55 protein-coding genes and 1 other annotated feature (1 of these 56 cut by a window edge) are annotated in these 57,671 nt (G+C 43.2%); of the genes, 10 read left to right on the forward strand and 45 right to left on the reverse strand.

Annotation, left to right across the window (positions count from 1 at the left end; all coding sequences use genetic code 11):
* From N0M92_RS08840 to N0M92_RS08850, 3 genes are all read right to left on the reverse strand, one after another.
* On the reverse strand, positions 1-945 hold a 945-nt coding region (locus N0M92_RS08840), incomplete at its 3' end, for an FAD-binding protein (RefSeq protein ID WP_260285374.1).
* Between the two features lie 117 nt (positions 946-1,062).
* The gene (locus N0M92_RS08845) at positions 1,063-2,175 is read right to left on the reverse strand and encodes a PucR family transcriptional regulator (RefSeq protein ID WP_260285375.1); all 1,113 of its coding nucleotides are present in this window, start codon (positions 2,173-2,175) and stop codon (positions 1,063-1,065) included.
* A gap of 73 nt (positions 2,176-2,248) precedes the next feature.
* A complete protein-coding gene (locus tag N0M92_RS08850) occupies positions 2,249-3,937 on the reverse strand; it encodes an L-lactate permease (protein ID WP_260285376.1) in 1,689 nt (562 codons plus the stop codon).
* Positions 3,938-4,192: 255 nt separating this feature from the next.
* On the opposite strand from N0M92_RS08850, the gene N0M92_RS08855 reads away from it, so the two are divergent.
* The 4 genes from N0M92_RS08855 (at position 4,193) to N0M92_RS08870 (ending at position 7,974) form a co-directional block, all read left to right on the forward strand.
* The gene (locus N0M92_RS08855; RefSeq protein ID WP_311202530.1) at positions 4,193-4,924 is read left to right on the forward strand and encodes a FadR/GntR family transcriptional regulator; all 732 of its coding nucleotides are present in this window, start codon (positions 4,193-4,195) and stop codon (positions 4,922-4,924) included.
* Positions 4,925-5,105: 181 nt separating this feature from the next.
* A complete protein-coding gene (locus tag N0M92_RS08860) occupies positions 5,106-5,822 on the forward strand; it encodes a (Fe-S)-binding protein (protein ID WP_260285377.1) in 717 nt (238 codons plus the stop codon).
* Between the two features lie 23 nt (positions 5,823-5,845).
* Complete coding sequence (locus N0M92_RS08865; RefSeq protein ID WP_260285378.1) at positions 5,846-7,276, forward strand: LutB/LldF family L-lactate oxidation iron-sulfur protein; 1,431 nt, start codon at positions 5,846-5,848, stop codon at positions 7,274-7,276.
* Entirely contained in the window at positions 7,270-7,974 is a 705-nt protein-coding gene (locus tag N0M92_RS08870; protein ID WP_260285443.1) for a LutC/YkgG family protein, read from the forward strand. The genes N0M92_RS08865 and N0M92_RS08870 overlap by 7 nt, the downstream gene beginning before the upstream one ends.
* Before the next feature lie 60 nt (positions 7,975-8,034).
* Here N0M92_RS08870 and N0M92_RS08875 read toward each other — a convergent pair whose 3' ends face one another.
* The gene (locus N0M92_RS08875) at positions 8,035-9,120 is read right to left on the reverse strand and encodes a M42 family metallopeptidase (RefSeq protein ID WP_260285379.1); all 1,086 of its coding nucleotides are present in this window, start codon (positions 9,118-9,120) and stop codon (positions 8,035-8,037) included.
* Positions 9,121-9,184: 64 nt separating this feature from the next.
* Positions 9,185-9,673: a dUTP diphosphatase gene (locus N0M92_RS08880; protein ID WP_260285380.1), complete on the reverse strand. Its 489-nt coding sequence runs from the start codon at positions 9,671-9,673 to the stop codon at positions 9,185-9,187.
* 109 nt (positions 9,674-9,782) lie between these two features.
* On the opposite strand from N0M92_RS08880, the gene N0M92_RS08885 reads away from it, so the two are divergent.
* Entirely contained in the window at positions 9,783-10,163 is a 381-nt protein-coding gene (locus N0M92_RS08885) for a sigma-w pathway protein ysdB (protein WP_260285381.1), read from the forward strand.
* A gap of 53 nt (positions 10,164-10,216) precedes the next feature.
* On the opposite strand, the gene N0M92_RS08890 is transcribed toward N0M92_RS08885, so the two are convergent.
* The 26 genes from N0M92_RS08890 to N0M92_RS09015 all read right to left on the reverse strand — a co-directional run bounded on the left by N0M92_RS08890 (position 10,217) and on the right by N0M92_RS09015 (position 36,339).
* Positions 10,217-10,786 (reverse strand): TVP38/TMEM64 family protein, encoded by a 570-nt coding sequence (locus N0M92_RS08890; RefSeq protein WP_192206022.1) that lies wholly within the window; start codon positions 10,784-10,786, stop codon positions 10,217-10,219.
* Between the two features lie 60 nt (positions 10,787-10,846).
* A complete protein-coding gene (locus tag N0M92_RS08895) occupies positions 10,847-11,122 on the reverse strand; it encodes a DUF1294 domain-containing protein (protein ID WP_260285382.1) in 276 nt (91 codons plus the stop codon).
* Between the two features lie 68 nt (positions 11,123-11,190).
* Positions 11,191-11,550, reverse strand: a complete 360-nt coding sequence (gene rplT, locus N0M92_RS08900) for a 50S ribosomal protein L20 (RefSeq protein ID WP_034309067.1) — start codon at positions 11,548-11,550, stop codon at positions 11,191-11,193.
* A gap of 35 nt (positions 11,551-11,585) precedes the next feature.
* Positions 11,586-11,786, reverse strand: coding sequence for a 50S ribosomal protein L35 (rpmI, locus tag N0M92_RS08905; RefSeq protein ID WP_034309070.1), 201 nt, complete (start codon positions 11,784-11,786; stop codon positions 11,586-11,588).
* 34 nt (positions 11,787-11,820) lie between these two features.
* Complete coding sequence (gene infC, locus N0M92_RS08910; protein ID WP_034309072.1) at positions 11,821-12,321, reverse strand: translation initiation factor IF-3; 501 nt, start codon at positions 12,319-12,321, stop codon at positions 11,821-11,823.
* A 98-nt stretch (positions 12,322-12,419) separates the two neighbouring features.
* Positions 12,420-12,556, reverse strand: a sequence feature (ribosomal protein L20 leader region).
* 125 nt (positions 12,557-12,681) lie between these two features.
* Positions 12,682-13,176, reverse strand: a complete 495-nt coding sequence (locus tag N0M92_RS08915; protein ID WP_260285383.1) for a GNAT family N-acetyltransferase — start codon at positions 13,174-13,176, stop codon at positions 12,682-12,684.
* A 53-nt stretch (positions 13,177-13,229) separates the two neighbouring features.
* Positions 13,230-13,400, reverse strand: a complete 171-nt coding sequence (locus N0M92_RS08920) for a hypothetical protein (RefSeq protein ID WP_179085987.1) — start codon at positions 13,398-13,400, stop codon at positions 13,230-13,232.
* Between the two features lie 106 nt (positions 13,401-13,506).
* Positions 13,507-15,438: a threonine--tRNA ligase gene (gene thrS / locus N0M92_RS08925; RefSeq protein ID WP_260285384.1), complete on the reverse strand. Its 1,932-nt coding sequence runs from the start codon at positions 15,436-15,438 to the stop codon at positions 13,507-13,509.
* Positions 15,439-15,827: 389 nt separating this feature from the next.
* On the reverse strand, positions 15,828-16,688 hold the full coding sequence (gene ytxC / locus N0M92_RS08930; RefSeq protein WP_260285385.1) for a sporulation protein YtxC: 861 nt from the start codon (positions 16,686-16,688) through the stop codon (positions 15,828-15,830).
* Positions 16,689-16,808: 120 nt separating this feature from the next.
* Positions 16,809-17,747 (reverse strand): primosomal protein DnaI, encoded by a 939-nt coding sequence (gene dnaI, locus N0M92_RS08935; RefSeq protein WP_260285386.1) that lies wholly within the window; start codon positions 17,745-17,747, stop codon positions 16,809-16,811.
* Complete coding sequence (locus N0M92_RS08940) at positions 17,734-19,146, reverse strand: replication initiation and membrane attachment family protein (protein WP_260285387.1); 1,413 nt, start codon at positions 19,144-19,146, stop codon at positions 17,734-17,736. The genes dnaI and N0M92_RS08940 overlap by 14 nt, the downstream gene beginning before the upstream one ends.
* 64 nt (positions 19,147-19,210) lie before the next feature.
* Positions 19,211-19,672 carry a transcriptional regulator NrdR gene (gene nrdR, locus N0M92_RS08945; protein ID WP_057911467.1) on the reverse strand — a complete coding sequence of 154 codons (462 nt, stop codon included), beginning with the start codon at positions 19,670-19,672 and terminating at the stop codon, positions 19,211-19,213.
* 268 nt (positions 19,673-19,940) lie between these two features.
* Entirely contained in the window at positions 19,941-20,321 is a 381-nt protein-coding gene (speD, locus tag N0M92_RS08950; protein WP_034311443.1) for an adenosylmethionine decarboxylase, read from the reverse strand.
* Between the two features lie 357 nt (positions 20,322-20,678).
* Positions 20,679-21,716, reverse strand: coding sequence for a glyceraldehyde-3-phosphate dehydrogenase (locus N0M92_RS08955; RefSeq protein WP_192206029.1), 1,038 nt, complete (start codon positions 21,714-21,716; stop codon positions 20,679-20,681).
* 160 nt (positions 21,717-21,876) lie between these two features.
* Positions 21,877-22,476, reverse strand: coding sequence for a dephospho-CoA kinase (gene coaE / locus N0M92_RS08960; protein WP_260285388.1), 600 nt, complete (start codon positions 22,474-22,476; stop codon positions 21,877-21,879).
* A gap of 23 nt (positions 22,477-22,499) precedes the next feature.
* Entirely contained in the window at positions 22,500-23,132 is a 633-nt protein-coding gene (gene ytaF, locus N0M92_RS08965; RefSeq protein WP_260285389.1) for a sporulation membrane protein YtaF, read from the reverse strand.
* Between the two features lie 79 nt (positions 23,133-23,211).
* Positions 23,212-24,042 (reverse strand): DNA-formamidopyrimidine glycosylase, encoded by an 831-nt coding sequence (mutM, locus tag N0M92_RS08970; protein ID WP_260285391.1) that lies wholly within the window; start codon positions 24,040-24,042, stop codon positions 23,212-23,214.
* 19 nt (positions 24,043-24,061) lie between these two features.
* Positions 24,062-26,686, reverse strand: a complete 2,625-nt coding sequence (polA, locus tag N0M92_RS08975; protein WP_260285392.1) for a DNA polymerase I — start codon at positions 26,684-26,686, stop codon at positions 24,062-24,064.
* A 127-nt stretch (positions 26,687-26,813) separates the two neighbouring features.
* Positions 26,814-27,746, reverse strand: a complete 933-nt coding sequence (hflC, locus tag N0M92_RS08980; protein WP_076364772.1) for a protease modulator HflC — start codon at positions 27,744-27,746, stop codon at positions 26,814-26,816.
* Positions 27,743-28,777, reverse strand: coding sequence for an FtsH protease activity modulator HflK (gene hflK / locus N0M92_RS08985; protein ID WP_192207993.1), 1,035 nt, complete (start codon positions 28,775-28,777; stop codon positions 27,743-27,745). Before hflK ends, hflC begins: the two co-directional genes overlap by 4 nt.
* Before the next feature lie 250 nt (positions 28,778-29,027).
* A complete protein-coding gene (pnpS, locus tag N0M92_RS08990) occupies positions 29,028-30,803 on the reverse strand; it encodes a two-component system histidine kinase PnpS (RefSeq protein ID WP_260285393.1) in 1,776 nt (591 codons plus the stop codon).
* A complete protein-coding gene (locus tag N0M92_RS08995) occupies positions 30,800-31,519 on the reverse strand; it encodes a response regulator transcription factor (protein ID WP_260285394.1) in 720 nt (239 codons plus the stop codon). Before N0M92_RS08995 ends, pnpS begins: the two co-directional genes overlap by 4 nt.
* Positions 31,520-31,757: 238 nt before the next feature.
* Positions 31,758-32,693 (reverse strand): malate dehydrogenase, encoded by a 936-nt coding sequence (gene mdh / locus N0M92_RS09000; protein WP_260285395.1) that lies wholly within the window; start codon positions 32,691-32,693, stop codon positions 31,758-31,760.
* Positions 32,694-32,811: 118 nt separating this feature from the next.
* Positions 32,812-34,128, reverse strand: a complete 1,317-nt coding sequence (gene icd, locus N0M92_RS09005) for an NADP-dependent isocitrate dehydrogenase (RefSeq protein ID WP_260285396.1) — start codon at positions 34,126-34,128, stop codon at positions 32,812-32,814.
* Between the two features lie 95 nt (positions 34,129-34,223).
* Complete coding sequence (citZ, locus tag N0M92_RS09010) at positions 34,224-35,339, reverse strand: citrate synthase (RefSeq protein WP_260285397.1); 1,116 nt, start codon at positions 35,337-35,339, stop codon at positions 34,224-34,226.
* 538 nt (positions 35,340-35,877) lie between these two features.
* Entirely contained in the window at positions 35,878-36,339 is a 462-nt protein-coding gene (locus N0M92_RS09015; RefSeq protein WP_034309113.1) for a DUF441 domain-containing protein, read from the reverse strand.
* Positions 36,340-36,532: 193 nt separating this feature from the next.
* Between N0M92_RS09015 and ytvI the strand changes: the two genes are divergently transcribed.
* Complete coding sequence (gene ytvI / locus N0M92_RS09020; protein WP_260285398.1) at positions 36,533-37,657, forward strand: sporulation integral membrane protein YtvI; 1,125 nt, start codon at positions 36,533-36,535, stop codon at positions 37,655-37,657.
* 86 nt (positions 37,658-37,743) lie between these two features.
* Here the strand turns inward: ytvI and aceA are convergent, their stop codons facing one another.
* The 10 genes from aceA to dnaE all read right to left on the reverse strand — a co-directional run bounded on the left by aceA (position 37,744) and on the right by dnaE (position 51,904).
* Positions 37,744-39,027 (reverse strand): isocitrate lyase, encoded by a 1,284-nt coding sequence (gene aceA, locus N0M92_RS09025; protein WP_192206040.1) that lies wholly within the window; start codon positions 39,025-39,027, stop codon positions 37,744-37,746.
* Between the two features lie 38 nt (positions 39,028-39,065).
* Positions 39,066-40,658, reverse strand: a complete 1,593-nt coding sequence (gene aceB, locus N0M92_RS09030) for a malate synthase A (protein WP_260285400.1) — start codon at positions 40,656-40,658, stop codon at positions 39,066-39,068.
* A gap of 379 nt (positions 40,659-41,037) precedes the next feature.
* Positions 41,038-41,430 carry an FxsA family protein gene (locus N0M92_RS09035; protein WP_260285402.1) on the reverse strand — a complete coding sequence of 131 codons (393 nt, stop codon included), beginning with the start codon at positions 41,428-41,430 and terminating at the stop codon, positions 41,038-41,040.
* Positions 41,431-41,511: 81 nt separating this feature from the next.
* On the reverse strand, positions 41,512-43,272 hold the full coding sequence (pyk, locus tag N0M92_RS09040; RefSeq protein ID WP_260285403.1) for a pyruvate kinase: 1,761 nt from the start codon (positions 43,270-43,272) through the stop codon (positions 41,512-41,514).
* Positions 43,273-43,367: 95 nt separating this feature from the next.
* Positions 43,368-44,327: a 6-phosphofructokinase gene (gene pfkA, locus N0M92_RS09045; RefSeq protein WP_260285404.1), complete on the reverse strand. Its 960-nt coding sequence runs from the start codon at positions 44,325-44,327 to the stop codon at positions 43,368-43,370.
* A 279-nt stretch (positions 44,328-44,606) separates the two neighbouring features.
* A complete protein-coding gene (gene accA / locus N0M92_RS09050) occupies positions 44,607-45,605 on the reverse strand; it encodes an acetyl-CoA carboxylase carboxyl transferase subunit alpha (protein ID WP_260285405.1) in 999 nt (332 codons plus the stop codon).
* Positions 45,602-46,465 (reverse strand): acetyl-CoA carboxylase, carboxyltransferase subunit beta, encoded by an 864-nt coding sequence (accD, locus tag N0M92_RS09055; RefSeq protein WP_260285406.1) that lies wholly within the window; start codon positions 46,463-46,465, stop codon positions 45,602-45,604. Before accD ends, accA begins: the two co-directional genes overlap by 4 nt.
* A gap of 90 nt (positions 46,466-46,555) precedes the next feature.
* Positions 46,556-47,185 (reverse strand): FadR/GntR family transcriptional regulator, encoded by a 630-nt coding sequence (locus tag N0M92_RS09060; RefSeq protein WP_260285407.1) that lies wholly within the window; start codon positions 47,183-47,185, stop codon positions 46,556-46,558.
* A gap of 5 nt (positions 47,186-47,190) precedes the next feature.
* Positions 47,191-48,432 carry an NAD(P)-dependent malic enzyme gene (locus N0M92_RS09065; RefSeq protein WP_260285409.1) on the reverse strand — a complete coding sequence of 414 codons (1,242 nt, stop codon included), beginning with the start codon at positions 48,430-48,432 and terminating at the stop codon, positions 47,191-47,193.
* A 112-nt stretch (positions 48,433-48,544) separates the two neighbouring features.
* Positions 48,545-51,904 (reverse strand): DNA polymerase III subunit alpha, encoded by a 3,360-nt coding sequence (dnaE, locus tag N0M92_RS09070; RefSeq protein ID WP_311202531.1) that lies wholly within the window; start codon positions 51,902-51,904, stop codon positions 48,545-48,547.
* A 182-nt stretch (positions 51,905-52,086) separates the two neighbouring features.
* Here dnaE and N0M92_RS09075 point away from each other — a divergent pair, with 182 nt between their 5' ends.
* Both N0M92_RS09075 and ytrI read left to right on the forward strand, forming a co-directional pair.
* Complete coding sequence (locus N0M92_RS09075) at positions 52,087-52,422, forward strand: YtrH family sporulation protein (RefSeq protein ID WP_098369973.1); 336 nt, start codon at positions 52,087-52,089, stop codon at positions 52,420-52,422.
* A complete protein-coding gene (gene ytrI, locus N0M92_RS09080; protein ID WP_260285411.1) occupies positions 52,419-52,922 on the forward strand; it encodes a sporulation membrane protein YtrI in 504 nt (167 codons plus the stop codon). Before N0M92_RS09075 ends, ytrI begins: the two co-directional genes overlap by 4 nt.
* Positions 52,923-52,977: 55 nt before the next feature.
* Here the strand turns inward: ytrI and N0M92_RS09085 are convergent, their stop codons facing one another.
* Complete coding sequence (locus N0M92_RS09085; protein WP_260285412.1) at positions 52,978-53,916, reverse strand: DHH family phosphoesterase; 939 nt, start codon at positions 53,914-53,916, stop codon at positions 52,978-52,980.
* Between the two features lie 168 nt (positions 53,917-54,084).
* Here N0M92_RS09085 and N0M92_RS09090 point away from each other — a divergent pair, with 168 nt between their 5' ends.
* Positions 54,085-54,387, forward strand: a complete 303-nt coding sequence (locus N0M92_RS09090) for a YtpI family protein (RefSeq protein WP_192206051.1) — start codon at positions 54,085-54,087, stop codon at positions 54,385-54,387.
* A gap of 27 nt (positions 54,388-54,414) precedes the next feature.
* Here N0M92_RS09090 and N0M92_RS09095 read toward each other — a convergent pair whose 3' ends face one another.
* The 3 genes from N0M92_RS09095 to N0M92_RS09105 form a co-directional block, all read right to left on the reverse strand.
* Entirely contained in the window at positions 54,415-55,734 is a 1,320-nt protein-coding gene (locus tag N0M92_RS09095; RefSeq protein WP_214748559.1) for a DRTGG domain-containing protein, read from the reverse strand.
* A gap of 71 nt (positions 55,735-55,805) precedes the next feature.
* Positions 55,806-56,030, reverse strand: coding sequence for a hypothetical protein (locus tag N0M92_RS09100; protein ID WP_260285413.1), 225 nt, complete (start codon positions 56,028-56,030; stop codon positions 55,806-55,808).
* A 198-nt stretch (positions 56,031-56,228) separates the two neighbouring features.
* Positions 56,229-56,909 (reverse strand): metal-dependent hydrolase, encoded by a 681-nt coding sequence (locus N0M92_RS09105; RefSeq protein WP_260285414.1) that lies wholly within the window; start codon positions 56,907-56,909, stop codon positions 56,229-56,231.
* A 119-nt stretch (positions 56,910-57,028) separates the two neighbouring features.
* Between N0M92_RS09105 and N0M92_RS09110 the strand changes: the two genes are divergently transcribed.
* Positions 57,029-57,671, forward strand: the 5' portion of a protein-coding gene (locus N0M92_RS09110) for a M24 family metallopeptidase (RefSeq protein ID WP_260285415.1). The gene runs 455 nt beyond the window's last position; 643 of the gene's 1,098 nt are visible here — the first part of the coding sequence; the start codon lies at positions 57,029-57,031; its stop codon lies off the right edge, out of view.

Raw genomic sequence — 57,671 nt, forward strand, 5'->3', positions numbered from 1 at the left:
GTCAGATTCCGTTTCGGCAATTTCCACGGAAACCGCCTTTTGCTGCAGACAGATATCGGCCATCCTTTTCATATCGCGTTCCACCACTTCACTCGGACCATCTTGTTCAATCAGCAGGACGGCTTCCACATTGGTGGGCAAACCGATTTTCGCGAAGTCCTCAACCACGATCAACGTCGGCCGATCCAGAAATTCCAATGTAACTGGAATGATTTTATTTGAAATGATTTTGGCCACTGACTGGGCCGCGGCATCGAGATCTTGATATAAGGCAAGCATCGTCTTTGTCGTTTCAGGCATTGGAATCAGCTTTAAGATCGCTTCCGTAACGATGCCCAAGGTCCCTTCTGACCCGACAAAAAGTTTGGTTAAATCATATCCGGCTACATCTTTGGCAAGCTTGCCCCCTGTTCGAATGATGTCCCCATTCGGAAGGACCAATTCTAGCCCGATGACATAATCACGGGTGACTCCGTATTTTAATCCTCGCAGTCCACCAGAGTTCTCATTAATGTTTCCGCCAATAGTGGAGATTTTCATCGAACTGGGATCCGGCGGATAAAACAATCCCTTCTCTTCAACGGCTGAAATCAAGTCCAATGTGATAAGCCCAGGCTGTACGGTCGCCGTCAAGTTCTCCTCATCTATTTCAAGTAATGAATTCATTCGATTGAATAAAAGGACAAGTCCCCCTTCTGTCGGGCAAGTGCCTCCGCTTAAATTCGTCCCAGACCCGCGTGGAACGATCGGAACATGGTATTCGTTGCAAACTTTGACGATGGCCGCGACTTCAGCTGTGCAGCCCGGTTTAATGACAGCATCAGGCATTGCTTGGAACCCTGGTGTTGCATCATATGAATAGACTAGACATTCCACTTTCGAGTCATCGAAATTCTCCTTACCGACGATGGCAAGAAGTAGCTGCTTAACCTGTTTTGTTAACATGTACATCCTCCTCATATAAACATGGGAAATTCGAGTTTTTTATATGATGTAAGTATAAGAAAGAAAACACTCAATCATCTATGTATGAACATATAGAATTTAGAGGATTCCATAGAATTAATTTGTATGTTTATCCAATATACTTAATGCTAGATACATAGTGACTAAATCGTCTAGCTTCCTGGGATTCAGGCGGGTCAAATCTTCTATGCGCTTGAGCCTGTAATGGAGGGTATTGATATGGATATGCAGGGCTCTGGCGGTCTCCTTTAAGGATAAATCACATGCAAAATACATGGAAAGGGTCTTAAGCAGCTCCTCATTAGGAAGCAACTCCTGAATCGTCCGGGATAAATATTCCTGTCTTGTTTCAGCGGTAAATTCATCAAGCAGGACCTCAAGCTTCAAGTCCTCGTCAAATATGATCCCCGATGAAGGAAGCGCGATTTTCAAAGAACGTTCCGCTTTAAAAAACGCTGACCTGAAAGCGGATCCAGATGCACGCGAACTAACTCCTGCACACACTTTATAACCCGAGCTCTCTTCCAGCTTTTTTTTGAGTTTACTTAATTTCTTAAATTGCTGGATTTTTGAACCGATGAAATCGGCTATAGAAAGAATGATGAATTGATTCCTCCCCCATCGGACTGCGATGTCATTGGGGTGCTGCTGTCCTATGTATATCTGAAGCGTTCTCCACACATGAGGTTCAATGATTTCCTCAGTCTTAAATTCACCAAGGGTAATGATCCGGTCTGCATGAACATCGACCCCAAGCAACTTGGCCTTCTGAAGGAAAAGCTCATTGAACGTCTGCAGCTGATGCCATTCAAATACAAAGAATTCCATCAGACGTGATTGGGATTCTGCTTGTTCGATATGATAGCTTTCCTGAATGAACATCTCCGTCATCTTTTTTAAAAGTTCCGCATAGGGGGAAACATGTTTGGGGTCGCCTGTAATGCCAATCACACAAACTGCTTCCTGGTTGAAGAAAATAGGTAGATTTATACCTGCCTTCACTCCTTTCCAACTTCGTTCATCCTGTTTATTGATGATCAATTTTTCACGATTTTTGAAAGCGTGGATAGCTCCTTCATGATAAGCTCCAATACGGCTATTATCGGTGCTGGCGATAATCGTTCCAGCATGATCAATAATGATGATTTCCTCATCGATCAGTTTCCGAACCTCATGAACCAATTTTCCTGCCACAGCTGTCAATTGCATGATATGTCCTCCTTTTTTGATTGGCCTTGAAAATATTTCGAGGCTCCCCTATGAACAGGGAGCCTCATTCTACTTATGGAATCATCCAGGAAAGGACGCCATTTTGCAAGAAGGTAATCACACAAACAAGCAGCAATAAAAACAAACTATGTTTGAGCGTGAATCTCAATAATTCCGATTCCCTGCCCGCCAATCCAACGGCAGCACATGCAATCGCTATCGATTGGGGGGAAATCATCTTTCCGGTGACCCCTCCGGAAGAGTTGGCCCCAAGTGCCAAGACCGGCTCCATCCCCACTTTAAGTGCGGTCACTTTTTGCAGACTGCCAAATAAGAGGTTGGCTGATGTATCCGAGCCGGTAATGAACACACCCAGCCAGCCGAGAACCGGTGCGAAGAACGGAAATAAATCACCCGATTTTGCAAGGGTCATCCCTAATGTGGTCGACATGCCTGAAGCATTCGTTACATAGGCAAAAGCCACCACGGCCGAAATCATCAAGATTGGTTTTGCCAACTCTTTCATCGCCTCAACAAAGGTGCTATAAACGTCTTTTGCAGACATGTGTGCGATGAACTTCGTTACGATGGCAGCCAGTAAAATCGCAGTCCCGGCCGCTCCGAGCAGTTCTATTTTATAGAAAGCCGCAATCGGCAATCCATCGCTTCCGATTATCGCATTATGCAGACCTGGGACTTCGATTTGGAAGGTTAATAGTTTCCCGATTTCATTGATTCCGCCAAGCAACGCATTGTTGCCTTCATAATGTCCGGAGAGCGCCGGCTTAATTGGGTTCATCCCCCAGATTGTTATGAAAAGCGTTAACAGAAGGAATGGTGACCAAGCATGGAAAATCTGCCATTTCGTGTATTTTGTTTCCGCTTCTGCTGTAGATAAAGGTTCGACAGCTGCTGCCGTTTCCTCGGAGGCAAATCGAAAGATCGTTTTAGGTTTCCAGAATTTCAGGAAAATCGCCAATGCAAATAGTGACACTAACGCGGAAAGGATGTCCGGTAATTCCGGCCCAAGAAAATTTGAACTCAAGTACTGTGTGATGGCAAAGGAAAATCCGGAAACCAATATTGCCGGCAAGACTTCAAGCGACCTTTTCCACCCAGTCATTATTAAAATGAGATATAGCGGAATGAAAGCCGAAAGGAATGGCAATTGGCGGCCGACCATTTTTGAAATCTCCATGGCGGCTATGCCAGTTGGGCCTTCCATGGCGATGATCGGTATTCCAACTGCCCCGAATGCTACCGGAGCGGTATTCGCGATCAAACAAATCCCGGCTGCATATAGCGGGTTAAATCCAAGACCGACCAAAAGCGCGGCTGAAATGGCAACCGGTGCCCCAAATCCCGCGGCACCTTCTAAAAAGGCCCCGAAAGAAAATGCCACCAATAATGCCTGGAGGCGACGGTCTTCCGTCAGCGAAAGCACCGAAGAACGAATGATATTGAATTGTCCGCTTTTAACAGTCATTTTGTACAAAAATACGGAAGTGATGATTATCCATCCGATTGGCAGCAGCCCATATACGGCTCCTTGTGAAGCGGACATCACTGCTTTTCCTGCAGGCATTCCATATATCAACACAGCCACTGCAAGAGCTACAAGCAACGTGGTTATACCTGCCATGTAACCTTTCATACGTTTGATGGTAAGCGCCCAGAAAAAGTAAAGAATTGGAATGAGTGCGGCAAGAGATGATAAAACTAAATTATCGGTGATCGGCGTAAAGTTTTGTGTCCATGTCATTCATTTCGACTCCATTTTCTATAATTTTTTAAAAAATTCAGAATTCAACTGCTAATTGAAACCCCTTACAAATCCGAAAATTCTAAGTCATCAGATGACTTGATGAGTACTCATTAAAATTAAATGATTAAAAATATAAAATCAAGATTTTTTTTATTTTTTGTTGATTTTTTTTAACCTTCTGGAAGTGTTAAAGAACATTTGTGTTATATAATATTAACCAGAGAAACTCATAGAAAATAGAGGTGCTACTACTTGGTATATAAAAAAATAAAGCCGAAAAAAATTTATGAAGAAGTCAGCGATGAACTTTATGAAATGATTCGGTCAGGCAGCCTGAAACCAGGTGAACAATTGGATTCCATTCAGCAGCTTGCGGAAAATTTCCAAGTCGGGCGCCCTGCCATCCGCGAAGCATTAAGTGCATTGAGTTCAATGGGTCTTATTGAAATAAAACAAGGTGAAGGAACATTCGTCAAAACCTTCGACCCCACCATCATGAACCATCCCTTGTCTGCCGCCCTTTTGATGGATCAAGACAATATCAAGCATTTACTGGAAGTCCGGAAAATACTTGAGTCCGGTACGGCAGAAGTGGCAGCGAAGATGAGAACGGAAGAGAACCTGATCGAACTCAAGGAAAGTCTTTTTAATATGGAAAAGGTATCCGACGATGAAGAACTCAGTGATAAAGCAGATATCGCCTTCCATGTTGCAGTGGCAAACGCATCACAAAATGAGCTGCTGATTACATTGATGAACCACGTTTCAGAATTAATGACGGAAAAGATGCGTGATATCCGCCGGATAGCGCTTTATTCCGAAGAGATGACACTTAAGCGGCTTTACCAGCAGCATGCCAGGATCCATGATGCAATCGTGGCACAGGATGAAGATGAAGCCCGCAGTGCCATGCTGTTTCACCTTCAAAGTGTCGAAGAATCATTGGATCGGGTCATCCAAAAAAATCAGCAAACGCATAGTTGATCTTCCTTTAAATTTCAAAAATGCCCTATACAAAAAAGGATAAAATTGATATATTATTTTGAAAACGATTACTCCATTTAAAAAATCTTGGAAATTGGTATATTCTCTTAAACCATTTCCTTTTTCCATTTTCTAGTCATCAGATGACCTGTTAACCTATTTGAAAAAGGAGGAGTTCAAATTGAAAGTTACTCTCTTTGCAACATGTTTAGTGGATTTGTTTCAATCCAATGTCGGCAAAGCGACAGTGGAGCTACTCGAGAGATTAGGCTGTGAAATTGATTTCCCGGAGTCCCAGATATGCTGCGGACAGCCCGCATATAATAGCGGGTATACGAAGGAATCGAAGGAAGCCATGAAAAAGATGATTAAAACGTTCGCTGATGCTGAATACATCGTAACCCCTTCCGGTTCCTGCGCAGCGATGTTCAAAGAATATCCGGTCCTATTCAAAGGGGATGCCGAATGGGAAAAGAGTGCGGAATCATTAGCGGCAAAAACATATGAATTGACCCAATTCATCGTTGATGTCCTAAAAGTGACCGATGTCGGGGCGACCCTTAAGGGAAAGGCCACTTATCATACTTCATGCCATATGACACGGCTGCTTAAGGTGAAGGAAGCACCTGCCATTTTGTTAAGCCATGTCAGGGGGCTGGAAATGACACCACTTCCCGATGCCCAAAACTGCTGCGGGTTCGGGGGGACCTTTTCGGTTAAGATGGGTGACATTTCCGGACAAATGGTCGAGGAGAAAGTCTGCAATATTGAAGCTACCGAAGCCGATTTCTTAATTGGCGGGGATGCCGGATGTTTGATGAATATCGGCGGACGGATCCAAAGGAAGGGGCAACCGGTGAAAGTGCTTCATATTGCGGAAGTCCTGAATAGTATTTAAAAAAAGCGAGGAGGGAAAAACTAATGGCTATGAAAACCAGCTCTGCCAAGTTTAAAGACCGGGTGGATGAAGGAATACATAATGATTTTATGCGATTGGCCGTATCGAGTGCCCAAGAACGATTACACGGACGGCGACTGACTGCCGTTGATGAATTGGGAAGCTGGGAGGATTGGCGTTCCCTTGGGGAAGAAATCCGGCAGCATGTGCTTAGTAACCTTGATTTCTATTTGCACCAGCTTGCAGAAAACGTTTCGAAAAGGGGCGGTCATGTCTTCTTCGCTGAAACTGCTGAAGAAGCAAGCGGCTACATTAAGGATGTCATTGTAAAAAAGAACGCCAAAAAGGTCGTGAAATCCAAATCGATGGTCACGGAAGAGATCAATTTGAATGCAACTCTTGAAGCAGTTGGACTCGATGTCGTTGAAACGGACCTTGGTGAATATATTTTACAAGTGGATGATCATGACCCACCTTCCCATATCGTCGCACCTGCTCTCCATAAAAATAAGGAGCAGATTAGGGATGTTTTTAAAGAAAAGCTTGCATATACGCAAACCGAAAAACCGGAAGAGCTTACCGCCCATGTGCGGGGCATTCTGCGGAAGGATTTCTTAAGCGCCGATGTGGGCATTACCGGCTGTAATTTTGCCATTGCGGAAACGGGCTCGATCGGTTTGGTGACGAATGAAGGAAATGCCGATTTGGTCACTGCCCTCCCGAAAACGCAAATCACCGTGATGGGAATGGAACGGCTTGTGCCTACATTCGATGAATTCGAAATCCTTGTCAGCTTATTGACAAGAAGCGCTGTCGGCCAAAGGTTAACCAGCTACATCACCGCACTTACCGGGCCGCGTGATGAAGGCGATGTAGACGGACCCGAGGAATTTCACCTTGTGATTGTAGACAATGGACGCTCCTCTATTTTAGGAACTGAGTTTCAATCCGTTCTTCAATGCATACGATGTGCTGCCTGTATAAATGTCTGTCCGGTTTACCGCCAGGTCGGCGGTCATTCATATGGTTCCATATATCCGGGACCAATCGGTGCTGTGCTATCACCCTTACTCGGGGGATATGATGATTTCAAGGAGCTGCCATATGCCTCCACTCTTTGCGCAGCCTGTACAGATGCCTGCCCGGTTAAGATTCCTCTCCATGACTTACTGAGGAAGCATCGTGAGGTCATCGTTGAAAAGGAAAAAATGGCGCCATTTTCAGAAAAGATGGCCATGAAAGCCTTCGGAATCGGTGCAGCCTCGCCTATGCTTTATAAGTTCGGCTCCAAAATGGCCCCATCCGCGATGTCTCCTTTTAAAACGGGGGATATCATCTCGAAAGGTCCGGGACCACTCAAAACTTGGACAGAAAGCCGCGAGTTCCCTGCTCCAGGGAAAGAGAGCTTTCGGGACTGGTTCAAAAATCGGGAAAAAGGAGGGAAACCATCATGATTGGAACCATCCATAATGAAGGGACATTTTTAAACAATATAGCCAAAAACCTTGGAAGGGCTCCTATTACGGAAGGGATCTCCGTTCCGGAATGGAAGCACGCACCCCAAAAAGAAGTTTTGAAACATGCGACACCAAATGACCTTGTCGCGGAATTGAAGGAGCAATGTAAACGGGTGCATACTCAGTTTCACGTTACCGACTCCAAGCAAGTGATGCATTGTTTAAAACAGGTGATCGAGGAACTTGGAAACGGATCCTTGATCATCCCTAAAGACGATCGATTTTCCGACTATGGATTGGAGGGTATCTTACAGGAAAAAGATGTTCATATATGGGATCACCAAGCCGGGAAAGAAAATATCGAAAAAGCGGAAAGTGCTAACATCGGAATCACATTCAGTGAGATGACACTAGCAGAATCAGCTACCGTCGTCCTGTTCAGCGACAAGGACCATGGCCGGTCCATCAGCTTCCTTCCTTCCTGCCATGTTTCCATCATTCCAAAAAGCACCATCGTTCCACGAATGACACAGGCTGCAGCGGCCATCCGTTCAAAAGTTAACCGCGGCGAAGTTGTTCCTTCCTGCATCAACTTCATAACGGGGCCGAGCAATTCGGCTGATATCGAAATGGACCTTGTCGTCGGCGTCCATGGTCCCATCAAAGCGGTCTATATAATCGTCGAAGATAAATAGAAATAAGGAAAAGAAAATGGAGAGGACCTGATTAGGCCTCTCCATTTTTAACTTTCTATTTTACTCGTAAATGATCCGATCAACCGCTTCACGATCGAGGCGTTTGATCACTTCGACAATGAGCTTAACTGCATTCTCATAATCATCCCGGTGAAGCATTGCTGCGTGTGAATGAATGTAGCGTGTGGCAATCGTGATAGCCAGTGCAGGAACTCCATTTGCCGTTAAATGGATGGAGCCGGCATCCGTCCCGCCGCCAGGAATCGATTCATATTGATAAGGAATATTCATTTCATCAGCCGTGTCGGTGACGAAATCGCGTAATCCCTTATGTGCCACCATCGATGAATCATAGATGACGATTTGCGGGCCTTCCCCCATCTTACTCATCGCTTCTTTTTCGGAAACCCCCGGTGTATCCCCAGCAATTCCGACATCGACGGCAAAACCGATATCCGGCTGAATTTTGAATGTGGATGTTTTGGAGCCACGCAGGCCGACCTCTTCTTGCACAGCGCCAATTCCATAAACGACATTAGGATGGTCGCTGTCTTTCAGCTGTTTAAGCACATCAATGGCGATTGCACAGCCAATTCGATTGTCCCAGGCTTTGGCGAGCAGCATCTTTTCATTATTCATGACCGTGAATTCAAAATATGGCACGACCATATCCCCTGGCTTGACGCCCCATTCCTTAACCTCTTCTTTGCTGGATGCACCGATATCAATAAACATATCCTTAATATCAACCGGCTTCTTCCGCGCCTCCGCTGATAGGATGTGCGGCGGCTTGGAACCGATAATTCCAGTTAGATCACCTTTACTTGTAACGATCGTCACGCGCTGGGCCAGCATTACTTGTGACCACCAACCCCCTACCGGCTGAAAACGCAAAAATCCTTTATCATCAATTTGAGTGATCATGAAACCGACCTCGTCCATATGCCCGGTAACGATGATTTTCGGTCCGTTTTCATCACCCGTTTTCTTGGCAATCAAACTTCCCAGGCCATCTGTCGATATTTCATCCGCAAATGGTGTTATGTATTCGGTCATCACTTTTCTTACTTCACTTTCATTTCCTGCGATGCCTTTAGCATCCGTTAAGTCAGCAAGCATCCTTAACGTTTCATCCAATTTAGCCATTCCTATACCCCCCTATAACTTACATTACAAGAATAATTATACAGAAAACCGATTGCATAAACAATCAGTAGCCTTGCTTTTGCCTTTCGTAATTCACTTCATTTTTGCTTACATATGCTTTTTCCACATCCACTGCTGAAAATCCAAGCAACTCCCCTAAATGTAAATACGCAGCAAAAACCTTTTGGAAGGATGACTCTGTCAACTGTGTGCGAAATTCACTGATGTAGCCGTAAATAGCTGTAAATTGAACCGTCAAATCCTCCTGATCCACCTTGAGGGCGGATGGAACTTCCGGTACAAACCCCCGTTCGATTCCTAGTGACAAAATGAAATGAATGCCATCCACGTATTCAGCCAAAATCGTTTCTTTATCAGAAGGGCCTTTAAGACTCCAGAATTTAAAACATCTTGTTTCATTGGCAAGCTCTCCAAGCTCCACCAAAAGAGCAAGTATCTTCCGTTCCACTAAATCTTCAGCACCCAAATCATGCTTTAATTGTATATGCTCATCCAAAGCTGCCTGCATTTCCATTAATTTACCTATGTTCAATTTCATCACTTCTTTCTATCGACTTCCCCTAAATTATATCAAATAAATGAAACTTATTAAAAACCCATACGTAAATGAAGGGTATCACTCTGTTTAAGGAGGCAGCGCCATGGTATTGATCATGCGGTTCATTCTTTTGGCCCTCATCATTTTCTTAATATATACAGTCATCAAATACCTATTTAATCCGAAAAGAAAATTAGAACTGGCACATGAACAGAAAAAGTTCTTTCTGCTCGACGATACAGCCAATATACGAAAGAATTTTTTATTGACGTACAACGGGGTGATGTTTGAAGGGGAAAAGTATTTAGGGACGACGGAACGCTCCTTCGAGGTCATCTCCATCTTCATATGGCCTAAAAAAGTGGCCGGCCTGAAAGGCTTGAAGCGAAATGATTTCTTAAAAATCGAGGCAGCCATAAAAAAACAATATCCGGATGCCGTTATTGATTGGAAGAGCCCGGTTAAGGAATTTTTGCAGGAATGAAAAAAATCAAACGTAATGAAGAGCCTTGAGAAAAATGGACTCAAGGCTCTATTTTAATCATTTGAACGAAAAAATTCCTTCCAAGGGACGACCGTTTGCTTCTCCCTCAATAAATATATCAATAAGGTTAAGGATAATAAAATGATGACGATCAGCGTTGGACTGAAATCTGCAATATAGTGGCCAAAAACCGTGTAAACGAATGCTACAGGGAGATTGGTCATGAAGGACAGATAAAAATAATTTTTCAGCCCTTTATTGGATTCCAATAAGCAAAGCGACAGTAAGTAAAAGTGTATGAACGGGATTAGCCTCAGTACTGCAATTTGCCGGCTATTTAGCTTTCGATTTCCAAACAGCTTATTCTTAAGCCGCAGCAGCCTATCCTTTGTTTTCGGAAATTTGCCTATCACGAAATAAAAGGCCATACTGGACAACGTCAAACCGATTACCGAATAGATGGTTCCAAAGGCTGCCCCGAATAATACTCCGCCAGACATGCAAACCACAATGACGGGAATGAATAAAAATTGCCTTAATAAATGAAAAGTGATAAAAATCAACGGTGCAAACACGCTTCCAGATTGAACGTAGCTCATCACAAGTGTCAGTTTATCATTCATGCTCTCCCTCCAGCTACTCTTTGCTGCTTCTACAAGCATATACAATATACGGGCTACATATTACAATTGAATGAATATCTTGATCAATAAGGCCATCTGAAGAATCATCAATGTGGGCAGTCCCCACTTAAAAGCGGCATGCTTCGTCTTATGGCGGAATTGCTTCATCCCCAAATAGGACCCAGTCCCTCCGCCTATGACCGCCCAAAACCAAAGTGTCCTTTCGCTTATCCGGTACTCCCCATTTCGCGCTTTCCTCTTGTCGATTCCCATTAAGGCAAATCCGATGATGTTCGTGATGATCATATAAGCAGCAATGAACCATACTCCCTGCATTCCCATTTCCTCCTTTAAATATGTAAAAAGCCACCCTCTTGAAAAGAGAGTGGCTGTATCAGTCAGACTTATTTGTCTAATTGTTGTTTAGCAGCAGTTGCTAATTGAGCAAATGCTTGTTCGTCAGCAACAGCAAGATCAGCAAGCATTTTGCGGTTCACTTCGATACCAGCAAGCTTTAGACCATGCATTAAACGGCTGTAAGAAAGACCGTTGATGCGTGCTGCAGCGTTGATACGAGTGATCCAAAGTTTGCGGAAATCACGTTTCTTTTGACGACGGTCACGGAAAGCATAGTTTCCTGACTTCATTACTTGTTGGTTAGCTACTTTGAAAAGAATATGTTTCGCGCCATAGTAACCTTTAGCTAATTTTATTACCTTTTTACGACGTTTGCGAGTAACAGTACCGCCTTTTACACGTGGCATGTTATTTCCCTCCTATTTAACTCGATAAATCGAACTTATTTAATGTTGTCTAGCATATGACGAATACGTTTGAAGTCACCTTTGCTTACAAGGCTAGCTTTGCGAAGCTTACGCTTTTGCTTAGTAGATTTGTTAGCAAATAAATGGCTTGTGTAAGCGTTAGAACGCTTAAGTTTGCCGGATCCAGTCTTTTTGAAACGTTTAGCAGATCCGCGGTGAGTTTTCATTTTAGGCATAAGGTATTCCTCCTCATTACAAATTACTTTACAATTACTTTTCGTTTTTCGGTGCTAAGATAATGAACATGCTGCGCCCGTCCATTTTTGGGTGTTGCTCGATTGTAGCCACTTCTTTACATGCTTCAGAAAAACGAACGAGTACACGTTGACCAATTTCCTTATGCGTAATGGCACGTCCTTTGAATCGGATAGAAGCTTTTACTTTATCGCCTTTTTCAAGGAATTTAATACCGTTGCGAAGCTTCGTATTGAAATCATGTTCTTCAATCGTCGGGCTCAAACGAACCTCTTTCAGACTGATGACTTTTTGATTTTTACGTGCTTCCTTGTCTTTCTTTTGCTGCTCGAAGCGGTGTTTTCCGTAGTCCATGATCCGGGCTACCGGAGGCTTTGCATTTGCAGCAACTAAAACTAGATCAAGATTTACACGAGCGGCAATTTCCAATGCTTCGAATTTCGTTTTAATTCCAAGTTGTTCTCCGTTTTGGTCAATAAGACGAACTTCACGGGCTCGGATGCCCTCGTTTACCATCGCGTCTTTACTAATAGTTAGCCACCTCCAAAGATATTGGCGAATACGAATATTTGAATCAATTCGGTCACGCTCACAACTCGCTTACAGGATATAATCATAATAAAAAAGTGTGGATGCATGCTGCACCCACACTGATAGACTCATTCAGAAAGATCCAAATAATCAAATCATGACCTGTTAACTGCATTGTTTGCGTCAACCAGGTGAGAAGCGGGTGCTTCTTCTTTTCCTCAAACACGTATTCAATTCACTTTAGAAATATATCATAAACACTGATGACTTGTCAAATGCTAATTTATTCGTTTTTCACAACAAAATTAATATTATCAGACATTCAGTTATTTGACAATACGTTTTTTAAAGTAATTTGGACAAAAAATATTCATCATGATACTTTCCATCAAAAAACAGTGATTCCCGCTTTATCCCTTCCTTTTCAAAACCCATCTTTCGATATAAGGAAAGCGCAGGGGCGTTGTTTGCGATCACGGACAATTCCAAGCGCCGTATTTCTTTTGTCCGTGCATGCTCCTCCATTTTCTGAAATAGCTTCGTACCGATGCCTTTTCCTCTGTCCTGTTCATTGATGCCGATGACGATTTTGGCTGAGTGCCTCGTTCGGCCCATTTGATTGCCCAATAAGATTAGGTAACCCATCAACTCATGGCCGCTTCCAGCAACGAGGAAAACGGAAAGGGGATTTTTTTCGATTTGCTCCATTTGCTTTTCCATTTGTTCCCCCGTTGCTTTTCTTTCCCCAGGGTTGAACAGCATATACCCGGAATCTTCAACATGATTGAACAAAGCAGCCAAGTTACCCGCGTCTTTCCTTGAAGCCTTTCTTATCTCCATTTATCCCCATTCCCCCTTTGGTTACAGTCCATACTGATCGAAGCCATCAAATGCTAGGAGTTTTCTTTCGCCTTTTTCTTTTTCTCGATGGTGTCCCAGGAAAATAGGACTATCCAAAAAAGCAGGACCGGGACAATGGCATATTGTCGATAATCATCCAATAACAATAAGATGATGATGACAAGGAATGTCGGTCCGAATAGATAAGAAAATTTCTTTTTCATGCTGACCCTCCTTTTCATTGCTGTACATATTTTCACATGATGGTATCATTTTATCATGCCATAATTATAAAGAGGGACACAACTATATGTGCCCCTCTTTGTGCTTTTAACGGCTCACTTCCGCCTTAATAGCTGAAACGAAATCTTCAAAAGCGATTGTTTCGGATTTTTGTTCACCGTATTTACGTACATTCACACTGCCTTCTTTGGCTTCATTGTCTCCAACAACGAGCATGTACGGGATTTTTTGCATTTGCGCTTCACGGATTTTGTAACCGATTTTCTCGTCACGTGTATCCAGGTCGACACGAATGCCTTGCGCTTTAAGTTTTTCCTGTACTTCTTTCGCATAATCCAAGTGCACTTCAGGTGAGACCGGGATCACTTGTGCTTGGATAGGTGCAAGCCAAGTCGGGAATGCCCCCTTATATTCTTCGATCAAGTAAGCGACAAAACGTTCCATTGTGGAAACGACGCCGCGGTGGATAACGACCGGACGATGCTGCTTGCCGTCCTCACCGACGTAATTAAGATCAAAACGTTCAGGAAGCAAGAAATCAAGCTGAACAGTGGAAAGCGTTTCATCTTTCCCTAAGGCAGTACGCACCTGAACATCAAGCTTAGGACCATAGAATGCCGCTTCACCTTCCGCTTCAAAGTAATCCAGGCCAAGTTCATCCATGGCGACTTTTAACATGCTTTGTGCTTTTTCCCACATGTCATCATCATCGAAGTATTTTTCTGTATCCTGAGGATCGCGATAAGACAGTCGGAATGAATAATCCTTGATATCGAAATCTTTATATACTTCCAGAACCAGGTTCACAACGCGCTTGAACTCTTCTTTGATTTGGTCCGGACGGACGAAAATGTGCGCATCATTCAATGTCATTCCACGTACACGCTGAAGGCCTGAAAGGGCACCTGACATTTCATAGCGGTGCATCAAGCCTAGCTCGGCAATCCGAATTGGCAGTTCGCGATAGCTGTGGATACTGTTTTTATAGACCATCATGTGATGCGGACAGTTCATCGGACGCAGGACAAGCTGTTCGTTTTCCATCTCCATGGCAGGGAACATGCCGTCCTGGTAATGATCCCAGTGTCCAGATGTTTTATAAAGGTCCACGCTTCCCATTACAGGTGTGTAGACATGGTCATAGCCCAAACGTTCTTCCTTGTCCACGATGTATCTTTCGATTGTCCGACGGATGGTCGCGCCTTTTGGCAACCACATCGGCAACCCTTGTCCCACTTTTTGTGAGCTCATGAACAAGTTCAATTCTTTACCAATTTTACGATGGTCACGTTCTTTGGCTTCTTCAAGGAAACGCAGGTGTTCGGCCAAATCTTCTTTTTTATAGAAAGCCGTACCGTAAATGCGTTGAAGCATTTTATTTTTGCTATCGCCTCTCCAGTATGCTCCAGCGATGCTCAATAGCTTGAACTCTTTGATTTTCCCCGTTGATGGAACATGAATTCCACGACAAAGGTCAAAGAATTCACCCTGCTCATAAAGCGTTACCTGCTGATCGGCAGGAATCGCATCGATCAACTCCAACTTATACTCGTCGCCGATTTCTTTAAAACGGGAAATCGCTTCATCACGACTCACTTCTATGCGGGAAATTTCCAAGTTTTCGTTGACGATTTTCTTCATTTCTTTTTCAATCAATGGAAGGTCTTCAGGAGTCAATGATTCCTCTAGATCCATATCATAGTAAAAGCCGCCCTCGATGACTGGACCCACTCCGAATTTAGCGTTTTTGTACAAACGTTTGATCGCTTGTGCCATCAAGTGTGCTGTACTGTGACGCAATACTTCAAGAGCATCCGCTGCGTCCTGTGTGACGATTTCGATTGTACCATCTTGTTCAATCGGACGTTTCAAATCATATAATTCACCATTGAATTTTCCGGCAATGGATTTTTTCCTTAAACCAGGACTGATGGATGCAGCGATGTCTTCAGTTGTTGTGCCTTTGGCAAACTCCTTAACCGCTCCGTCAGGAAAAGATATTTTCAGTAATTCTGACATTCAGTTTCACTCCTTCTTATTGTTCGGACAAATTACAGGTTTTTGATTCCATTACAACACAAAAAAGCCCGCCCCTGTATAAAACAGGGACGAGCTTAGTAATAAATATCATCAACCCGCGGTTCCACCCTCGTTCCAGCTTGCTTTTCACGGCAAAATGGCACTTGTAACTTGGTAACGGCAGCTTCCCGTCAGCTCATATTCGCAGAATGCCTGCTTTCCGAGCCGAAGTTTAAAGGTGGTAAGTGTTCCATGCGAATAGGAAGCTTACAGCCTGTTGGCTCCCCTCTCTGATAATCGGCGACTAGAATACCCTTGTCCTCATCATAACTTTTAGTTTTTTAATAGTATGTAGGAAATTATAATTTGTTATACGGTGAAAATCAAGGTTAATTTTCTTTTTTCCACGAAAGATCATTCAAATGCATCGAAAATGACGAAAGTGGCAAGATGGTCGCCCGTTCTTCGAAAATCCTTGAAATGGTCTGGATCAGCCCTTCTTCCTTATCATCGGTATAGATGCACAAGTTTTCAGGAGCAATCGATAAAAGCGGGGCAAGTATCACCGTATCGAGAAAAAGTGAACTTTTGGCAAGAAGCTTCCTGTCGATCATACTATTGATTTTTGCCCGGTCGAGCTTGCTGTATTTCTGATCATAGAAATGAAAACCATCCCGGTTGACCAGGTGAAGCTTTCTTAATTTCGACTCCTGTCCATGAAGGCAATCACGGAGCGTGGCAATGAAATTTTGATAGTCCTGCTCCAGCTTATATTCATCAATCGCCTTAACGACATACTTTTCCAAAGTGTGCTGAAATGATTTTAAACGGAAGGTCGTAAAAGAATCGAATGAAAAAGATACCTTTCCAGCCAAGATACTTTGAAGTCCTTCCTCAATCGATCGTTTCTCCGTACTGAATGCTCCATCTTGATCCCTGGCTCTTTCCGCCTCGATGATCGATGATGCAATTTCAATGATGGCTTCAATTTCTTCCCGTTCCCTGTAAAAAAATTTACCGACTATTATTTGCTCCAGAACAGGAATCGTCTTTTCTTCCAATAAAAAAGAATGAAATGCATCACGAAGCAGAATTAGCCATTTATCACCTGAAGACTTCGTCATATCCATATGCATGCCTTGTTGCGGAAGAAATCGAATGTATGCTTGAAATTCTGCCCCCAGTGGATGGACAGAAACGAAATTCAGTAATTTCATTGCCTCTGAATCGTTTTGAAACGAAATTTGCACTACGACATCCCCCCTTCCCCCTTGCCTCTTTGTTCATGTATATGGGGATGGGGACGTGTTTAGAAGTAGGATGAGCCTTGTAAAAGAAAAAAGTGACCTCCATTAAGAGACCACTTTCCTTCACCTTCTCCGATTCACGCCATCCAGCTTGACCGGCTCCGCTAAATATTGAATTCTTTCCATTATCCTGGCCGCCTTCACTTCTTCCTTCTCACCGCGCTGTGAAAATGTTAGGTGGTTCTCCAGGCCATTCAGGTCAAAATTCGAAGTGAAAAACGTCGGCAGGTTTTCCAGCATCCTAAATTGCAAAATCGGACCAAAAACCTCATCGCGTCCCCAGCTCGTCATGGACTCCGCCCCAATATCATCCAGCATGAGGACAGGGGCCGTCTTCACCATCTCAATTTTTTCATTGACCGTATTATCACCTATCGATCCCTTAAGTTCCCGCAAGTAGTCAGGGACATAGACAATAAGGGAGGAAATTTGCCTTTCTGCAAGTTCATTGGCAATCGCACCTAATAAGTACGTTTTCCCAACACCGAATTTCCCATATATATATAAGCCTTTTTGCATTTTACCTGGCTCATATTCCATAATGAACGACATCGCCTTACTTAAAACACCCAAGCGTTTGTTTTCATTATCCGTTTGGGTAAAGTCCTCAATGGTGGCCTTTAAAATATCCTTCGGTACATACAGGCTGCGGATCAATTTTTCCCGTTTCCGCTTTTCATCCTCTGCCAATTTCCGCGGGCAGATTTCATAATTCAGGTTCAGGGCCTTCCCTTGAACCACCAATTTGGGATAATACCCTTGCATCATATTGATGCAGCCATTCAAGCTTGGACATTTATCACATTTATTGCTTTGTGAAGTGAACTCATAAAGCTTCCCCAAATTTTTATCAATCATTTCCTTCGTGACCGTCGAACTGTTGGCATTCAAAAATAACCGCACTTGTTCGTCTTCAAAAATCTCCTGCTTCAGCTTTTCATAACGCTGTTGAAATTGGTTTGTATTGGCCAATTTATTAAGGGATCTATTAATCTTTTCCATCGTTCATTTCACCTCCTGCTTTCCACTGCTTCCATTTCTCCTGAAGCTCGCGTTTCTGGGCATTCAATTCAGGCTGATCTCCATTCTGCTCCTGCTGTGCTTCTTCTTTCTTCTCAAGCCACTCCGGAACCACTTCTTCCCGTATCGCCTTTTTCCGGCCGCCCTTCGCAGCATTCCTGCTTCCTTGAGCCCAGTCCTGATATTTCCTATGTTCATTTTTAGCCAGTTCCATCGCCTCGACGACCGTAGAGACCTTCAGCCTTGCCCAATGGCCTGCCAGCTTTTCCACATAGCCCTTCGTGAACTTCATATCCGTTTTGAGCATGACGTATTCAATCAAGACATTGACGACACCCGGATTCAGCTTTTGATTGATCATCACTCCCTCAACCACTTTCAGATCACCGCTTGATGGCTCTGCACCGCCAGACAATTGCATCAGCCGCTCCCTCGGGGAAATCGTCTCCAAATGACGGATTAACTCTTGTTCCTGTGTTTTCGGTTCTTCTTTTTGTGTCCGTTCACGAATCGGCTGCACCCGATTGACTAGGGAAGGCATATCTGCCTGCCGTTCGATCTGATACCAGTCCCTTGCCGCCTTTCTGAGCACTTCCTCATCGATCTCATCATCCAATGAAACGGCATCCATTACTAGTTTTTGCATTTCCAGCGGATCAATGCCATATAAAAAAGCAAGTTTGGCAATCGTACTTTTTATTTTCGGAGTAAAGGCCTTTTTCGGTACGATCGAGGATTTCATCCCGGCAAATAAAAGGTCAAAATCAAATAAGTCGTCAAACCCCGATGGCTCGACGCCTTCCGTCCGATCGATGAATTGCTGCTCAGGCATCGGTTTCCATTCGTTTTTCGCTTCATCGGTTACATATAAAGAGTCCAAATGATCTGATGAGAATACTTCCGCAAAAGATTTAGTCACACCTTCATATTGATCGGTTAAGATACGATCATCACAAAAGAATCTCTTTAACCGGTTGAATTGCGCTTTGCCGATTTTTTTGTATAAGTAAATATTCAGCATTCCATCCGTGAAAAACTGCTGGGGCGAAAGCGGCGGGTTTAACTCATAGATGAATTCCTTCGTTTCATTTTTCGATTTCTTATATACATTCAACAGACCAATTCCTTCAAGTAAAAGGCGTGCTTCATAAATATCACCTAACTTAAGGCCGATGGTATTCATTAATTGATAATGTGAGGAGATTTCCGACCATAGCCTGTTTTCCTCCAGCTCACTCCATAACGTCATATATAAGCTAATGCAGATAGGTCCAATAAGAGGTTGATATAGTCGGGTAAGTATTTTCCGATCATAATCATGAAGCAGCCCCGCAGATGAGACCAAATATGAATCCGCTGGGAGCAATTCTTGCCAATGCATTGACATCTCCATTCAAACCTTTCAAAAGATGTAGTGAAAAAAGAGCCAAAGTGAATCTTCAGCTCTACTTTCTTTCTTTATTTATTAAATCTTTCAATTCATCAATAAAGACATTGATATCTTTAAATTGTCGATAGACGGATGCGAACCTTACATAGGCAACCTCATCGACTTCCGCCAGCTTGTCCATTACCATTTCGCCGACATTGTCGCTTTTCACTTCCGATATGCCCTGGTTGCGCAGTTCTTTTTCTACATAACTGGTAATTTGCTCTAGTTCCTTCAAGGGAACCGGGCGTTTTTCGCAAGCCCTGATTAAGCCACGCAGGATTTTATCACGACTGAACTCTTCCCGTGTCCCGCCCTTTTTCACTACAATAAGCGGTGTTTCCTCCACCTTTTCAAATGTCGTGAATCGAAAACCACATGCCTCGCATTCACGGCGTCGTCGAATCGATTTACTTTCATCGACTGGCCTGGAATCGAGCACTCTTGTTCCGTTATATTGACATGATGGGCATTTCATCATTATCAGCTCCGTATTTTATGTAGGACTCCCCTATCTAAATGTTCCCCAAGGATTTACTTCTCTATCTTAATCTTATATTAAAAGGAACGGCCAGTACAAGTAAAAAGTGTAACTTCCAGCAGCAGGCACTTTTGTTCCGCCCTTGGAGCACCTTTGTCAAGGTCTTTGTGCTATAAGGCAATCCATTGCTATAATGTGAAGCAGGCTGCCGATTCATTGCATTAAAAAAGAGATGCACCCATGGCATCTCTGTGTATACGTGTTTTTATAGGGCACTTATATTGGCTTTTTTCATTTGTACAGGACCTAAACCACGTGGTAATTCTATGTTTTCACGTGTTTGCGCATTCAAAGCTTCTGCAATATAATCTGCCGCAATATTCGGATCCAAGTTACCGCATGTATAGACATCGATGCTCGCATAGCCGTGTTCTGGAAAACTGTGAATCGTTAAATGTGATTCAGAAATGATGACAACCCCGCTGACTCCTTGTGGAGCAAATTTGTGAAAGGCAACTTCTCGTACCTCTGCACCTGATTTCAAAGCAGCATCAACAAAAATCTTTTCAATTAAATCGATATTGTTCAGTTTTTCAAAGTCACAACCCCAAAGTTCAGAAATGACATGTCTACCCATTGTTTCCATAGTGTAAGCTGTTTCCATATTAAGCTTCCCCCTTACCATGATTTAAAAATAAGTTCTGATAACTACCACGGGGGAAAGTTAGTCCAAAGAGGTCCTAACCCTTTAAGTAGCCATCATGCAAACCGCTTTTGAAGAAGTTCACGATTCATAGTATATATTGTTTGAATTTTTTTTGCAACTCCAAATTAAAATTTTGGAAAGATAAACTTTATATGCAATAGGGCTATAGCGAAGGTTCCAATGTAAGGGAAATTCTGTTTCCGGATTTATTCAGCGCCTTAAAATAGCCGGGAATTGATGGGTCACTGCATTAAAAATAGCCCGCTAAAAAATTTTAGCAGGCTCGATTTCTTTTCTTTATTTTACTGATAGTTCGACTTCGGAAGTTTTTTTCAACTCGGATCCCACCAATTTCACAAGGTCCACTACCCGGTTGGAGTAACCCCACTCATTATCATACCATGCAAGGACTTTCACTTTCCTGTCCCCAATCATCATTGTCGTCAAACCATCGATGATTGCAGAGTGAGGATTCGTTTTGAAATCACTGGAAACTAAAGGTTCCATCGTGAATTCCATAATTCCCTTGAGTTCATTTTCTGAAGCATCGATGAAGGCTTGGTTCACTTCATCAATCGTGACATCACGGTTTAAATCCACAACAAGATCGACTAGAGATACGTTAGGTGTCGGTACGCGAATCGCCATTCCATGAAGCTTGCCTTTTAATTGCGGCAACACTAGCGAGATGGCTTTTGCAGCTCCTGTAGTCGTAGGAATCATGCTTTCCGCAGCGGCACGGGCACGTCTTAAGTCTTTATGCGGGTTATCGATATTATTTTGATCATTTGTATAAGAATGTATCGTCGTCATTAAACCGTTGTTTATGCCGAATTTTTCATCAAGCACTTTTGCAACCGGTCCAAGACAGTTGGTTGTACAAGATGCATTGGATATGACGAAATGCTTGTCAATTTCCAGCACTTCCTCATTTACACCCATTACAATGGTAACGTCTTCATTTTTACCCGGCGCTGATAAAATAACTCTTTTTGCTCCTGCATCTAAATGAAGAGCCGCTTTAGAACGATCATTGAATTTGCCCGTAGCTTCAATTACAATATCTATGTCCAACTCTTTCCAAGGCAATAGCTTTGGATCGCGGTTATTTATTAATTTTACTCGGCGGCCATTCACTACTAGTGAATCATCTTCCGCTATAATGATACCGTCGAATTTACCGTGTATCGTATCATATTTTAGTAAGTGTGCTAAAGTTTCAGCTGGATAGCTTGCATTAATGGCAACAATGTCCAAACTCTCATCTAATATGGCCTTTCGGAAAACCATTCTTCCAATTCTCCCAAACCCGTTAATCGCTATTCTTGAATTCATTGTTCGGACCCTCCAGAAAATATTAGTGTTATACTTATTACCTTCCACATGTAATTAGTATAACATAATTCAGAGGAATTGTGCTAATAAAAATGCGGATTGTGTTTATTTTTTCAACACAAAAAGAAGAAACCGGGTGGTTTCTTCTTTTTTATCATAATTATATGACATGCCATTCGCGAAGTATGGACTTCACTTGCCTCTTCGTTTCATTAATGTCCCCATTATTGTCGACGATGGCATCCGCTAAAGCCTTTTTATCGGCCAAAGGCATTTGCGAATTGATCCTGGCTAGTGCCTCCGTCTCCGAAAGACCATTCCTGTTCATTAATCGCTGCAATTGAACTTGCTCATCCACATAGATCAAAAGCGTCTTTTCCACCATGAATGTCAGCTTACTTTCGAATAGGAGCGGAATATCCATGAACACCGTTTCTTCCCCTGATGATAGTGCCTCTTCCGTTTTGAGGCGCATCCATTTCCTGACGGCAGGATGCACGATGCCATTCAATAGTAATCTCTTTTCCTGATCATTAAATATGATCGACCCGAGCTTTACGCGATCTATATTCCCATCCGGCAATAAGATATCTTCACCAAATGCCTTCACAACTTGATGATAGGCTTCTTCACCCGGCTCAACGACGGCACGGGAAGCCAGATCTGCATCGACAATCGTGAATCCGAGTTCCTGTAAATAAAGGCTGACGGTGCTTTTCCCACTGGCGATGCCCCCGGTGATTCCAATGATTTGTCCCATAAGCTCCCCCTTTTAACCATGTATCATAACTTGAATATACCGATGATAATCAACAGTACACCTGGAAGAAAGGTCAATCGCTGGACAACTTTATTATTTGAAAGCAATTTCCCGCTTTGAAGCCCGCTCCAAATGAAAATTGAACTCATAACAGCGATGCAACCTGCAAGGATAATCGGTGAAATGCCGATCATAGCCGCGCCAACTCCGGCACCGAACGCATCCAGCGAAAGTGCAAATCCCAGAACAAGCGCTTCAACACCCGTAATCGTACCTGATTTATCAAAATCGGCATTCAATGGTTTTTGTAAAATATTAATGACTACCCCAAGTGATTTAATTTCAAAATTAAAGATGATCTTTTCATGATATCTATCATCTTTCAAATCTTTTTCAGGCTTAAAATACTGGTATACCATCCAGGCACCAAGGAAAATGAGGATGATGCCACCCGTTTTTTCAGCCGCCCCGACCGATATGAGCTGACTGATGAATTGTCCGATGACCATCGCAATACCTAAACTCAATGCAGAACAAAACGAGATGACCGCTATTGACCTTAAGGGGATTTTCATCTTCCGCATACCGAATGTCATACCTACGCCAAATCCGTCAATACTAACTGCAAAAGCTAGAAAAATAATTTGTAACCACATCGGAATAATACTCCTTCCCTACTCGTTGCTACCCTAGTATATGGATGGAGCCAATCCGATGTGTTTGAAAAAACATTACCTATTTTAACGGCTGGCATGACGGGCAAATATGTGTGCCGCGTCCTGCAACGACCAGTTTTTCAAGTGGCGTGCCGCATGTTTTGCAGTTCTCGCCTTTTCGTCCATAAACATTAAGTTCCAACTGAAACATGCCGATTTGCCCTTGGGAATTAATATATGAACGAATCGTACTCCCGCCTTTTTCCACAGCTTCACCTAACGTCGCGATGATTTCTGCATGCAACGTTTTGATTTCCTGCAACGAGAGTGAAGAAGCGATTCTCTCCGGATGGATACCGGAACGGAATAACGACTCGTCTACATATATATTCCCAATGCCTACGACAACCGTTTGATCAAGGAGAACGGGCTTGATTTTCCTGTTGGTTCTTGCCAACTTGCCACTTAGCCCCTCGACAGTAAAATCTTCAGACAACGGTTCAGGCCCTAAATGCAACAGTGGCAGCCGCTCAAGTTCTTCCCCTTTGGCAAATAGATGCATCGTTCCGAATTTCCGGACATCCCTGTACCTGAGTTCACTGCCATCCGTGAAAGTGAAGATCACATGGGTATGCTTATCATACGGCTCTTCTTTTGGATGCACGCCGTATTTCCCTTCCATTCTTAAATGCGAAACCAATGAATAATCATCCAAGGTGAAAATGAGGAACTTGCCCCGACGACCTATTCCCGTAATCGTCTGTCCCCTTAAAGCATCCTGAAACTGTTCGACAGGTTCAGGCGCTTTTATGATCTTTGGCCAGAAGACTGACACTTCCTTGATTTCTTTTCCGAGCACGAGCTGCTCTAACGTTCTTCTGACTGTTTCCACTTCTGGAAGTTCTGGCATTGCAATCACCTATCTTTAATTATTTGGCATCAAACCATGTTGGCCCAAAAGCATAATCCACTTTAAGGGGCACGTTCAGTTCAATGGCATTTTCCATTTCCTCCGGAACGATCACTTTAAGGATTTCGAGTTCCTCGGGAGGCGTTTCAAAAATCAATTCATCATGCACCTGCAGAAGCATTCTCGTTTTAAGACCTTCCCGTTTCAGGCGCTTATTCATGTTTATCATGGCTAGCTTGATGATATCCGCGGCACTGCCTTGAATCGGCGTGTTCATCGCTGTCCGTTCGGCAAAGCTCCTGATGTTGAAATTCCTGCTTGTTATCTCAGGTATATAGCGCCTTCTTTGCATCAGAGTCGTGCTATATCCTTTTTGACGGGCCTCATGTATGCTTTCTTCCATATATTCCTGAACACCAGGAAAGCTTCTTAAATACTTCTCGATGAACTCTCCCGCTTCTTTTCTCGTGATGCCGAGACTTTGCGATAGCCCGTAGTCACTTATACCATAAACGATTCCGAAGTTGACCGCTTTGGCATGGCGCCTCATGTTCGCCGTGACTTGCTCTGCCGGTACGTGGAATACATCCATGGCTGTCCTTGTATGGATGTCCATCCCGGCCTGGAATGCTTCCACCAATCCGCTGTCATTGGCGATATGCGCCAGGACGCGTAACTCGATCTGTGAGTAATCGGCAGCAAAAATGATCCAATCCTTTTCGGAAGGAATGAAGGCCTGCCTGATTTTCCTTCCTTCTTCCAGTCTGATCGGGATATTCTGCAGATTGGGATCTGTAGAACTTAACCGGCCGGTCTGGGTCAATGCTTGGTTGAACCGGGTGTGCACCTTGTCCGTTTTGCCATTGACCACTTTAAGCAACCCTTCAATATAAGTTGATTGCAACTTACCAAGCTGGCGATATAGCAATATCTCCTTAACGATATCATGCTTGCTCTCCAGTTTTTCCAGCACATCGGCTGAAGTCGAATATCCTGTTTTGGTTTTCTTCATGACTGGAAGCTCCAACTTTTCAAACAGGATGGCCCCGAGCTGTTTAGGTGAATTGATATTGAACGCCTCTCCAGCCAAATCAAAAATTCGGGCTTCGATGTTTCTTAAGCGAACGGCTAACTCCTGTCCCATGCTTTTCAATCGGCCTATATCCACCTTGATTCCCTGCCATTCCATATTGGCCAGAATGATCGACAGTGGCAGCTCCAGTTCCGTAAACAGGTGAAATTGCTCGAACTCTTGCAGCTTATCGATCATCGGTTCTTTCAGAGAAAGGATCGCCTTCGATTTTCTGGCGATATGCTCCCTCAATTCCGCTTCCTCAGGTATTTTGCGTTTTGCACCTTTTCCATAAAAAACATCATCTGTTTCAAGACGGGTCGTACCTTGAGTTTTCGTGATTTCTGCCACTTCGTCCACTGACTCTGCGGGATTCAGGATATAGGATGCCAAAAATACATCAAAATCGATGCCTTTTATTTCGACTCCCCGATGACGCAGTGCCACAACCGTACGCTTCGCATCGAAAACCGTTTTCTTTTTTGTTTCATCCTCTGCCCAGGATATAAATGCCCCGGAACTCAGAGCATCATCCCCATTGAAGTAAAAATTACCTTGTTCATTACTGATGGCGATTCCCCTAATATCGGCATGATGATAATTATCTTCTAAAATCTCAACATATAAGGCACTTTCATCCGCAAACATTGCTTCTGTCATTTCGGACGTGTGCACTTCTATCTTCTCCTGTTCAAGCGGTGTACTTTCCGTTACATCCAATTTATCGAGCAAAGTCGAAAAACCAAGCTCCTTATAGAATGAGATGACTCGATCCTGATCCATGCCAGTGTACTCGGTCTCGTTTACGGAAACTTCAAGCGGCGCTTCCCTCGTTATCGTAGCCAGCTCTTTGCTCAATAGGGCCAGGTCTCTATGTTCTTCTATTTTCTCTTTCAATTTTTGTCCGCTTACCTCATCAATCGACTGCAGAAGGTTTTCAACCGTTTCGAATTGATGCAATAATTTAAGGGCAGTCTTTTCACCTACACCCGGAATACCGGGAATATTGTCGGAAGCATCTCCCATCAACCCTTTTAAATCAATGATTTGCAATGGGGATAGGCCGTATTTTTCATGTATATGCTTTGGAGTGTATTCCTCAATTTCAGTAATCCCCTTTTTCGTGATGGAAACCGTCGTACTAGGGGAGGATAATTGTGTTAAATCCTTATCACCTGAAATGACCTTCACTTCAAAACCATCTTTTTCCGCTTGTAAAGACAGCGTACCGATAATATCATCGGCTTCGTAGTTCTCCAGTTCATACCTTTTTATTTGAAAACAATCAAGCAGTTCGCGAATGAAAGGGAATTGCTCCGATAGTTCCGGGGGCGTTTTTTGGCGCCCGCCCTTATATTCTTTAAATGATGCATGTCTGAATGTCGTTTTACCAGCATCGAATGCCACAAGTATGTGGGTTGGCTTTTCTTCTTCGAGAATGCGATTGAGCATCATGGTGAATCCGTACACGGAATTCGTATGGACCCCCTTATCATTATTCAAGAGCGGAAGCGCAAAAAACGCACGGTATGCAATGCTGTTTCCATCTATAAGTACTAACTTTTTATCCAAATCCGTCTTCCTCCAGTCATACAGGTTTATGTAGTTGTAGCTTCTATATTAAAACGCAAAAAGCCGTTCATTTTCTTTCTCTATTCTACCATGAGTAGAAGCGGAAAGAAAAATGACGGCATCAAGGTTATTTAGTATTTCCCATTAACAGGCTGGCATAAGGGGAATCCGAAGGCAGAACGATGACCGTTTGATCACCAATCGTTTTTTTGTAGGATTCAAGAGTCCGGTATAGTTTATAGAATTCGGGGTCTTTGGAAAACGACTTATTATAGATTTTCGCTGCTTCCCCTTCACCTTCAGCCCTGATCACTTCTGCATCAGCCTCTGCAGTGGAGAGCAATTCTTTCACTTTTCGATCAGTATCCGCAATGATACGGTTTTTCTTCGCATCACCTTTGGATAAGTATTCTTGCGCTTTCGATTCCCGCTCGGAAATCATCCTCTTGAAGACGGATGCTTCGTTTTCGGAGGGCAAGTCAGTCCGCTTTATCCGGACATCCGTCAAGCTGATTCCATAGCTGTCCTTTTGCAGCAGATCGTTGACTTTTTCGGTTATGCGGTCGTTTAAACTTCCCCTTGATGACTTCTCATCATTGATGATCTCGTCATAATTCAGCTGGCCAAGCTCAGAACGAACTGCCGAATAGATGAACTCTTCCATTTTCGTTTCGGCATTCTCTAGTGTCCTTGCATTTGTAATCAATTTCTTCGGATCTTCTATTCTCCAAACTGCATAGTTATCGATCAGCATCCGCTTTTTATCTTTCGTATTGATTTCCGCTTCGGAAACATCAGAAGTCATCTGATACTTCGGCAGGGTCATGATACTCTGTATGAATGGCACCTTCGCCTTCAATCCCGGTGTCTTATCGATCCTTACCACCTCACCGAATTGGCGGACGACTTTGTATTCGCCCTCTTTGACGATATAGACATTGGTGAGGATGATTAGCAGCAACGCGATGAAAATAATCAGGAAAATGCCGATTCTCACATAGCCCCTCCAATGAAAATCCCCTTTTTTCAACTCAGAGAAATCTATTATTTTTCCGCTCATTGTTTAGTGCCCCCTTCCCCTGTCGCTTTTTCTTCCGATGCATTCGCTTTGTTCGTTTCTTCTTCAGGTATAGCGGCTTCATCGGAGGCAGGAGTTTTTTTCGTTTCCTCCTTTTCAAGCGAGCGAAGCGGCAAGTACTTCATGGTGTTTCCATCATCATTCATAATATAAATCTCTGCATTCGGCATTACTTCCTCAAGGGTTTCAATAATGAGGCGGTCCTTCGTAATCCCCTTGTTGCCCTTATACTCACTAAGTAATTTTTCAAAGACCGCTACATCCCCGCGGGCAGCTTCGGTACGGGCAGCTTTATCCCCATTAGCCTGTGAAATGAGGGCATCTTTTTCCCCTTCTGCTTCATTCATACGTTTATTTTCATATTTATCCGCTTCGTTGATTTTCGTATTCGCCGTTTCCCGGGCATCCGTTACATTGGTAAATGCTTTCCGCACTTCTTCATTCGGTAACTCCACGTCCTGGAGTTTAACCGCAGATATGGAAATCCCGACATCATATTTCTCCATTAGCTGTGATAATAAATCGCGTACATCCGCTTCGATTTGCGCTTTACCGGATGTAAGGGCATCATCGATTTTCGTGCTGCCGATAATGCTCCGTAATGCAGCTGAAGTCGTATCGTATAATATTTTTTCTGGATCCTCTGCATTGTATAGATATTTTGGAGGGTCGGTGATTTTCCACTGGACCACCAGGTCGGCCAGCACAATATTTTCATCACCCGTAATCATTTTGGTCTCGCTCGGGTAATCCTTCACCTCTCCATCCTCTTCCTTATATCCAAATTTAAGACTGAATGTTTCTTTGGATAATTTCTCGACGGATTGAATGGGCCAAGGCAGTTTAAAGTGAAGTCCTGGTTCCGTTATCGTTTGCTCCACTTTACCAAACGTCATGATGACAGCTTGATCGGATTCATCAACCGTGTACCAGGTCGATATCGCAACTACACCTAAAATTAAAATAAGAAAGACAAGTCCTGTGATCGTATATATCCTTTTTAAGCTAACGATATGTATCACCCCTTCTTTGCAGTTATATCTTATTTACGCAAGGAAGGGCCTAAAGTTTCATAAAAATCAAATATTTTTCCAGGAAAATAGGATAGAGGAATCGTTCCAGGGAAATATAGCCAAAAATAAAAGACAGAGACTATGTCTCTGTCAATGTTTAACTCCTTGGATGAGGGGTTAGAACCATTGTACCCCTGCATTATGAAGTCCGTTTTAAGGAATTGTAAAGGACATGTAAATAAGAAACCCGCTACATTCCTTTTAAGCTTTTATTTAATGTGACTGTAAAAGTCGTCCCGGTTCCAGGTGTGCTTTCCACATTGATTTTACCTTTATGGACTTCTATTATATGCTTGACGATTGCCAGTCCAATGCCCGTTCCTCCTGAATCGCGGCTCCTCGCCTTATCGATCCGATAAAATCGTTCAAAGATCCTCGGCAGTTCTTTTTCTTCGATGCCGATCCCGCTGTCTTGCACTGCTATATCGACCGTCTGTTCATTTTCAATGATATCAACGGTGACCCTGCCGCCATTTGGTGTATAGGTCAATGCGTTCGTAATCAAATTGATGAAAACCTGCTTGATCCTGTCAGATTCCCCTTCAACTAATACTGGTTCCGGTGATGTTTTAATTTCAAGGGATACATCTTTTTCTTTCAGCTTGCCTATAAGCATCTCTTGTATTTCACCAAGCACTTTCGTAATATCCACGACCCCTGCGTTTAAAACGAACTCCTGTTGCTCCATTTTGGATAAATTCAGAAGCTCCTGAATGAGTTCCTGCAGCCGATCACTTTCTTTCAGGATAATCGTTAAAAAGTGTTTTAAGGTCTTTTCGTCCTTTAAGGCGCCATCCAACAATGTTTCAGAAAAGCCTTTTATAGAAGTGATCGGGGTTCTCAATTCATGGGACACATTAGCCACGAAATCCTTCCGCATCTGCTCGAGCCTTTTCAATTCGGTGATATCATGGAAAATGAGGAGGATCCCCTTCCATTCATCGTGATTCCCGATAATGGGAGCCCCATAAATCTCAAAATGCTTACGTTCTATGGCAAGTGGTATTTTCACCTGTCGTTTAATCGTCTTTTCCGTTCGAAAGATTTCTTCGATGATGGCTATGACTTCCTGATCTTTAATGACCGAATAATATTCCTGAAACAAAAACGTAGCGGAGTTCACACGAAAACTTTTCTTGAATTCCCGGTTGATTAATGTAGTATACCCTTTACTGTCTATCAGCAAGACACCACTACCGATGTTTTCAACAAGTGTTTCCAAACGATCCTGATTCATTTCCCTCGCTATCTCTGTTTCCTGAAGATTCCTCGCCAATATGTTCAAGGAAGTTGTCAGCATTCCCGTTTCATCCGAATGCCGCCCGAATGTCCTGGTTCCATAATTCCCTTTTGCCAGTTCAATGGCAGCCATCGTCGCCTCCTCGATTGGACGCGTATAATATGAAGTGATTTTGCTCGCAAGCATGAGAATGATGATCAAGGCAACCCCTAAACAAATGATCAATATTTGCCACATTTGTTTATTCACTTGATTGATGGCCTCTATTTCATTGCTATGTACGACAAAGCCTTCAATCTTTCCATCCTTTTCAATCGTCTTCCAATAATAATGGAGGTCCGATTCGCCTTCGACCACTTCATACCCTTCCCCTTGCTTAAGCCCTTTTTCCAAAGTTATTTTACGAAGGACATTGGCATGGCCTTTAAATATTTCATTGGATGTTGTCGAATCGTATAATATTTCCCCATTCGTGGAGAGAATGGTTAAATTCGAATCTAAAAGGGGTGTCAGTTTTGCCGTCTTCCCTTTTTCCAAAAAGGAGTCAATCCCGCCATGCTCCTGAATATATGTAGAAATGAAAAATGTTTCGTTCTTTATACGGTCATTGAACGTTTTAATATAATAGCTTTTGAACAAGTGTCCCAATAAAAAGCCCACGGCCATCAGGACGACCATCACCAGTGTGATGAGGGTAAATAAGAGCTTTTTACGATAGGTCGTCATTCTTTTTTAGGCTCCTCAAGCTTATACCCCAAGCCCCTTATCGTTTTAATATATAAAGGTTTTTTTGTATCTTTTTCTATTTTTTCCCGAAGATGGCTAATATGGACATCGACGATTCGTGAGTCTCCCGCGAAATCATAATTCCATACTGCACTCAGCAGTTGATCCCTGGTCAGCACTCTTCCTTTATTCTTCGCCAGATATAAAAGTAATTCAAATTCCTTTGGAGTCAATTCTAATTGCTGTTCATCAAAGAATGCTTCGTATCGTTCCGGAAACACTTTCAATTCCCCTAATTTCAAGAGGCCATCTTCCAGATCCTGACTTGAATCACCGCCGTTAGCTTGTAACTGGGATCTTCTTAAAATGGCTTTAATCCGGGCCACTACCTCCCTAGGACTGAATGGCTTGGTCAAATAATCATCCGCCCCTAGTTCAAGTCCCAGCACCTTGTCAAATTCATCGTCCTTAGCTGTCAGCATCAAGATCGGTATATTGATTTTTTGCTGGCGAAGCTGCTTACATACTTCAAGCCCGTCCATTTTAGGCAGCATCAAATCCAATACCACTAAATCGGGGCGTATATCCACGGCAGCCTCCAGCCCTTGTTCTCCATCCAAAGCTGTGATCACCGAATAGCCTGCTTGTTCTAAATTGTACTGAAGTAAGGTAACTATTGATTGTTCATCATCCACTACGAGAATTTTCTTTGACATTAGATCCTCCTGAATTATGTATTACCCAAAAGACCAATTTCTTGGTCTACTCATCCAATTCCATTATAAAGAATATTATATGAAATTTACACATAAAAAAAACGGAAAGTAAGTTATTCCTTGTCTTCAGCAGGGAGTTCATAAGTTCTCAGGACTTTTGAAGCGAAAAAAACTGTCCGGAATCGGAAAAAGACCATGGCCTTTTCTCCCTATATCCGAACAGTCTGATCATGTTCAATTATTGAAGGACTTGCATTACTGCTTTAACTGATTCAACTGATTTTGAAAGTGACGCTTTTTCGTCTTCAGTCAATTCCAGTTCGATGATTTGTTCAATGCCCTTTGCACCCAGAACAGTCGGCACTCCAAGGTAGATACCTTCAAATCCATATTCACCTTCAAGATAAGCGATGGACGGAAGAACGCGACGTTGGTCTTTAAGGATCGCTTCAGCCATTTCCACTAAAGATGCTGCCGGTGCATAATAGGCGCTTCCGTTTCCAAGAAGGTTGACGATTTCTCCGCCGCCAGTGCGGGTACGAGCCACGATTGCTTCTAAACGATCTTGGGGGATCAATGTTTCCAAAGGAATCCCTCCTGCATAAGAGTAACGTACCAATGGAACCATATCATCTCCGTGTCCACCAAGTACGAAGCCAGTTACATCTTTAACCGATAAGTTTAATTCTTGAGCTACGAAAGTACGGAAACGAGCTGTATCAAGGACACCTGATTGTCCGATAACGCGTTCTTTAGGGAAACCTGATTCTTTGTAAACAGTGTAAGTCATTGCATCTACAGGGTTAGTCAAAACGATGATGGTTGTGTTAGGGGAATATTTAACGACTTCTTTTGTTACTGATATCATAACTTTTTGGTTAGTTTGAACTAAGTCGTCACGGCTCATGCCGGGTTTACGGGCAATTCCGGCAGTGATGATCACTACGTCGGAATCCGCTGTTTCTGCATAGTCGGATGTACCGATGATGTTAGCATCGAAACCTAGGACAGGTCCTGCTTCCGCCATATCAAGGGCTTTACCTTTAGTAGGGTTTTCAGCTTGCGGGATATCAACTAAAACGATATCGCCAAGTTCTTTTTGAGCGGCTAAGAATGCTGCTGTAGCACCAGTGAATCCAGCACCTACAACTGTGATTTTTTTACGTTTAGACATGTTATTTCCTCCTTAAAATATTATGAATACTTTTGGAATACTTTTAACATCCTCATGAAATATAAGCTTCCTGGAAAAGCAGCCCATTCAGGCACTTTTCCAGAAAGCATGTAATGAATTATTTAAGGTTTTTGATAAGCTCGTCTGCGAACTCAGAACATTTAACTTCCGTTGCACCTTCCATTAGGCGGGCAAAGTCGTATGTAACAACTTTAGAAGCGATTGTTTGTTCCACTGATTTAGTGATGCTGTCTGCAGCTTCGTTCCAGCCAAGGTGCTCAAGTAAAAGAACGCCTGAAAGAAGAACTGAAGATGGGTTAACTTTATCAAGACCAGCATATTTAGGAGCCGTTCCGTGAGTTGCTTCGAAGATGGCATGTCCAGTTTCGTAGTTGATGTTTGCTCCTGGAGCGATACCGATTCCGCCAACTTGTGCAGCTAATGCATCAGAAATGTAATCTCCGTTCAAGTTCATTGTTGCAACAACATCAAACTCTTTAGGACGAGTCAGGATTTGTTGTAAGAAGATATCAGCAATTGAATCTTTAACGATGATTTTGCCTTCAGCTTCAGCAGCAGATTGTGCTTTGTTAGCAGCTTCAGTGCCTTCAGCTTCTTTAATTTTGTCATATTGGTTCCATGTGAACACTTTATCGGCGAATTCTTGTTCTGCAACTTCATAACCCCAAGTTTTGAATGCACCTTCAGTGAACTTCATGATGTTACCTTTATGAACAAGCGTTAATGACTTACGGCCTTCTTTGATCGCATAGTTAAGTGCAGAGCGAACAAGACGTTTCGTACCTTCTTCGGAAATCGGTTTAATTCCGATACCTGAAGTTTCAGGGAAACGAATTTTTTGAACACCGAATTCATTTTGCAGGAATTCGATTAATTTTTTAGCTTCGTCAGAACCTTTTGCATATTCGATACCAGCATAGATATCTTCAGTGTTTTCACGGAAGATGACCATGTCAGTGTCTTCTGGACGTTTAACTGGTGAAGGTACACCTTCAAAGTAACGTACTGGACGAAGACATACGAATAAGTCCAATACTTGACGCAATGCAACGTTCAATGAGCGGATACCGCCACCGATTGGAGTTGTAAGAGGTCCTTTAATAGCGATTAGATATTCGTTAATGACATCAAGAGTTTCTTGTGGAAGCCATTCGCCCGTTTGGTCAAATGCTTTTTGTCCAGCTAAAACTTCTTTCCATTCGATTTTCTTTTCGCCATTGTAAGCTTTTTCAACTGCTGCGTCTAAAACGCGGGATGCTGCAGCCCAGATATCAGGACCGATTCCGTCTCCCTCAATATAAGGAACGATTGGATTGTTTGGTACGTTAAGAGCACCGTTAGTAACTGTGATTTTTTGGCTTTGTGTCATGTCTCTTACCTCCGATTCAAATTCAAAGGTTAGATGGCCTGCCATTTAATGGGGCAGAACCACTAACCTTTTTTACTCACATCTATTAATTTACTACAAATTCGATGAAATAAAAAATGATTTTTCGAAAAAACTTTTAATTAGCGTTTTTCAATCGGTACGTATTTTTGCATACCTGGTCCAACATACTCTGCACGCGGACGGATAAGGCGGTTGTTTGAATATTGCTCAAGGATGTGAGCGATCCAGCCTGAAGCACGGCTTACAGCAAAGATTGGTGTAAATAGGTCATGCTCGATACCTAAACTGTGGTATACGGAAGCAGAATAGAAATCCACGTTCGGCGGAAGATTTTTTTGACCGGTTACGATTTCATGAATTTTGATGGACATATCATAATATTGCGGTTGTCCAGTAAGTTCAGTCAGTTTTCGTGACATTTCTTTAAGGTGCTTAGCACGAGGATCACCTTTACGGTATACACGATGGCCAAAGCCCATGATTTTTTCTTTATTGGCTAATTTTTCGTTGATATATGGCTCAACGTTTTCAACTGAACCAATTTCTGTAAGCATTTTCATGACTTGTTCGTTAGCTCCGCCGTGAAGAGGGCCTTTTAAAGCGCCGATGGCAGAAGTTACGCCAGAATAGATATCAGATAATGTAGCCACACAAACGCGTGCAGTGAATGTAGAAGCGTTTAATTCATGGTCAGCATGAAGAACCAATGCTTTGTTGAATGCTTCTTCTTCGATTGCCGTTGGTTCGTTACCGCTTAACATATATAAGAAGTTAGCAGCAAAGCTTAAATCAGTACGTGGAGCAACAGCTTCTTTCCCTTGACGGATGCGAGCGAAAGTTGTTACCAATGTAGGGATTTTTGCTTGGATGCGGATTGCTTTACGATAGTTAGCATCTTCACTCATTACATCTGCTTCTTCATCATAAAGACCCAGAAGAGATACTGCAGTGCGAAGAGCTCCCATTGGATGTACTTTATCGATTGGGTATGTTTTGAAGTGATTAACCACTTCAGCTGGAATTTCAGCATTTTCAGCAAGTTGTTGAGTTAATTCTTCTAATTGGCTTTTGTTCGGAAGAGCTCCGTGCCATAAAAGATAGATTACTTCCTCGAATGTTGCGTTAGAAGCTAAATCATCGATGTCATAACCTACATACGTTAATGTGTCATCGATGATGGAGCTTACTGATGAAGTTGTTGCTACCACACCTTCAAGACCTTTTGTTGCTGTCATACTAAATCTCTCCTTTTCCTAAATATTCCCCTATGCCCTTGCTATTAGCGTATAAATATAGCGCTTCCAAGAAATTAGCTATTGTAAACAACCATCTATTTTTTAGCAGAAGACATACATCTTGTATTGGAAGCGTTCACAGAATATGACCCCAACAATAGTAAAATGTACGATAATCCTTTAAACGAAAATCTAAAAATAATGCTTGTAGCTATTCCTAGTGAGCGCTTGCTCAATAACTACATCTTTTTTTAAGATTCCTCAAAAATATCAAAGATATTCTGAATCCCAATTTTAATAAATCAGAGCAGTTACAACATTATTATAAACAATAAACACTTTTTTGGGAATGAAAAGCACTTAAAATGTGAAAAAATTATTATTTTATTAGAAAAATTAGCTACATATTCTCTTGCTTTTTTTTATGCGATCCAAAACGTTTTTTTGAAAATTCGCCTCAAAGCAGAATAAACGAAACATTAAATAGAAAATTTCCTTCTCCACGACTGACGGGTTTTTCTCCCCTCTGCCACTCGCTTCATTTAAAAAAATTAAAGATCTGCATGCATAAATAAGCAATTCCCGCCCCGATTAATGGACCGACAGCCACACCTTTGAATAATGCGACTGCAAGTATCGTCCCAAAAACAAGAGCCGTGGTAATGTGCGGATCATGTGATAAAAGCGTAATCCCATTTTTCGCTATGAGCGCAACCGCTATTCCAGATGCAAGCGCAATCCAGGCATAAGGAGATTTTATTGCGTCTCCGAGTTCCTTGAAACCTATCGCCCCGTTTGCTATGGGTATGAGTACCGAAATCGTAATGATCGTAACGCCCAGGTTGATTCCTTTCGCTTCCAGGTATGGAAACACTTTAGCGTCAAGGCCGATCAGCTTCATGCTTAAAAGAAAACCCGCAGCCATGATCAGTGAGGTATTTTTCCCAAACCAACCGATTGCAGCAAGCAGAATTAAAAATACGACAGGACCGTTGATCATTCTCCCTTCACCTTCTTCCTTCTGTTTTTGTTATTTTAACATAACAAACTCCCGTATTTCCTGGGAGAAAAATGATTTATGGAACGATGTATCGGCGGAAAAAATTTAAGCCGAAAGATGAAAGAATCTTTCCTTTCTTTTCCATCATCGTTACAATTATAATACAAACTTTATGATTGAAGGAGGATATGACTTGAATCCGGTATATATGTATCGTTTCATTCGCTCTTTACTGGTCATCGGAGGGATAATTTTAGGCGGAATTGCCTTGTTTTATTTATCTAAATATACATATCCATTCATCATTGCCATGATAATCGCTTTCTTGATGAATCCCCTGGTCACTTTTTTCGAAAGGAAAGGAAGGCTGCCACGGGGGCTGGCTGTATTTGTTTCCCTATTACTCATTTTCCTTTTATTTGCGGGCCTCATCACATTACTGGTCACCGAGATCATTTCAGGGACCAATTACCTGGCCGGTGTCATCCCGAAACATATTGAAACCATCGTGGATTATATAGAAACATACATCGCGTCCACCGTCATCCCTTTTTATAATCAAATAGCAGCCATGTTCAATAATTTGGATACCGATCAGCAGGACACAGTCCTCAAGAATATCCAAAATATCGGTGAATCCATCACTACCGGAGTAAGCGGCTTCATTCAAGCTTTCTTGAAGAACATCCCCACAATCATCGGATGGTTTCCAACTACAGCAACGGCACTCCTTTTTACCCTGCTGGGCACTTTCTTCATCAGCAAAGATTGGGATACCTTTAACCGCATGACCGGAAAGGTATTGCCTGATAAGATTTTTGCAGGTGCCAAGCGTTTATTCAGGGACTTAAAACGGGCTTTGTTCGGATTTATCCGTGCACAATTCACACTTGTTTCATTGACGACTGTCACGATTTTAATCGGATTTCTCATTTTGGGGGTGAATTATTCGATTACCATTGCCCTGATATGCGGACTGGTCGACATCATCCCCTATTTAGGTACAGGTACGGTTTTCATTCCTTGGATCATCTTTGAATTCATTGCCGGGAATACAAGTCTTGCAATCGGTTTGTCCGTTCTTTACATAATCGTCGTTGTCCAGCGTCAGTTAATAGAGCCAAAAGTACTTTCTTCCAGTATTGGTTTGGATCCGCTTGCCACTCTCATCGCCTTGTTCATCGGCTTCAAATTGATCGGTTTCCTAGGTCTGATCGCAGGACCTGTCGTACTTGTCATATTCAATACACTCCAGCGTGCCAATGTCTTCAAGGCCATCTGGATCTTCATTATCGGCGATACGAAGAAAACGACTTAAGATACTCCAGACATCTATTAGCATTCACCATTTCCATTTAAAAATCCGCCTTGGGTACAAGGCGGATTTTTGGTTTTAAGCTAAAATTATTTTGACGTCTCGAATTGTTCTGTTTCAGTAGAACCTGCAAGCGCTGTTGTGGATGATGTTCCACCAGAAACGACTTGTGCCACTTCATCAAAGTAACCAGTTCCCACTTCACGCTGATGGCGTGTTGCCGTATAGCCGTCTGGCTCACTAGCGAACTCCGCTTGTTGAAGTTCTGAGTATGCAGCCATGCCGCGGTCTTTATAACCAAGAGCAAGGTTGAACATGCTATGATTCAATGAGTGGAAGCCTGCAAGTGTAACGAATTGGAATTTATAACCCAATTTACCCAATTCCACCTGATAATTTGCAATCTCTTCATCACTTAATTTCGCTTTCCAGTTAAATGATGGGGAACAATTGTATGCTAGCAGTTTGCCCGGGAACTCTGCATGGATCGCTTCGGCAAAGCGGCGAGCATCGGCTAGATTAGGTTCAGAAGTCTCACACCAGATAAGGTCGGCATATGGCGCATAAGCCAGACCTCTTGCAATTGCTTGGTCAAGACCTGCATTCGTGCGATAGAATCCTTCTGGAGTCCTTTCGCCAGTGATGAATGGTGCATCGACCGGATCGATATCATCGGTGATCAAATCTGCAGCATCAGCATCGGTACGGGCAATCAAGATAGTCGGTGTACCCATTACGTCGGCTGCCAATCGGGCGGAAACTAAATTACGTACTGCCGTTTGGGTTGGAAGAAGCACTTTACCGCCTAGGTGACCGCATTTTTTCTCGGAAGAAAGCTGGTCTTCAAAATGAACGCCTGCCGCTCCAGCTTCGATCATTCCTTTCATTAATTCGAAGACGTTAAGGGAACCGCCAAAGCCTGCTTCAGCATCCGCCACGATTGGAGCGAACCAATCGATATCATCTTTTCCTTCAGCAAAGCTGATTTGGTCTGCACGCTGAAGTGTCTGATTAATGCGTTTAACTACTTGCGGCACGGAGTTGGCTGGATATAAACTTTGATCAGGGTACATTTGCCCTGCGATGTTAGCATCTGCCGCCACTTGCCAACCGCTTAAGTAAATTGCTTTTAAACCAGCTTTCACCTGCTGCATGGCTTGGTTACCAGTCAACGCCCCTAATGCATTGATGAAATCCTCCGTATTCAATAGATTCCATAGTTTTTCAGAACCACGGCGTGCCAATGTTTGTTCAATATCGATGGAACCTCTTAGTTTAATAACTTCTTCGGCCGTATAAGGACGCTTAACACCAGTCCACCGTGAGTCATTTTCCCAGCTTTGTTGTAATTTTTGCGCTCTCTCATTCATCATCATTATTTCCTCCTAATTCATCATTTATATTTTGAATATTAAGATAATTTTTCGTATGCCGCATTCGTTAAGAAGTCTGCAAAGTCATCCGCTTCAATCAATTGTTCAAATAGTTTAGCAGACTCTTCAAACTTTCCTGATTTGAAAGCTTCTTCCCCTACTTCCGATTTAATGACCGCCAATTCTTCTTCTTTGATTTGATGGAATAATTCCTCGGTTATTTTCCTGCCATCTTCGAGAATGCCTTTTGGATGACGGATCCATTGCCAAACTTGAGCCCTTGAAATTTCAGCGGTGGCAGCATCTTCCATTAAGTTATTGATGGGTGCCGCACCTCTGCCGCTTAACCAGGAGGCGATATATTGGATGCCTACGTTAATATTCGTCCTTAATCCTGCCTCTGTGATCGTTCCTTCCGGTACAGCCAGCAACTCTTGAGCTGTTACATGGACATCTTCCCGTTTTCGGTAAATTTGATTCGGTTTTGGGACGAGCAGGTCAAAAACCTCTTTTGCCGTGCTTACCATACCTGGATGGGCAACCCATGTTCCATCATGACCGTCTCTTGCTTCGCGTTCTTTATCCGCCTTTACTTTCGCAAAAGCCTCATCGTTCTTGACCGGGTCATTTTTCACAGGAATTTGCGCCGCCATCCCGCCGATTGCAGGAGCATTACGAGTGTGGCATGTTTTGATTGCCAGTAAGGAATACGCCCTCATGTTCGGGACGGTCATCGTGACCTGCTGCCGGTCTGGGAAGATGACATCATCCGAGTGACGGAATTTCTTCAGGAAACTAAAGATATAATCCCAGCGGCCACAGTTCAGGCCTGCCGAATGTTCTTTCAGCTCGTACAGAATTTCGTCCATTTCGAATGCAGCAAGAATCGTTTCTATCAAGACCGTTGCCTTGATGGTTCCTTGCGAAATTCTCAAATCGTTCTGTGCATATACGAATATGTCATTCCATAATCTTGCTTCTAGATGACTTTCCATTTTTGGTAAGTAAAAGTATGGACCGCTTCGTTTTTCGACCAATGCTTTTGCGTTGTGGTAAAAGTACAGTCCGAAATCAAAAATGCTGGCTGATATAGGCTGTCCATCCAATAGGACATGTTTTTCCTCCAAATGCCAGCCGCGCGGCCTTACCTTCAGGACAGCTGTTCTTTCATTTAATTCATACACTTTGCCATTTGGATTTTTAAATGAAATGGTTCCGCGAATTGCATCCCGCAGATTCAATTGGCCATCAATGCAATTCTCCCAAGTGGGTGAATTGGCATCTTCAAAGTCCGCCATGAATACATTGGCACCTGAGTTCATGGCATTGATGATCATTTTACGATCAACAGGTCCAGTGATTTCAACCCTGCGGTCCTGCAAATCATTCGGGAGGGGCGCAATCGTCCAATCACTTTCGCGAATATGCTTCGTTTCTTCAAGGAAATCAGGAAGCTTACCTTGATTCAGTTCTTCCTGAACGCTTTTCCGCCGTTCTAGAAGTTCTTTCCTTCTTCCACTGAAATGCCGTTCAATTCTTTCAATGAATTGAAGAGCTTCCGTTGTAAGTATTTGTTCATATCCTGGCTTAATGTTGCCTGTAATTTGTAAGCCTTTTGCTTCCGTAATCATGTTGCCTCTCCACATCCTTTCCAAATCCCCTATGTTATAATACAGTTGTTTTATTTCTTGATTGTATTATATAACACGTTGTATAAATTTGTCACCAGTTTTTTCTAAAAAATCTAAAAAAAAGATTTTTAATCATGGAAAAGCCTGATTTACCAATGTTTCCAAAGGGTTAATCTTTAAAATTCCTGTTATTACACACTTTTTCAATCTCATGGAATTCATCATTTAATAGTAAAACAGGCAAAATCCGATTAACCATGTAACTCTTTTCATTGTTTAATCAAAAAAAGCATCCTATAAAAACTTGGATGCTTTTTTCGACCTTTTTTCCAGACCAAAAAAGGCTGCCTAAAAGCTTTAGCCTTTAGACAGCCTTATATTATTTATGCTGAATGATGGTAACTTTCCCTTTATTCATCCTGTTCATGATAAACCGGATAACAATCGGTTTGAGGAGTTTCCGGGTTGGCGGAAACACAAGAATCAATCCCATGATATCCGAGATGAGCCCAGGGGACAGCAACAGTGCAGCTCCGATAAAGATACAGATTCCATCAATGATTTCATTTCCTGGCATCATTCCGTAACGAATCTGTTCCTGTGCCTTTTTCCATGTTTCCATCCCTTGCCGTTTAGCCAAATATGCCCCGATCAAACCTGTGGCTACAATCAGGAACAGCGTTGGCCAAAAACCAATCAGATTGCCTGACAGCAAAAGGACAATAATTTCAACGACCGGCATCGCAATGATAAACATTAAAAAATATTTCATCTACATTCCTCCTGCACAGCCCATTTCTGGTGCGGTACATCCATCTTACCTCATTTGCACGGAATCAGCCAAAATTTCGTTTTACAAAACGTTGGCATGCCCATCGTAAATGACTCCGCGACCTGCATCGACTGTTATTCTTTGACCATCCTTGAAAACCTTGGTCGCTTCCTCCGCCCCAACGATGACCGGTATGCCCAATGTAACTCCTACAACAGCTGCATGGCTTGTCAAACCGCCTTCTTCCGTAATCAATGCCGCACACTTTTCAATCGCCGGCATCATTTCACGGTCCGAACCGATCGTAACCAATACAGAGCCTTCCGTCACTTTTTCCAAAGCTTCCTTGGCATTCTTAGCTACAACCACTTCACCTTTCGCTGATTTCCTGCCGATTCCTTGAGCCTTCAAAAGAACCTCTCCTAACACATGAATTTTCATCAAGTTAGTCGTACCTGTTTCACCTACAGGTACACCGGCTGTAATGACGACTAAATCCCCATGGGAAACTAATCCGGAATGCAAGCTTTCATCTATTGCGGTTTGAAGCATTTCATCGGTAGTCGTCGCTTTTGGACCAATCTGCGGATAGACTCCCCAAGCCAATGCAAGCCGTCTTGAAACATGATCATTGGATGTAACCGCAATGATCGGTGCTTTAGGGCGGTATTTGGAAATCATCCTTGCCGTATGACCGCTTTCTGTAGGGGTGATGATTGCCCCGGCATTAAGATTAAGCGCGGTGTGGGCAACGGATTGACCAATAGCATCAGTAACATTATGGCGGTTCACTTTGCTTCTGATTGATAATATATCCCGATAATCAAGGGCAGTTTCAGCACGTGAAGCAATGTTATGCATCGTTTGCACCGCTTCCACAGGATAAGTCCCAGCAGCTGTTTCGCCAGAAAGCATGATTGCATCCGTTCCATCAAATATGGCATTGGCGACGTCACTTGCTTCTGCACGGGTCGGCCTTGGATTACGCTGCATCGAATCGAGCATTTGTGTAGCCGTTATGACTGGTTTCCCAGCATTATTACATTTTTTGATCATCTGTTTTTGGACTAATGGCACTTCTTCTGCGGGAATTTCCACTCCCAAATCTCCCCGCGCTACCATCAAGCCATCTGAAACTTCCAAGATTTCATCAAGACGGTCCACGCCCTCTTGGTTTTCGATCTTAGGGATGATTTGAATATATTCCGCTCCATTTTGCTGCAATAATTCACTTACTTCAAGCACATCGGAAGCCCTGCGTACAAATGAGGCAGCAATGAAGTCAATACCCTGTTCGATCCCAAAAAGGATATCCTGTTCATCTTTCTCCGTTATGCCAGGCAGGTTAACCGAAACTCCAGGAACATTCACGCCTTTTTTGTTCTTAAGTGTACCGCTATTCAAGATCTTGGTATGGATTTCTTTTCTTACCTTATCTATCTTCAACACTTCAAGCCCAATCAAGCCATCATCCAAAAGGATTCTAGATCCTGGGTGGACATCATGCAGAAGCCCTTCATAGGTAATGGAGAATTTTTCAGGTGTTCCCAGGACTTCATTCATGGAAATAATGATTTCATTGCCGGCTACAAGCTCCATGGAGTCATTTTCCATATTATTTGTCCGTATTTCAGGTCCTTTTGTATCCAACAGGATGGCAACCTGTTTACCCGCTTTTTCGCTCGCTTCTCTGATATTGCGTATTCTAGCGGCATGTTCTTCATGATTTCCATGAGAAAAGTTAAGCCGTGCTACATTCATCCCCGCCTCTATTAATTGAACCAGCTTTTCTATACTTTCACTTGCGGGACCAATCGTACAAACAATCTTGGTTTTACGCATGTTTTCATCCTCCTTTAAGGAAAACTGCCGCCTGTCCACTGACAGGGGCGCAGTGTATTATGTCTTCTTTAAACATTCCTGCCGACCCATAATGATTAAATGGATAGCTCAGCAGATAATTCATACATTTTCTTATCAATAGTATGCGGTTTAGCAAGAGCTTCGATGATATCATAATCAACGAGTTGATTTTGTTCTATCCCGACAGCCTTGCCTCCTTTTCCTTCAAGAAGCAGTTCAACGGCTTTTGCTCCAAGCCGGCTTGCCAATACACGGTCATTTGCCGAAGGAGATCCTCCGCGCTGAACATGGCCCAGGACTGTTACACGGGTTTCAAACCCTGCCTTTTCCTCAATTTTCCTGGAAATATCAACGGCACTTCCAACACCTTCAGCTACAATGATGATACTATGCTTTTTCCCACGGTCATGTCCGCGGTTCAGCTTCCCAATCAGATCTTCTATATCATATTCATATTCAGGACAAAGAATCGTTTCGGCTCCGCCAGCCAATCCAGCCCAAAGCGCAATATCGCCGGCATCTCTTCCCATCACTTCAACGACATAAGTCCTTTCATGAGAAGTGGCCGTATCCCGAATTTTATCTATAGCATCGATGACTGTATTAAGGGCCGTATCGAAACCAATCGTGAAGTCCGTACCCGGTATGTCATTATCAATCGTTCCAGGAACCCCGATACAAGGGAAGCCCCTTTCCGTTAAAGCTTTCGCCCCGCGGTATGAACCATCGCCGCCAATGATGACAATGCCCTCGATACCAAGCTTATTCAATTGTTCAATCGCTTTCAGCTGGCCTTCCTCCGTCTTAAATTCCGGACAGCGAGCCGTATGTAACATCGTGCCGCCTCGATGAATGATATCCCCGACAGACCCAAGTTCAAGCTTCTTTATATTTCCATTTATCAGTCCCTGATAGCCATGATAAATTCCGAAGACCTCAATTTCATGAAAAATTGCTTTCCGGACAACCGCTCGGACTGCCGCATTCATGCCAGGAGAATCTCCTCCACTTGTCAATACACCTATTCTTTTCATAAATGTCACCTCTCTACAGCACTAATCAATTTTTAGCCTCGTTATATCATTGTACCCTTTTTCAAGCTTCAATAAGCAGGAAACTGCTTCACTTATGCTTACTTGATGTTATAAGACTAACCGATTCTCATTAGAAATTGAAGTAAAATGGCGCAAAAGTTTACATTCTACACACAAACCATATTCTTTACACGTTTCTGTAATGAATGCATATGTGCCCATGAAAGGATGAAAAAACGTGTTGCCCCAGGCAGCACGTTTTCCCTTTTGTAAATGTGTTTATGAATGCTGTTCAACTTCCTTAGGCTCTCCCTCAGGCTGTTTTGCAAATTCATATTCACCGATTTTCTTGAATTTCAGATAACGCTGGTTGATAAGATCATCACTATTCAATGGGAGAAGTTCATTGAATGAACGTTTCAGGATATCCTTGATGGCTTCTGCCTGTAAATTTGAATCCCGATGGGCGCCGCCCCTCACTTCAGGAATGATCTCATCGATGACTCCTAAGCGGTTTAAATCGGGAGCCGTGATTTTCATCGATTCCGCAGCCCTCTTAGCCTGAGAGGCATCCTTCCACAGCAAGGCTGCAGCCCCTTCAGGGGAAATCACCGAATATGTTGAGTTCTCAAGCATGAAAATTCGATCCCCGACGCCAAGTGCCAATGCACCGCCGCTACCGCCTTCACCGATGACAATACTGATGACAGGCACCTTCAGCCCCGCCATTTCGAAAAGGTTTTTCGCAATGGCTTCACTTTGCCCGCGCTCTTCAGCAGCTTTACCAGGGAAAGCTCCCTTCGTATCAATGAAACAAATGATCGGGCGGTTGAATTTTTCCGCCTGTTTCATCAGACGTAAAGCTTTTCGATAGCCTTCAGGGTGAGGCATGCCAAAGTTACGACGGATGTTTTCCTTCGTATCTTTACCTCGCTGATGACCGATGACAGTCACGGCAAGTCCATCAAATTCTGCAATTCCAGCTACAATCGCTTCATCATCCCCATAATAACGATCACCATGAAACTCGATGAAGTCATTGAATAATAGCGGAATGTAATCAAGCGTCGTCGGACGGGCTGGATGGCGGGCGATCTGAACGCGATCCCACGGTTTAAGATGGTTATATATATCCACTTCCAGCTTCTCTAGACGCTTTTCCAACGTTTCGATTTCAGCTGTCAGGTCTACATCAGCGTCCTTCGAAATGGCTTTTAGTTCTTTAATTTTATTTCTGAGGTCCGTAATGGGACGCTCGAATTCTAATTCGTAAATCATAACCATTCACCACCCGGGGCATGGATTTTAAGGATCGTCGTCAAGGTTTCCTTCATTTCCGTACGTTTGACGACCGCATCCAATTGGCCGTGCTTCATCAAGAATTCAGCCGTTTGGAAATCTTCAGGAAGCTCTTCATGGATCGTCTGTTCAATGATTCTTCGTCCCGCAAATCCAATAAGGGCTCCTGGTTCGGCTAGATTAATATCGCCAAGTGACGCGAAACTTGCCGAAACCCCGCCTGTGGTAGGATGGGTCATCATTGATATGATCAGTCCGCCTTCATTGCTGAATATCTTCAGTGCCGCACTGGTCTTCGCCATCTGCATCAAGCTTAAAACACCCTCCTGCATCCGAGCGCCGCCTGATGCCGTAAATATGATGAACGGAATCTTCAATTCACCTGCACGTTCAATGGCACGGGTGATTTTTTCCCCAACAACGGATCCCATGCTTCCCATCCGGAAATTTGAATCCATGATGGCCGTGGAAACTTGGTACCCATTGATGCTTCCCACTCCTGTGACAACCGCCTCATTAATCTTGGCTTTCTTTCTATCTTTTTCCAGTTTCTCTAAGTAATCCGGAAATTCAAGCGGGTTAACCGAAATCATTTCTTTATCAAATTCATTAAAAGTGCCTGCGTCGAATAAAAATTCGATGCGCTCATGGGAAGACATCGGATGATGGTACCCGCAATGCAGACAGACTTTCTTGTTTTTCACCAATTCTTTTGTATACATGATTTTTTTACAGCCGGTGCACTTTGTCATGATTCCTTCCGGTACATCTTGTTTCTCACGATCTAAAGGAACCGTTGCATATTTCTTCTTAGACTTCGCAAATAGCTCTTTAAGCAAGCTTAATCCTCCCTTTACCACCAATTATCTATTTTATGATACTTGGTACAAACTATATCAGAAATAAAATTAGTATCGTGTAAAAAGGTGTCACTCGTCCTTCGACATATTTCTAATTCTAATAAGATACGTTTCGATGGCTTTTTCTTCATCACGTTCGAGCAAATATGTAAGAAGTGCCAGATAATCTTCTTTTTTCACATTACCCTGTACCATCTCTGATGTTCTGGCATAGCTGTTGACAATGCGCCAAATTCTTTCCAGCAATCGATTGCGATTCAAAATGGCAATTCTTAAAAAGAAATCATCATCATGAAACTCATCCGCCTTGACCCAGACCATTAATCTTTTGATTTCATCAGCCGTAGCGAAAAAGGCGACGATCCGCAAACAGTCAATTTCAATCAGCCTTTTCGTCTCAGACAAATCTTCTTGTACTTTTTTATCTTGCAAAAAAAAGGTTCCCAGAAGCTCGACTAGCTTATGCTCCTGGAAATCCCTGATAAACGTCCCTTCACCGCGCCTTGTTTCTATTAACCCTAATAGTTCTAAGGCACGCAATGCTTCACGGACAGAGGAACGGCCAACATTAAAACGATCCGATAACTCCCGTTCTGATGGGATTTTATCTCCCGGCAAGAGGCTGTCCGCTTCAATCATGGTACGTAGGCTCTCAACGACATCGAGATAAATTTTGGATGAAGAAGTACGACCTGACAAATTAATTATTCCTCACTTTTTCCAATGATCGCTAATTTCTTTGTTTTTTCTTTAATTTCCTCTGGATCTACATTAATCCTAGCTACTCCCGTTTCCATTGCTGCCTTGGCTACAGCAGCCGCGACGGCAGGTGCTACCCTCTCATCAAATGGAGCAGGTATAACGTAGTCTTCGTTTATCTCATGTTCCTGTATTAAACCGGCAATGGCTTGTACTGCAGCAACCTTCATTTTTTCATTGATATGAGTCGCACGTGCATCTAGGGCACCACGGAAAATCCCTGGGAATGCAAGGACGTTATTGACCTGATTCGGGAAATCCGATCGGCCAGTTCCAACAACCTTGGCACCTGCCGCTTTTGCTTCTTCCGGCATGATTTCCGGATCTGGATTGGCCATCGCGAAAATGATCGCATCCCGGTTCATCGAAGAAACCATTTCTTTTGTCAATGCACCTGCAGCAGAAACACCTATAAATACATCGGCGTTTTGAATGACCGTTTCCAAAGGTCCTGAAACCCTATTTCGATTGGTCACTTTCGCCACTTGTTCTTTCGTATCATTCATCCCTGTCAAACGGCCCTCATAAATGGCACCCTTCGTATCACACATGATGATGTCACGAACCCCATAACTATAAAGCAATTTAATGATGGCAATGCCCGCAGCGCCTGCCCCATTCGCTACCACTTTAATTTCTGACATTGATTTATTCACTAGTCGTAACGCGTTCACAAGACCTGCAACGGTAACAATGGCTGTACCGTGTTGATCATCATGAAAAACAGGAATATTCATTTCTTTCTTGAGTCGTTCTTCAATTTCAAAACAATTCGGTGCGGCTATGTCCTCTAAGTTCACTCCACCGAATGTCGGTTCGAGTAACTTAACGGTCTCTACAATTTTGTCCACATCCGTCGTTTTTAAACAGATTGGGAAAGCGTCCACTCCAGCGAAACTTTTAAATAGAACGGCTTTACCTTCCATAACCGGCATGGCAGCTTCCGGACCGATGTTTCCAAGTCCCAATACAGCCGTTCCATCGGAAATAACAGCAACAGTATTCCCCTTCATTGTATAGTCATAAACGGTATCCGGTTTATCGTAAATATCTTTACACGGTTCTGCGACACCAGGAGAATAAGCCAGGCTTAAATCTACTGCGTTCCTTACCGGTACTTTCGAAACTGTTTCTAATTTTCCTTGATTCAAGCGGTGCATATGTAATGCTTCTTCTCTCAATGTCATAGTTTCACTCCTAAACCAAATTGGGTATCCCATATCTTATATGCTGAAATCTAGTGGTCAGACCACAGCGGCCTGTTTTCAATATAACATAACTATTAAAGTTGTAAAACAGTTATTCTTTCTTGTAAACCACATTTCCTTTTCCCACCAAGTCAAATAATGCCTGCATCAGTCTATCTGTAGGATTGACCCAATCCCAATAAGATAGCTGTACATAGCGGTTTTCCCTCTCGTAAAAAAGCATGACCTTCGTTTCACCGCTATGCTGCATTAAAATTTTTTTTATTTTTTGCAGGGTATCCTTCGTTTGCTTGCCAGCCTCGATTTTCAGGAATATCGTTCCGTTTTTTTCCTCTTTCATCTGCTTCACTTTTTCAAGCGGGTATACGTTCCTGATCAAGAGCTGTGTTTTTCCATCCCGCTCTTCCAATGTTCCTTGCAGCATGACGAGTTGTCCGTGATTCAAGTCGGCAGAGTGATTTTTATAAACATTTGGAAAAACGACCGCTTCAATATCCCCTTCTTCATCACTAACGCTCAAGAAAGCCATCACATCGCCCTTTTTTGTCCTTATGGTTTTAACCGACGTGATGTATGCGCCAAGCAAGACTTTTGATTCCTTTTTATTGGTGGCTTCATCTATGGTCAAACAGCCGAAGTGCTGAAAAAGTTCTCTGTAGCTTGTCACCGGATGATTCGATAGATAAAGCCCCAATGCGCTTTTTTCCAAGGAGAGTTTGTGCTCGATAGGGATAGGCTCGACTCGGTTGTATTTCGGTTTGAGTGAAAACTCGCCATCCGAAAACATATCGAATAGATCATCATCCGGATTAACCAATTCCGTATGATTGATCGCTACGTCCAGGCTCGCCAACAATGTTGCCCGGTCTTCACCGAATTCATCAAATGCACCTGAATGCACAAGCGCCTCCAACACTTTTCTATTTACGATTTTCCCCGAAACGCGCAAACAGAAATCGAATAAATCAGCGAACTTCTTTTGCCTCCTTGCAGCAAAGATTTCTTTTAGGACCGTACCGCCAATCCCCTTTATGGCTCCAAGGCTATAACGGATCCCTTCCTTTTCCGGTAAAAACGGGTAACCGCTCCGGTTAATCGAGGGAGTCAGAACCATTATCCCTTTCTTTTTGGCTTCACGGATATATTGCGAAATCTTTTCATCATTCCCGACGACCGATGTCAGGAGTGCTGCCATGAAATATTCCGGATAGTGGGTTTTCAAATAACCCAGCTGATAAGCGATGAAACTATACGCCACCGCATGGCTTCGGTTGAATCCATAGTTAGCGAAGCGGACAATCAAGGAATAAATTTCATCTGCCGTTTTTTCCGAGTATCCTTGTTTCAATGAGCCGTTCACGAAATGCTGCCGCTCTTGATCCAGAACATCCTTCTTCTTCTTCGAAACGGCACGACGGAGCAGGTCAGCCTCCCCTAATGAAAACCCGGCTAAGCGGGAGGCGATTTGCATGATTTGTTCTTGATAAACGATGACCCCGTATGTAGGCTCGAGGATATCCTTCAAATCCTCGTGCAGGTAATCAATCGGAGCCAGTCCATGTTTTCGCTCGATGAACAGCGGTATATTTTCCATCGGACCTGGACGATATAGGGCATTGACCGCGACGATATCCTCGAATCGATTCGGTTTCAGCTTGATCAAAACCTTTCGGATGCCATCCGATTCAAATTGAAACACTCCGGTTGTTTCGCCTCTCCCTAAAAGGGCTAGCGTCTCGGGGTCATCCATTGGGATATGGGACAAGTCGAGCTTTTTCCCCGATCCCTTTTTAATGTTATTTAAAATATTATCGATGAGCGTTAAATTGCGGAGTCCAAGAAAATCCATTTTAAGAAGTCCCAGTTCTTCGAGAAGGTCCATTGGGTATTGAGTCAGATGGATGCCTTCATGCCCCCCCTGGATCGGAATATGCTCGGTCAGTGCCTGATCGCTGATGACGACGCCGGCAGCATGTGTCGAAGCATGGCGAGGCAGCCCTTCAAGCAATAAAGCGGTTTGAAAAAGTTTTTGATTCAGGTCACTCTCATTAACGAATTCCCTGAGCCTTTTAGATTCCTTGTAAGCCTCGGGAAGCGTTATTCCCAGGCGTCCTGGAATCATTTTCGATACCGCTTCCTGTTCCTTTGAATTCAATCCGAAAACACGGCCTGTATCCCTTAATGCAGCCTTGGCAGCCAATGTTCCGAATGTAATGATTTGTGCTACATGAAGTTCCCCGTATTTCTTCGCGACATAGGCTATCACTTCTTCGCGGCGGTTATCCGGGAAGTCAATGTCGATATCCGGCATCGAGACACGTTCCGGATTCAGGAAACGCTCGAACAGCAAGGAATGTTCGATTGGATCGACATCCGTTATAGACAGCACATAAGCGACCATCGATCCGGCGGCCGACCCCCTTCCAGGACCTGTCAGGATTTGATGGTCCTTGGCGAATTTCATGAAGTCCCAGACGATCAAAAAGTAATCGCTGAATTTCATCTTGGTGATGATATCCAATTCATATCGCAGACGCTCTTCATATTGAATGGATGTCTCCGGCAATCTTTTCTTCAGCCCTTGGAAACAGATGGCTTCGAGCATTTCCTCTGCTGTGACACCATCTTCAGTAGGGTACTTAGGAAGCAGTGAACGGTGAAATGGAATTTCCAGATTGCATTGCGCGGCAATATGCAGTGTATTTTCGAGTGCATCCGGTCTGTCATGGAATAGTTCTGCCATCTGGGCCCGGCTTTTCAAATAAAATTGATCGGATTCAAGAACCGTATGCGTCTCATCCGCCAGCTTGTCGCCATTTCCAATTGCCAATAGGACTTCTTGAGCGAGTGCATCGCTTTCGTTCAAATAATAGACTGGATTCGTCGCGACAATCTTTATCTCTAAATCTCTCGCCAACTGACTTATGGCTTCGTTGCCTTTTTCCTCATTCGCGATCGAAAGTCTCTGTATGGATACATAAAAGTTATCATGACCAAAAATTCGCAGAAATCGTTCCGCTGCCTGTTTGGCCTCCTGTGGATTTTCTTCTCTCAATAGCGTTTCTATTTGCCCCTCCGCACCTGGAGTGATTGCTATCAGGCCCCGGGAATAGGCTTTAAGCCAATTCATTGGAATGCCTGACGGGGATTTCGTTTTTATGGCACTGCTTATTTTAAGCAGGTTTTGATATCCTTGTAGACTTTTTGCCAATAAAAGAAGTCCATGTGGCGAATCCCGTTTATCAAGGACATCCGCAAGTATGCCGATGATCGGCTTTATGCCCTGTCTCTTGCATTCTTTATAAAAATAGACCGAACCGTACATAACATTTCGATCGGTTAAGGCAAGACTTGTACAGCCATCCGCTTTCGCTTTGGCCACAAGTTCAGTGATCTTCACCGTACTTGTCAGCAGGCTGTATCCGCTCTGAATATGGAGATGAGTATACACGTTTTTTCTCCCACCTTTGTAAGGCATGTTTCTTTTCATTATAGTGTTTATTTCAAAAAAAAGAAAATATGTTCTCATTACCAGGGCAATTTAACTTCATGATTTCCGACGACTATCATATTACCTCTAAACTTCCCATATAAATGAATAGAAGAATATCAAGAAAAAAAGGATGATGATATATGAATGAAGCCTTTGTTCCAGCCTTCATCAACAGCTTTTTCATATCGCTTGGCGTATTGCTTGGCGGCTCGATAATCGGGGGCCTCGCCGCTTTTTTTACTGGACAAGCCCCGATGACGACTGTATTCCGGCTGTCGGACAGCCTCCGTATTTGGGCGATTGTCGCTGCAATCGGCGGTACTTTTGATATGGTCTATAATTTTGAACGCGGTATTTTCCACGGGGAAACGAAGGATATAGTCAAGCAGGTACTATTGATTCTATCTGCACTTGGCGGAGCACAGACAGGAGCACTGATCATAAACTGGTTCACGCAGGAGCATATTTCATCATGAGGATTCCCCCCTATCACCGGTCTCCCACCTGGCAGCGCTTCTTTGCCGGAGCTGCACTTGGCGGATTGATCAGTTGGGTGATTTTCTTTTATATGCATGGTGTCCAGCAGGAGAAGCAGATCCGGACCCTTCACGAACAAAGTGAACTTATCACGGATTTAAACGGGAAAATCGCAATTTGGGAGCAGGATTATAAAAAATTGAACCAGAAAAACGAGGAGATATTGACGATTCAGGAAGTGGAAGTAACCATTACGAATGAAAAATACAGTCTGGATCGGCTGAGTATTGCAGAAGCCGAGGATGTGATCGAGGACGACCTTTCCTCTCTTCTTGCCAAAGATGTCGCCAGTGTCTATGACGGAAAGGGGCTTTTGAAGAAGTCCATAGAAAATAAGATCGTGACCATCAATAAAAAGCGCTATCGACTTGAAGTCGTTGAGATCATGTTCTATACGAAAATGAATATTGAAATCAAACTAAAAAGGACTACTTCTTAATCATGCCACTATACTTAAAGACCAAATCATATCCGATTTGGTCTTTAAGTTTTTTTCATTCCGATTTATTCAACTCTTCCATGTCGGCAAGGATATTATCCACTTCATCCCAAGAATGAATCGAAGCCCCTGCTGCAAGCGGGTGGCCTCCTCCGTTATATTTACGGGCAATCGTATTGATGATCGGTCCTTTAGAACGGAAACGGACTCTGATTTCTCTATCCTCTTCAATGAAAAAGACCCATGACTTAACACTTTTAATCGAACCGAGCGAGGAAACGAGCTGAGATGCCTCAGATGTAGAAGCCTGGAACCGTTCAAGTATATCTTTTGTGATGATCATTTTCCCTGTGCCATATGGAAGGATTTCAAAATGCTGCAGCACATAGCCATTCAACCGAACTATGCTTTCCTCGACGTCATACATCTCCTGATATAACTGCGGGCGGGAGAACGAATAGTTAATCAATTCACTGGCATAGGCAAATGTCTTTTCCGTCGTATTCTGGAATAGGAAGCGGCCGGTATCGCCAACAATGCCTGCATATAGAAGGCGTGCCGCTTCATCACTCATCTTCAAGCCCTGTTCTTTACCGAACTGGTAAAATTCATAAATCATTTCACTTGTTGAACTTGCCGATGTATCGACCCAGCGCATATCCCCATATGGATCTTCATTAGGATGATGATCGATCTTAATCAGTTTATCCCCCGTCGTGTACCTTGCATCACAAATCCGGTCCGTATTTGCGGTGTCACAAACGATGACCAGAGCACCTTGATATGTTTCATCCGGAATCACATCGAGCCTTCTTAGATAATTCATTGACGGTTCTTCTTTCCCGACCGTAAAAATTCGCTTTTCGGGGAAAGTTGCTTTCAGGATTTCCGCCAATCCCCCCTGTGAACCATAAGCGTCCGGATCTGGACGGACATGACGATGGAGAATGATAGTATCATAACGCATTATATCTGCTAATATTTCAGCTTTCATATAGATCTCCCCTTTACATATGTATTATCGAGCCTTATAAAGATGATATATTTCATTTAATCAAAAAATTGGAGAAATAGGAAGACTCATCTTGTTTACGGTGGCATTCTCTTTCATTTCCCGCTACAATAAAAAGGTACATATGTTAAATTGGGGGAATTTCAAACGATGCCTATTCTTGTCACCTTGATCGTTCTTTCACTAGGGGTCTATCTGTTTTATAAAATCAAATCGGTCCGAACCAGGATGCCGATGGAGAAAAAGTGGATTTCAGGAAAGTCTTCCATCGCCCTTGGTGCGTTTGTCGCACTATTCGGAATCAATCAGCTTTTTCTGTTCCACACGACCATCACTTATATCATTGCAGCCATTTTCATCTTCGTTGGCCTATTCAGTGTTTGGGGCGGCTATAAAATGTATAAATTTTATTTGCCGCATGCAATCGAAGAAGCTGCAAATCAAAAAGGATAATCGAATTTCGATTATCCTTTTTATTTTTCATGATCGGTCCAGCAATTGGCAAGTCAACATCGCCTTGCCGACAAGTTTGCCTTGGTTAAACACCTCGACATCCACTTTTCCGAATTTACGCCCTACATCAAGGACACGCGGGTGGATTTCAAGCGTACTGTCGATCTGGACTGGCTTTATGAAGTAGATCGTCATGTTTTCCACAACCAAGTCACCGCGCTTATAGCTTCGAAGTGCACGGTTTGCTGAGTCGGTGACCAATGTCGTGAACACACCGCTTGAAATGGTCCCAAGGTAATTGGTCATCTGCGGAGTGACGCCATAGCTATACACTTCCTCGCCCTTGCCACGATTCGAAGTCATCACAAGCTGGCTCGTGATCGTATCGTCGATCGTTTCGCCGACCTGTGGCTGCCTTTGACTCATTTGCAGTGCCTTCAGCACATCCTGCCTGCTCACGATTCCTTTTAGAATATGACTGTCATTCACGACCGGGATCAATTCAATCCCTTCCCAAACCATCATATGTGCAGAAGATGCCACACTCATTTTATCGCCTACGGTCATCGGGTTTTTCGTCATCACCTTATCAATGAGCGTCAGTTCTTCCTGTCCGATGATATCTTTTGATGTGACCATTCCTTGAACCTTCATATTGTCATCGACAACAGGGAAACGGCTATGCCCGGATTCCTGATTCAATTCATGCCAAGTCTGAACCCGGTCACCCACAGTCAAAAAGGTCGTTTCCTGTACTGGTGTCAAAATATCCTCCACCAGCAAGATTTCCTTTTTGATCAATTGGTCATAGATCGCCCGATTGATCATCGTTGCGACGGTAAACGTATCGTAACTCGTTGAGATGACTGGCATCTCCAATTCATCGGCTAACCTTTTAACGGGCTCTTCCGTATCGAATCCCCCGGTGATCAGCACTGCTGCACCTGCTTTTAACGCGTGCTCGTGGGCCTGTGTACGGTTCCCGACGATCAGCAGGTTTCCTGCCCCTGTATATCTCATCATGGCATCCAGCTTCATCGCCCCGATGACAAATTTATTTAAGGTCTTATGAAGTCCCGTTTTTCCACCAAGAACTTGTCCGTCAACAATATTGACTACTTCTGCGAAAGTGAGCTTTTCAATATTCTCTTTTTTCTTTTTCTCAATGCGGATCGTACCTACCCGCTCAATCGAGCTCACGTAGCCCTGATTCTCCGCCTCTTTAATTGCCCGGTATGCCGTACCTTCACTAACATTCAATGCTTTCGCAATTTGACGGACGGAAATCTTTTCGCCAACAGGGAGCCCATCGATATGTTTTAATATTTGTTCATGCTTTGTAGCCAAGCGCTTCACCCTTTTCACGGTATTCCTATTCTCCATTATAAGGTCAAAGAGCCTAGTTTATCAAACAACTACTAGTATTGGCGCAACCTTTTGTGTTCCAGCTTGCGTTTTACCTTTTGTTTCTTAGGAGAATATAGTATGCCCGTCAAGTTTCCAGCTACCGCCAACAATGCAAACAACAGCCAGGACCCTGCAAACAGACTCTCCAGACCGCCACTTTCCAACGACAAACGCGGCACGGCATAATACAGCATTACACCGCATAAGAGCAAACACAGCAATAATCTCTGCTTCATCCAACCCCCCCTTTTTTTTCATCTATTCATTTTATGCCTGTAAAAGGAAAAAAGACTCGGCTGCAGAACGAGACTTTATTTTCCATTGCAAGAACCATCTGCGTAAAGGGCAATGCTGCACGGAGAACAGTGAATCCGGCCTGCCATCCCCACACGTTACACATAAAAAACGGAAGCCCATGCAGGCTTCCGCTCCTATTAAAGTTCTATTTCATCCCCGGCTTCCATGATCAATCCATTTCCCTCTTCAAGCAAGTCGATGAATTTACCAGGATCCTGTTTGATTACAGGGAAAGTATTGTAATGAATCGGCACGACTTGTTTGGCTTGAAGGAATTTCGCAGCAAGTGCCGCATCTTCAGGGCCCATGGTGTAATTGTCGCCGATTGGCAAGAATGCCAAGTCAATCGGATGACGCTCCCCGATCAGTTTCATATCGGAATATACCGCTGTATCCCCTGCATGATAGAGCGTTTTCCCTTCTATCATAAGCAATATGCCAGCAGGCATTCCTAAATAAATGATTTGCCCCTCTCCGTTATTGAATCCCGTTCCATGGAAAGCTGGCGTCAGTTTCACTTTTCCAAAATCGAACTCGAAAGCTCCGCCGATGCTCATCCCGTGGGTCCTAACCCCTTGAGCACCCAGATAGTCGGCAATCTCTGCAATGCCGATGACAAGTGCATCATGCCTTTTGGCCAATTCAACCGTATCACCGACGTGGTCATTATGGCCATGTGTTAAGATGATCACATCCGGTTTCACATCTTCAACCTTTAAATCGGTCAATTCGTTTCCAGTAATGAATGGATCGATTAAAATGGTTTTACCATTCGTTTCGACTTTTACAACTGCATGTCCATGAAAAGATACTTTCATTTTTGATGCTCCCTTCCCATACCCACTAATTTTTTTAAGTAGCTTTCTTAGGCCTTTCCCATTTACTATACTTTTAAATATTGCTAAGGTAATTATATCTTATTAATGGAGGTATCGTCATGAATGAACGTTTGACAGAACTACAAAATTGGCTACAGGCCAATGAGGCTGAAGCCGCTATACTTACATCAACAGAGAGCATCTTCTATTTGAGCGGTTTTTATAGTGATCCTCATGAAAGACTGCTAGCACTTGCCATTTTTGCAAATGCCGACCCATTCCTTGTCTGCCCGCAGATGGAAGTTCCGGATGCTAAACAGGCTGGATGGGCTGGAGATATCATCGGTTACACCGATATTGAAAATCCTTGGGAAAAAGTTAAGCAAGCAGTGAAGGATCGCGGGTTAACCATTCATACAATGGCCATTGAAAAAGAGCATATGAATGTAGAACGTTATGAAAAGGTCCAACAATATTTCGGAGCACCAAAGCTCGTTTCCGCAGAAGAGAAACTTCAAAGGATGCGAATGATCAAATCGGAAGATGAAATGGTCAAAATCCGTGAAGCATGCCGCCTTGCCGACTTTGCGATCGAAGTGGGCGTCAGCGAAATTAAAGAGGGTAAAACGGAAATGGAAATCCTTGCAGCGATAGAATACGAATTGAAAAAGGCCGGAGTCAGCCAAATGTCTTTTTCCACGATGGTCCTGACTGGTAAAAATGGCGCTTCCCCACATGGCACACCCGGGAATACGAAGGTTC

The organism is Peribacillus aracenensis, from assembly GCF_025175645.1.
Classification (GTDB): Bacteria; Bacillota; Bacilli; order Bacillales; family DSM-1321; genus Peribacillus; species Peribacillus aracenensis.

Bases quoted from the DNA above. Each gene is read 5' to 3' on its own strand.
- N0M92_RS08995 (WP_260285394.1), bottom strand. From the start codon at position 31,519: ATGTCAAAGAAAATTCTCGTAGTGGATGATGAACAATCAATAGTTACC.
- coaE (WP_260285388.1), bottom strand. From the start codon at position 22,476: ATGGGACAAATCATTGGAATCACCGGGGGCATCGCCAGTGGGAAAAGC.
- N0M92_RS08890 (WP_192206022.1), bottom strand. From the start codon at position 10,786: ATGAATGATAAACTGACACTTGTGATGAGCTACGTTCAATCTGGAAGC.
- N0M92_RS08940 (WP_260285387.1), bottom strand. From the start codon at position 19,146: ATGCATTGGCAAGAATTGCTCCCAGCGGATTCATATTTGGTCTCATCT.
- N0M92_RS09075 (WP_098369973.1), top strand. From the start codon at position 52,087: ATGAATGAAGCCTTTGTTCCAGCCTTCATCAACAGCTTTTTCATATCG.
- N0M92_RS08885 (WP_260285381.1), top strand. From the start codon at position 9,783: ATGGTATTGATCATGCGGTTCATTCTTTTGGCCCTCATCATTTTCTTA.
- N0M92_RS09035 (WP_260285402.1), bottom strand. From the start codon at position 41,430: ATGAAATATTTTTTAATGTTTATCATTGCGATGCCGGTCGTTGAAATT.
- N0M92_RS08850 (WP_260285376.1), bottom strand. From the start codon at position 3,937: ATGACATGGACACAAAACTTTACGCCGATCACCGATAATTTAGTTTTA.
- speD (WP_034311443.1), bottom strand. From the start codon at position 20,321: ATGGAAACAATGGGTAGACATGTCATTTCTGAACTTTGGGGTTGTGAC.
- N0M92_RS08955 (WP_192206029.1), bottom strand. From the start codon at position 21,716: ATGAATTCAAGAATAGCGATTAACGGGTTTGGGAGAATTGGAAGAATG.
- rpmI (WP_034309070.1), bottom strand. From the start codon at position 11,786: ATGCCTAAAATGAAAACTCACCGCGGATCTGCTAAACGTTTCAAAAAG.
- nrdR (WP_057911467.1), bottom strand. From the start codon at position 19,672: ATGAAATGCCCATCATGTCAATATAACGGAACAAGAGTGCTCGATTCC.
- N0M92_RS08865 (WP_260285378.1), top strand. From the start codon at position 5,846: ATGGCTATGAAAACCAGCTCTGCCAAGTTTAAAGACCGGGTGGATGAA.
- N0M92_RS09085 (WP_260285412.1), bottom strand. From the start codon at position 53,916: ATGAAAGCTGAAATATTAGCAGATATAATGCGTTATGATACTATCATT.
- N0M92_RS09100 (WP_260285413.1), bottom strand. From the start codon at position 56,030: ATGAAGCAGAGATTATTGCTGTGTTTGCTCTTATGCGGTGTAATGCTG.
- mdh (WP_260285395.1), bottom strand. From the start codon at position 32,693: ATGTCTAAACGTAAAAAAATCACAGTTGTAGGTGCTGGATTCACTGGT.
- accA (WP_260285405.1), bottom strand. From the start codon at position 45,605: ATGATTTACGAATTAGAATTCGAGCGTCCCATTACGGACCTCAGAAAT.
- N0M92_RS09090 (WP_192206051.1), top strand. From the start codon at position 54,085: ATGCCTATTCTTGTCACCTTGATCGTTCTTTCACTAGGGGTCTATCTG.
- mutM (WP_260285391.1), bottom strand. From the start codon at position 24,042: ATGCCAGAACTTCCAGAAGTGGAAACAGTCAGAAGAACGTTAGAGCAG.
- ytrI (WP_260285411.1), top strand. From the start codon at position 52,419: ATGAGGATTCCCCCCTATCACCGGTCTCCCACCTGGCAGCGCTTCTTT.
- hflC (WP_076364772.1), bottom strand. From the start codon at position 27,746: ATGAGCGGAAAAATAATAGATTTCTCTGAGTTGAAAAAAGGGGATTTT.
- N0M92_RS08875 (WP_260285379.1), bottom strand. From the start codon at position 9,120: ATGGCTAAATTGGATGAAACGTTAAGGATGCTTGCTGACTTAACGGAT.
- aceB (WP_260285400.1), bottom strand. From the start codon at position 40,658: ATGATTACGGAAGCAAAAGGCTTACAAATTACAGGCAACATTAAGCCA.
- N0M92_RS08915 (WP_260285383.1), bottom strand. From the start codon at position 13,176: ATGGAGATAAGAAAGGCTTCAAGGAAAGACGCGGGTAACTTGGCTGCT.
- N0M92_RS09105 (WP_260285414.1), bottom strand. From the start codon at position 56,909: ATGAAAGTATCTTTTCATGGACATGCAGTTGTAAAAGTCGAAACGAAT.
- dnaI (WP_260285386.1), bottom strand. From the start codon at position 17,747: ATGGAAAAGATTAATAGATCCCTTAATAAATTGGCCAATACAAACCAA.
- rplT (WP_034309067.1), bottom strand. From the start codon at position 11,550: ATGCCACGTGTAAAAGGCGGTACTGTTACTCGCAAACGTCGTAAAAAG.
- pnpS (WP_260285393.1), bottom strand. From the start codon at position 30,803: ATGACGACCTATCGTAAAAAGCTCTTATTTACCCTCATCACACTGGTG.
- citZ (WP_260285397.1), bottom strand. From the start codon at position 35,339: ATGACAGCAACAAAAGGTCTTGAAGGTGTGGTAGCAACAACTTCATCA.
- N0M92_RS09015 (WP_034309113.1), bottom strand. From the start codon at position 36,339: ATGATCAACGGTCCTGTCGTATTTTTAATTCTGCTTGCTGCAATCGGT.
- thrS (WP_260285384.1), bottom strand. From the start codon at position 15,438: ATGTCAGAATTACTGAAAATATCTTTTCCTGACGGAGCGGTTAAGGAG.
- pfkA (WP_260285404.1), bottom strand. From the start codon at position 44,327: ATGAAAAGAATAGGTGTATTGACAAGTGGAGGAGATTCTCCTGGCATG.
- ytaF (WP_260285389.1), bottom strand. From the start codon at position 23,132: ATGTGGTTACAAATTATTTTTCTAGCTTTTGCAGTTAGTATTGACGGA.
- icd (WP_260285396.1), bottom strand. From the start codon at position 34,128: ATGGCAGGCCATCTAACCTTTGAATTTGAATCGGAGGTAAGAGACATG.
- N0M92_RS09065 (WP_260285409.1), bottom strand. From the start codon at position 48,432: ATGACATTGAGAGAAGAAGCATTACATATGCACCGCTTGAATCAAGGA.
- aceA (WP_192206040.1), bottom strand. From the start codon at position 39,027: ATGATGAATGAGAGAGCGCAAAAATTACAACAAAGCTGGGAAAATGAC.
- N0M92_RS08895 (WP_260285382.1), bottom strand. From the start codon at position 11,122: ATGCAGGGAGTATGGTTCATTGCTGCTTATATGATCATCACGAACATC.
- N0M92_RS08920 (WP_179085987.1), bottom strand. From the start codon at position 13,400: ATGAAAAAGAAATTTTCTTATCTATTCGGACCGACATTCCTTGTCATC.
- pyk (WP_260285403.1), bottom strand. From the start codon at position 43,272: ATGCGTAAAACCAAGATTGTTTGTACGATTGGTCCCGCAAGTGAAAGT.
- infC (WP_034309072.1), bottom strand. From the start codon at position 12,321: ATGGTAAACGAGGGCATCCGAGCCCGTGAAGTTCGTCTTATTGACCAA.
- N0M92_RS08845 (WP_260285375.1), bottom strand. From the start codon at position 2,175: ATGCAATTGACAGCTGTGGCAGGAAAATTGGTTCATGAGGTTCGGAAA.